This window comes from Clostridium sp. CM038 (assembly GCF_055081105.1).
The window spans coordinates 1,677,470-1,735,140 of sequence record NZ_CM143651.1; the positions used below are offsets into that span (position 1 = coordinate 1,677,470).

Here is a 57,671-nt window from a genome sequence, read left to right on the forward strand (position 1 = left end):
TTAAGGCTATACAGGTCTGCGCTCGTTTAAGCAGATATAATTTGAAGATAACAGTTAGTGAGTTGTTTGCAAATCCAACAATAAGAGAATTAAGTATAAATGCTAAGCAAGAGGATAAACAAATAAATCAAAAAGTTATACAAGGAGAAGTAGAACTAACTGCTATACAAAGGTGGTTTTTTAAACAGGAATTTACCAATATGCATCATTGGAACCAAGCATTTATGATGTACTCAAAAGAGTGTTTTGATGAAGAAATTATAGATAAGGTATTTTCGAAAATAGTTGAACATCATGATGCATTAAGGATAGTTATTAGAAAAGAAGAAAATAAGCTAATTCAGTACAACAGGAGAGTAGAAGATAAATTATTTGATTTATCAGTTATGGATTTGGGTAATAAAGAATCATATCAAGCAGAAATGGAAGAAGAGGCAACAAAGATACAGTCAAGTATAAATCTAATTGATGGACCTCTTGTAAAGTTAGGGTTGTTTAAAACTAAAGATGGAGATCATTTGTTAATAGTAATACATCATTTAGTAGTGGATGGTATTTCGTGGAGAGTTTTACTTGAAGATTTTTCGGCAGGATATAGATGTGCTGTAAATAAAGAAAAAATAGAACTACCTATAAAAACACATTCATTTAAGGAATGGTCAGAGAATATTCAAAAATACGCTAAGAGTAATAAACTATTAGAGGAAATAGAGTATTGGAAAAATGTCGAAGATACTGAAGTAATAAAACTTCCTAAAGATCATCAAACTACAAGTAATAATTGGTATAGTTCTAAGAAGGTACAAATGAAAATATCAAAAGAAGAGACAGATAAGCTATTAACAGATACAAATAGAGCTTATAATACAGAAATAAATGATATTTTATTAGCTGCACTAGGATTATCAATAAAAAATTGGACAGGTGAAAATAAAGTTTTAGTAAGTATTGAAGGGCATGGAAGAGAAGAAATAATACCTAATATGAATATAACAAGAACAATAGGATGGTTTACATCATCTTATCCTGTAATTTTAGATTGTGAAAAATCTGAGGATATAAATTACTATATAAAATCAACAAAGGATGGTATAAGGAGAATTCCCAATAAGGGAGTAGGATACAATATATTAAAATATGTAACACTTAATGAGTATATAAAAGATTTAGAATTTAAACAAAACCCTCAAATAAGCTTTAATTATTTAGGCCAATTTGATAATGATGTAAACCAAGAAATGTTTAATGCATCATTTATTCCTACAGGAGATGCTATAGGTAAGGAATGTCAACGTTTATATGATATAGACATAAATGGCATGGTAGTAAAGGGAGAATTGTGTTTAAACTTTGAATATAATAAAGATGAGTATGATGAGAGCACAATTATAGAACTTGTTAAAAATTATAAAGAAGCACTACTAGATATTATTAAATATTGTGTTGAAAAAGAAGAGACGGAAATGACACCAAGTGACTTGGACTATAAAGAAGTTTCTATTGAAGAACTTCAAGATATAAAGTTAACAATTGGAAGTTTATTTAATGAAATCTGATCTCTATTGAAGTGCAATTTGAAATTACTACTAATATATCTTGCTTCGTGTTTCAGTTAGACTGAAGCAAGGTATATATTAAAAATGGGAGATGATAAATAGTGAGTAATAATGAAATGATAAAAAATATATATCCCTTATCTCCAATGCAAGAAGGTATGCTATTTCATAAATTATTGGGTAATGATAAAAATGCATATTTTGAACAATCATCTTCTAAAATAATTGGAAGCTTAGAAGTGGAATTATTTGAAATAAGTATAAATAAACTCATTGAAAGATATGATGTTTTAAGAACCTTATTTATATATGAAGATAAAAAAAGACCTTTACAGATTGTACTAAAAAAAGCCAAAATAAAAATATGCTTTGAAGATATATCGTCCTTAAGAAGTAGTGAGAAAGTAATATTCATAAAGGAATTTAAAGAAAAGGATACAGTTAAAGGATTTAACTTGTCAAGGGAAATTTCAATAAGAGCTTCGATAATTAAAACAGATGAAGAAAAGTATATTTTTATATTAAGTTTTCATCACATAATTTTAGATGGATGGAGTATTCCAATTATATTTAATGAGCTTATGTATATATATAGTGCGCTTAAGGAAAATAGGCCTATAAAATTTAAAAAAGTAAACGAGTACAGTAATTATATAAAATGGTTAGAAAAGCAAGATAAAAAAGAAGCTCTTTTATATTGGGAGAAATACTTAGAAGACTACGAACAACAAGCGCAGATTTCACAATTAGCTAAGTCCGTTAAAGAGGTTAAGTACATAAACAGTGATATAAAATTTATTATAGATAAAGAAACAACAAACAAGTTAGAAAATATAGCAAGAAAGAATAAAGCAACTGTAAACACAGTGTTTCAAACTATATGGGGAATATTACTTCAAAGATATAATAATGTAAATGATGTTGTGTTTGGAGCCATAGTATCAGGTAGACCGGCTGAAATTGATGGAATTGAAAATATGGCAGGGTTGTTTATAAATACTGTTCCAGTACGAATAAAAAGTAGCACAGACAAGGGGTTTATAGGATTATTAAAAGAAGTACAAGATGCTAATGTTAAGTCTAAAAAGTATGAGTATGTGCCATTAGCAGAAGTACAATCAAATACAAGTATAAAACAAAAATTAATAGATAATATAATGGTATTTGAAAATTATCCAGTGATTGAACATAATAAAAAATTAGATTTTAAAATACAAATGGATGAAGTTGTTGAACAAACTAATTATAATTTTAATATTATAATTGGAATGACTGATGAAATATTTATAAAATTAAATTATAATGCATCTATTTATGATGATAAGTATGTAAATATGATAGCAGGTCATATAAAACATGTTATAAAAGAGGTATCAGAGAATCCAGAAATAAAGATATCAGAAATAGATATGCTTTCAGAAGAGGAAAAGACAAAAATATTAGTAGAGTTCAATGATACAAAAGCAGAGTATCCAAAGGATAAAACAATTCATGAATTGTTCGAAGAACAGGTAGAAAAATCACCAGATAATATAGCAGTAGTACTTGAAGATAAAAAGCTAACTTATAGAGAACTAAATGAGAAAGCAAATAGTTTAGCAAGAATATTGAGAGAAAAGGGCGTAGAGCCAGATTCTATAGTAGGAATAATGGTGGAAAGATCTCTGGAGATGATGATAGGGATAATGGGAATATTAAAAGCGGGGGGAGCATATCTACCTATAGATCTAAGCCATCCAAAGGAAAGAATTGAGTATATGCTAATGGATAGTGAAGTCAAAGTATTATTAAGCGCAGAAAGATTAGTAGATAACATAGAGTTTGATGGAGAAGTTATAGATTTAGTTGATAAAGATTTATTTAAAGGTAATTTAAGTAATCTAGAGAAAGTAAATCAATCAAGTAATTTAGCGTATATTATATATACTTCAGGTACAACTGGTGAACCTAAGGGGGCGATGATAGAGCATTTTAACCTTAATAACTTTATACATTCCTTAGCTAAACAATTTGATAAGGGATTTAATTCAAATGATAGGATTTTATCATTAACAAACTATGTGTTTGATGTAAGTGTATGCGAGTTCTTTGTGTCATTAATCAGTGGAGCAACTTTAGTTATTAATCATAAACAAAAGACCTTTGATCCTATTGAAATAGCAAAATTAATAGTTAATAATCAAATAACGTTTACGTATATTCCACCGTCTCTGTTATTAGAAGTCTATGAAAATTTAAAGATGAATAAGAGAAAGGTAAAGCTAAGGAAATTACTGGTTGGTGTTGAAGCAATAAGAGGAGAGACATTAAATAAATTTTATACTCTAAATAAAGACTTAGAGATAGTAAATGGTTATGGACCTACTGAAACAACTATATGTTCAACTTTTTATAAGGTAACTAAAAATGAGCCTCAAAATAGAAATGTACTAATAGGAAGAAGTGTAGGAAATACTAATATTTATATTTTAAATAAAAATTTAAAAATAGTTCAGGTAGGAGTAGTAGGAGAGTTATTCATAAGTGGAGATGGGGTATCAAGAGGATATATAAATAAACAAGAATTGACAGATGAAAAGTTCGTAGGAAATCCATTTAAATTAGGTACTAAAATGTATCACACAGAAGATTTTGCAAGATGGCTACCTGATGGAAATATAGAATTTATAGGAAGAACAGATAATCAAGTAAAAATAAGAGGCTTTAGAATAGAACTTGGTGAAATAGAGAATCAGTTATTAAAGCAGAAAAATATAAAAGAGGCAGTAGTAGTAGATAGACAAGATAATCAAGGAAATAAATACTTATGTGCGTATATAGCATGTGATGAAGAAATGACGGTAGCAGAATTAAGAGAAGGGTTGAAAAAAGAATTACCAGAGTACATGATTCCAGCATATTTTATGCAAATAGAGAGGATGCCACTAACACCAAATGGAAAGATAGATAGGAAAGCATTACCAGAGCCGGATGGAGAAATAAACACAGGAGTAGAGTATGCATCAGCAACAAATGAGACAGAAGAGAAGCTAGTAAAGGTATGGAGTGAAGTACTAGGAGTAGAAGGAATAGGTATTGATGATAATTTTTTTGTATTAGGAGGACATTCACTAAAGGCTATACAGGTAGTGTCAATGATACATAAAGAGCTAAATGTAGAAGTGCCTGTAGGTGAGGTATTTAGTAATACAACTATAAGACAGATAGGAGAATATATAAGCAAATCAAAGGAAAGTATATACTCATCAATAAAAGTGGTAGAAGAAAAATGGGAGAAGGAAGTACTATGAGTTTGATATTTAGAATAAAAGCATCTTCAGCACAAAAGAGGTTATTTACATTAAATCAGTTTGAAAAAGAAAAAACAAGCTACAATATGCCATCAGTAATGGTAGTAGAAGGAAATTTAGAAAAAGAAAAAGTAGAAGAAACATTTAGAAAGCTTGTTGAAAGGCATGAAGCATTTAGAACTTCTTTTGAATTAAGAGATAAAGAAATAGTACAAAAAATACACAAAGAGGTAGAATTTTATTTAGAATACATAGAATTAAAGAAAGAAGAAGAAGAAACAATAAAAATAATAGTAAAAAGCTTTATAAAACCATTTGATCTATCAAAAGCAACTTTATTAAGAGTGAAACTAATAAAAATAGAAGAAGAAAAACATATATTAATGATAGATATGCATCATATAATATCAGATGGTACATCTATAGGAATTATTATAGAAGAATTCTCAAAGCTTTACAAAGGAGAAGAATTAAAAAAATTAAAAATACAATATAAAGACTATTCAGCATGGCAAAATGAAGCTTTAAGCTCAGAAAATATGAAAAACCAAGAAGAGTATTGGAAAAATGTATTTAAGAAGAAAATACCTGTATTAGACATGCCAACAGATTATAAAAGACCTACAATGAAAAGCTTCGAAGGAGAAAGTATAGGATTTAAGATTGATAAATATATAACAGAAAAGGCAAAGAAAATAGGAATGGATAATGGAACAACATTGTATATGACATTATTGTCAACATACAATATACTGCTATCTAGATATAGTGGACAAGAAGATATAATAGTAGGCTCACCAATAGAGGGAAGACCACATGCCGATTTACAAAAAATAGTAGGCGTGTTTGTAAATACTCTTGCAATGAGGAACTATCCAAAAGCAGATAAAACCTTTAAAGATTTTTTGCAGGATGTAAAGAAAAATGCATTAAATGCATACGAAAATCAAGATTATCAATTTGATGAATTAGTAAAAAAGTTAGATATAAGAAAAGATTTAAGTAGAAATGCACTATTTGATGCTATGTTTGTATTACAGAATACTGATGTTTACGGTATAGATATTGATAGCTTAAAATTCAAACCATATAGCTTTGAATATAAAATGTCTAAGTTTGATATTACATTATCAGCAATAGAAGCAAAAGGAGAAATATCATTCAACATAGAATACTGCACAAAGTTGTTTAAGAGAGAAACAATAGAAAGAGTAATACAACACTTTATAAATATATTAAAAGAAGTATCAGAGAATCCAGAAATAAAGATATCAGAGATAGAGATGCTTTCAGAAGAAGAAAAGATAAAGATACTAGTAGATTTTAACAATACGAAGGCAGAATATCAAAAAGATAAAACAATATATGAATTGTTTGAGGAACAGGTTGAAAAAACGCCAGATAATATAGCAGTAGTATTTGAAGATGAGAAGCTAACTTATAGAGAACTAAATGAGAAAGCCAATTGTTTGGCAAGAATATTGAGGGAAAAAGGCGTTAAACCAGACAGTGTAGTAGGAATAATGATAGAGAGTTCCCCGGAGATGATAGTAGGAATACTTGCAATTTTAAAAGCTGGAGGAGCCTATTTACCAATAGAACCAAGTTATCCACAAGAGAGAATAAAATACATATTGGAAAACAGTAAGTCTTCTATACTTATTACAAAGTCAGCATATATGGATCTATTTAACATTGAGGTAGAAATAATAGACATAGATAATACTGAAATCTATAATACTGATAAAGAGAATTTGGGGAAAGTAAATATACCCCAAGATTTAGCTTATATAATCTATACCTCAGGAAGTACTGGAAAACCTAAAGGTGTTGTAATTACGCATGAGGCAGTGTTAAATACAATACAGGATATAAATAGTAAATTTGCAGTAAAAGAAAATGATAAAATCATAGGACTTTCTTCTGTGTGTTTTGATCTATCAGTATATGATATCTTTGGGGCTTTGAGTACAGGAGCAAAGCTTGTGCAAATTAAAGATCAACGAGATGTAAATAAAATTATTGAAGTATTAAAGGATAAAAGTATAACTATATGGAACTCAGTTCCTGCTATTATGGATATGTTAATAGAAAGTATAACAGAGCCATTTAAAAATGAAAATTTGAGACTAGTAATGTTAAGTGGAGATTGGATTCCTTTAAAATTGCCTGGAAAAATAAAAAAATATTTTCCAAATGCAGCAATAATAAGTTTAGGTGGTGCAACAGAAGTTTCTATTTGGTCTATCTATTATCCGGTTACGGAAGTTAAAATCGAATGGAATAGCATTCCATATGGAATGCCTTTATCTAATCAAAGTTTCTATGTGTTAAACAAAGAAATGAAGTTATGTCCATTTGGAATCCCTGGAAAGTTATATATTGGAGGAGTTGGATTAGCAAAAGGGTATATGAATGATATAGAAAAGACGAAAAATGCGTTTATTAATCATCCTGAGTTTGGTAAATTGTATAGTACTGGAGATTGGGGGAGATTTCGTAAAGAAGGATATATTGAATTTTTAGGTAGAAGAGATCATCAGGTGAAAATAAGAGGATTTAGAATAGAACTTGGTGAAATAGAAAATCAGTTATTAAGGCAAGAAAATATAAAAGAAGCAGTAGTAGTAGATAGAGAAGACAAAAAAGGGAATAAATACTTATGTGCATATATAGTATTTAAAAAAGAAATGACAGTAGCAGAATTAAGAGAAAGTTTGTCAAAAGAACTACCAGACTACATGATACCGGCGTATTTTATACAGATAGAGAAGATACCACTAACACCAAATGGAAAGATAGATAGAAAAGCACTGCCAGAGCCAGATGGAGAAATAAGTACAGGAGTAGAATATGCGGTACCAAGAAATGAAATAGAAGAGAAAATGGTAAAGGTATGGTCTGAAGTATTAGGAGTAAAAAAAGTAGGAATTGATGACAGTTTCTTTGAATTAGGGGGAGACTCAATTAAAGCCATTCGTATGATATCGAAACTGCGAGAATACGGTTATGAGATAGGTATAAGAAATATTATGAGAGATAGAACTATTCGAGCAATTCGTACAGGAATTAGTAAAGTAGAAAAAAGTAATGCAGAACAATCAGAAATAGTAGGTAAAGTTGGGTTAACACCAATACAAATAGACATCTTTACAAATAAGCTTGAAGTTCCAAATCATTTTAATCAATCCTTTATTCTTGAAAGTAAAGAAAGAATAAAGCAAGAAAGTCTTAAAAAGGCACTCACAGCAATTGTAGAGCATCATGATATACTTAGAGCAGTGTACAAAGATGATGAACTAACAATAAGGTCAAATTCTGAAGGTAGCTTGTATAACTTTAAGTATTATGATTTTTCTGATATTAAAGAAGAAGAAATATTATACAGAAAAATAGATGAAAGTGCAAATGAAATACAATCGAGTATTAATATTTCAACTGGACCATTAATGAAAGTAGGAGTATTCTGTACAGAATACAAAGACTATTTATTCATTTCCATTCATCATTTAGTGGTAGATGGAGTGTCGTGGCGAATCATTTTAGAAGACTTAAGCAGAGGATATTTAGCATCAAAAGAGAAAAAAGAAATTATACTTCCAGCAAAAACTGTTTCATTCAAGAAATGGAGTGAGACATTAAGAAGATATAGAGAGAGCAATGATTTGAAGAAAGAGATTGTTTATTGGAAAGATATTGAACAAAAGGTTAAAGAGAGTAAGATGGGATTTACAGTAAATGAAGTCGAACATGGAATAAATGATGTTATTGTTCATTTAACTAGTGAACAAACAAATGATTTACTGTATAAAGCGGGACGAGCTTATGGGACAGAAATTAACGATTTGCTTTTAACAGCATTATTTAGAGCAGTTAATAAAGTTACAGGAATTAAGAGTGTGTCTGTAAGCGTTGAAGGGCATGGAAGAGAGCCAATAGGGTTCTCCATGGCAATTGACAGAACTGTAGGATGGTTTACAAGCGTTTATCCTGTAGCAATAAATGAAATCGGAGAAACAATAGTAAAGGACATATGTAAAATAAAAGAGACTCTAAGAAAAATTCCTAATCATGGAATTGGATATGGAGTGCTAAAAGTATTAGGAGATGATGTGCTGGAGGGAATAGAGCCTGATATCACATTTAATTATTTAGGGGAATTTGGACAGGAAAATAATACTGAGGATTTTTTATTAAGCAATATCTCTTGTGGACAAGAGATATCAGAAAAAAATAGATTTGGAACACCTATTTCAGTTAATGGTGCTATTATTAACAAAGAACTTAATCTAATTATCAATTTTGATAAGGAGAGATTCAGTAAATGTTTCATAGAAGATTTCAAAAGACAGTATGAAAAACAATTACTTGATATCATAGGGCACTGTGTAAAGGTAAGAAAAAGAGAGAGTATAGAAGTAAATGGACTAGAAATGAATAATAGTTACAATAATTTCGATATGAATCAGTTTATTTGGTCAAGATTTAGTGTTGATAGTATTCTTAAGGTTATTAGTGTAGATAAGCAAGCATATTCTATATTATTTGTAGAAAACATGGATCAAAAAATCAGAAATGAAATTATTAACACAATAACTGAAAAATTGTCAATAAAACATATGCCACATTACTGTATTAATATGAGAAAACATCAACTCTCACAAAGCATAATGGCTGAAAAGATGTTTAGAGAGATGTGTAGCGATAATAACTCTTTAAGCAATAAAGATTTTTCACAGATTGAATTAAAGAACTTTAATAATAATTTGAATAACAAAATTATAGACCAATATATAGCTTCTTGTATGCAAAAATCTTTTCTTGAAGCAACGGGCACTATAATAGAAGAAGTGATAACAATTAATGGAATTTATACCCAAGATAAAATTATGGAAGCAGTTAAATTAGTTGTTCAAGAACAAAGTGTATTAAGAAGTTCATATGAGAAGTGTGATAGAGAATATATTATTTCCGAACATAAATATGATACTTCATGGTATGTTCCATATGTTGATTTAAGATACAGTTCCTATGAATATATCACTACCATTCATAAAGATATTTACGGAATGAAAAATGGAGAAGGTAACTGTGATGGTCGAAATAATTTGATTAGAATGGTGATTACTAGAGAGTCGGAAGTATGTCATAAACTCCATATTATAGCACATCATAGTGGATGGGATAAAGCCAGTACACAAATTTTAAATGATAGGTTAAATGATTTAATTAAATCTAATTCAACTGAAACATTAATTAAAACAACGTATAAAAATTATATTGAAGAGATTAAAAATTGTAATGGATTTACAAAAAATATTGGATATATGGCAGAATTAAAAATTGAAGATTTTATAGAAAATGTTAATGAATATGTTCGAGGTAATATAGATAATAATCTCGAAAAATCAATACTTTTAACAATAAAAATGGGACCAAAATCGTTGAAGGTTTTAAAAGAAAAGCCATGGAATTTATTAACTCATGTATTGAGAATTGTAGCAAGGGAAAATCAATTAATCTCACTAGATAAAACTATTATACCAATGTTTATTTTACAAGAAGATAGAAGAGGTAAGGAGAGAAATTATACCAATACAATGGGTGAATTTTTAGATATATTACCAATATTAATAGATTGCTCACAAGATGCAATTAAATGCGATATGCAAAAATACGTAGAAAAAGTTCAAAATATTAAAAAAGATGAAAATATTAATTATTTAGAACTTTTTAACAGGCAACAGCAAGATTTTTATTTATTAACTGCATCTGTTTTGTCAATCAATTATCATGGTATTTTTGAATTAACATATGATATAGTACAAAAAATGTTAAGTTTAGATAAGATAAGAAGGGCAACAGAAATTTTTGTTAATTGTTATTCAAACTATCTAGTTATATCATTTCCTATTTATAAGAAATGCATTAATAATTTAGAAAAAATCTTACAAGATGAATTCAACATATTAGAGACTAAATTTAGTGAGGGATAACATTTAAACTTCAAATGAAAAATGTGGATTCCACCATTCTCATTTAAAAGGTAAAACAGTTTATGGTCATCAATTAGTTACCGTTATGTTATTGTGCGATACTCTTGTGCTACCATATATCATCGTGGTGAAAATAAAGCATGAATCAATTAGTTAATTCACGAGGAAATACCACTAAAAAATAAAAGTGGTATTTTCTCATGATAAAAATAATATAAAGAGTAATGGATGAAAATTTATGATGTACCCTGGTTAACCAACTAAACTCCTTATTTATATATATTCAATTTGTTTATTAAAGGAATAAAGTGAATAATTTAAAATATTTATAATCATGTTTAAAGATTCGTAGTCTTTTGAAACATATTCTAACATATTTGTGTATTCCATAAGTTTAGACAATTCTTCGTTTCTGCATTCTTGTTCAAAATTTCTTTTTACATTTTCATTATTTAATTCTGTAAGTATAATTATTAAAACTAAAGAATTTAATACAATAAATAGATTTATCATGAATAATTTTATGAAGATATTTAAATGACTTATAAAAAAATTGGATATAAATAGAGTACCATTACAATAGTAGAAATTATAGTACTTATATTTAAAACTAAGCTAAGCATTTTTTTATCAGTCCCTTTAGATACATTGCAGAAACAAAACAAGTTTCATCATTTACAAAATATATAATACGATTTTGTTTATCAATTGAGTTTATGTTAGTTATGTTTACCAAATATGATTTATGAGCTTTATAAAAACATGAGTTTAATTCAACCTCAAAATCTTTCAATTTTCCATAAAACTCAAATTGTCCATTATTTGTATGGAGCCTCAATTTATGAGTTATAGTTGTTGTTTCAAAAAATAACATGTCGCATAAAGAGAAATTAGTTATTCTATTTCCTAAATTTATCGCTATAGTTACTTTTTCTTTAGTATTATTTTTGTTGTAATCATTACATGATTCTAAAATACACTCATTAATTTTATTCTTAATACTTTTAATATCACCTTTTAAAATATAATCTAAAGCTTGTACTTTATATTTGAAAGTTAAAAGAGACATCTCAGAATGTGCTGTAATAAAAACAATATATCCTTTTGAATCATACTTTCTTATAATCTTAGCAAGTTCTATTCCTGATATTTGATCTTTTAGGTCTACATCAAGAAAATAAATAAAGATTCTCTCTTTATTGCTTTTTACATAAGCAATGACTTCTTCATATTTTCTTGTTGATAATTCTATTTCTAAATCAATTTTCAAATTTATTAATTCATCTTTTATAATGTTTTCAATTTGTTTTTTTTGATGTTCATTATCTTCACAAATTATGATACCAAGCATTGTATACCCTCCTAAAGTTATTTCAACACTGATTATTACATATTGTAACATAATAATCCGAATTATGCAGTCCTATTGGTCAAGATATTATCATAAGCATATCTCTCCTTCGTTCGAGAAGATCATATTCCATTATCTTTTATATAAAATTAAAATAATTATTCAACAATAAGTAAATTATGTAATATTTTAAGTTGTACTAAAAATGTTCTTAACATCCGACTCGCCACGCACTCTCGTGACTTCAGTCATGAGTTAGTGGCGGACGCATATGTCGAAAAAAATATAGATAAATCGTTATACATGATTATTTTATTTATAAACATATGTTATTATAAATATATCAAATAAAAAAACGGAGTAATAACATGTGAGTAAAATATATCATGGTAGAGGGGATGTTTATTCCATTCAAATCACAGGCTCTAAGGAGTTTTCGTGAATGCTCTGGTAAACAAAGGAGAAAATACTTATGGTAAAACTCATCGCAACAGATATGGATGGTACCTTATTAAATGACAATGGAAATATAAATGAAAAAATATTTGATTTAATACATATGTTTAATGAAAAGGATATAAAATTTGCAGCAGCAAGTGGCAGATTTTACTCTCAACTAAGCAAAAATTTTGAAAAGGTCAATACAGATATGATATTTATTGCTCATAATGGAGCCCTTGTTAAGTATAATAATAAGGGTAAGACGTTGTATTCAAGCAGTATTGATAGAGAAGAAATAGACTCTGTGGTGAATTTAAATCCAAAGCTAGGAGAGGAATTATTTTTAGCTGGAGAAAATGAGGCATATATAGTAAATCCATCAGAAGATATGTTGAATAACTTTACATCTTTTGAGGTGCCTGTGGTAATATTAAAATCTTTTAGCGAAATAAAAAATCCAATATATAAGATTACTTATTATATGACTGATGGAGTTAAACCATCTATAGTGGATTATATAAAGGGGAATTTGAGTGATAAGCTTGAATTTGTTGTATCCGGCGACAAGTGGATAGATATAATGAACAAAGGTATAAGCAAAGGAAAGGCTATAAATATGATTCAAGAAAAATTTAAAATAAATCAAAAGAACACAATGGTTTTTGGGGATTATTATAATGATTTGACTATGTTTAAAGCAGCACATTATAGTTATGCAATGAAGAATGCTCCAGAAGATGTGAAAAAACATGCTAACTTTATTGCAGGAAGCAATAATGAAGATGGCGTTTATAATGTAATAGCTTCTTTGTAGAAATAAATGCTTTTTATACAATTAGTTAATGAGTTTAAAACAAAGCATAGCCTTTCCTAATAATGGGAGAGGCTATTTTTGGCTGACTCTGTAAGTTATTCGTGGAAGTTCTAGAAATCTCTTTGGATCGTCATTACGCAAAAATTATATGTTTCAATCTATTTACTTATAATCAAGACAATGGTAAAATTACATTAAACGATGTTTAATATAATTACAGTGATTAATAAAACATTAACTATTGGAGGGATTATGGGAATAACAGAAAGAAGACAATTAGAAAAAGAGATCATAAGAAAAAAAATAATAGATGCCACAAATGATATATTAGTGGAAGAAGGCTATGAAAATTTATCTATTCGTAAGATTGCTAGTAGGATTGAGTATTCTCCAGGTATTATTTATCACTATTTTAAGGATAAGGCTGAAATAGTGTCTTTTGTTGTAGCGGAAGGGTATGGAAACATATTAAAAATTATAAGTGAGATTCCTATAGATACTGAAAACCCAGATAAGACAATAGTAAATGGGATGAGGTCTTATATTGAACTTATGCTAGAAAATCCACAGCAATTTAGGGTTGTTTTAATGAATGATATTGAAACTATACAAGAAAAGGTAAATATGCTGCAGGAGGGTATTTCAAAGGAAAGAAAAAGTATACAAGGGCTTTGTAAGTTAGTAGAGTTGGCGATCAGAAAAAACATTTTCAGAAAAATGGATATTGAGCTTACTGCACAAATAATATGGACATCTACTCATGGGCTTGTTTCTAGATTAATATTAGAAAAAAATATTACTAAGCAACAAAAAGAGAGACTTATAAATCATCATTTTGAAATTCTTATTAATGGATTATTAAGAGTAGTCACGGAAACTAATATGTAAAACTTAATTATGTATAGAGTCATTATAGTGCTATAAATTTTATGTTCAGAGAGCAGTTAGGAATAAAAATAGGTATAGCAAACAAGCCTACACGATGCAGGAATTTTCAGAAAAAAGTACTTAATTGTCAAACAGCTACTCTAATAAATTTAAAATACTAAAACCTGAAACTTTAAGTCTTGCATCTAGATGAATATTAATTCCAGCAATCATAGTCATAAATGAATAACGTTTTTTACCATGTATTCGTAAAGTATGAATTTTATAATCATTTAGAATACGATTGTTTATACGTTCTGAGCAGGTTCTAGTTTTATAAATAGTTTTCCATTGTTTTGAGCCGCGAGGCACAGGAGTAAACAACCGCAAATCCCATGATGGTTTAGTGTAGATTACTCGCCCATAAGGTGAAGGTGAGCACTGTTCACAGCAAGAGCAACTAGCAACCTTTTTTAAAACTAAAGGGCAACGCCATTTAAGGCGTGAACGACTTTTTTCATAACCGTTATAGACCATTTCATGGCCACCAATACAGATAGGAAATCCTTTTTCATTAATATCTAGAGTAACTGGATATTTTGAATTTCCTTTGTTTTTGGAGTTCAGATCAATAAAGGGATTAATGTTCCATTTAGAACATAATTCATATGTAGGGTAGTTATCATTAGCTGAGTCAAGAACATAATTTGATATAGTGAACTGCGGTAACAGTTCTCTAAATTCAGCTAATGCTACTATTCCAGTGACACTGTCGTGTCTGCTTGCCTCTACAAATCGTAGATAAATAGGTAGATCTATCTTATATTTTTTATTATAGACAGATAAAGCATAGAGAGTGTAGCCATAAAACCAACGATTTTCATGGCTGTCCCAACCCCAATTAGCATTTATGTCAGAAAGTCTACGAGGGCATTTGCAATCGTAAATTCCATTTTCACGGCAGTCACAAACTTTAGAACCATAGTAAGAAGACTTACAGTGAACACAAGTACCATCGCCGCCAACTGTAAGGTTATCTTTTTCTATTAAGTTAAGATTAAAAGAGGGTTCTACAGCAACTAATGAGAATATTTTTTGAAGCAGCCTTTCGGCTCTTAGGGAAAATGAGCGACCAGCTTCAAAAAAATCTGAAATTCTCTTAACAACACCAGTTTTTTTATTAGGAAGCTTTTTATTTTTCCCGGGTGCCTTAATTTTAGAGGGTTTCTTCTTATACGAATATATTTTTTTTAGGTTTACCCTGTCGGTAGACAGATTTGAAAGCCATAATCTAGAGATAAAATCATAATGAGCACCAAGTGATGGGACATTATTTTTAGTGCAGCCTATACAGGTTGCAAGTAACTCACAGGCATGAATCTTTTTAACCCAGTTGGTAATGCTTGTTTCCTTTTGAAAAAGCATTAAAGAAAATGAACGAAATATCTCAGGTTGAAGAGTTGCAGGTCTACCAATATTAGAATAATAAGGTTTTAATATCTCTCTAAGAATATCTAAGTCTAAGCAATACAACTTAGAGATAGAAGGTTCAAGTTCTATAATTTTTTTAGGAAAAGCTTTGTAGAAACATGAGAGATTTAAAATAATAAATTGCTGATAATCAGCATGAGAGCTCCAATTTTTAAGCATAAAATAATCCTCCTATTAAAACATGTCTTTAAGAGGAGGACCGCAAAATTTTACAGGCTTGTCAAGTGTTTTATGCAAAAAAAGTGGGGGAATCAACAAAAATTAATGATACTAAAAATGAGTAATCACAGGAGCTAAGGAGTTTCCGTGAAAGCTCATTAAAATAAAGGGGGGGGCAAGTATGAAAACAGTTATTATTTATGCATCTAAGCATGGTTGCACAGAAAAATGTAGCAATATTTTAAAAGGTAAGCTACATGGTGAAGTGAAAATTGTAGATATAAAAAAGGAAAGTATGCCGGAAATGATTTTGTTTGATAACATTATTATCGGCGGATCAATCTACATGGGGAGAATTCAAAAGGAGGTAAATTCGTTTTGTTTAAAAAATATTAGTGCATTAAAAAAGAAGAAACTTGGATTTTTTATTTGTTGTATGAGTGAAAATGAGATGGCAGAAAAACAGATACACACATCTTTTCCCGAAGAATTGTTAACAGATGCAATTGCAACACAATACTTCGGAGGAGAGTTCATATTTAAAAAAATGAATGTCCTTGAAAGATTTATTATTAAGAAGATTAGTAAAACTAATAAGGATACATCAACGCTTTCAAAGGAAAATATTAATAAATTTGCACAGGTAATAAACAATGGTTAAGTTGAGGGAGGGTGGGATTAAATGAAGAAAATTTTAAAAGTTACAGTATCTATATCCATTCTCCTATTTTTAATTGCTATAGTCGGAGTGCTTTTTGTTACTCGTGGGCTCGAATCGGGTATCAATCTAGTCGTTAATGATGTGAATTTGTCATCATTAAGTGATGGAATGTACAATGGGAAATATAATGCTGGAAGATGGTCTAATGAGATGAATATAATAATTAAAGAACATAAAATTATTAAAATAGATGTGGTAAAGGATGTTTTTTTCTCAAAACCAGAGGTTACAAAAGCCCTGCTAAGTAAGGTTCTAGAAAAACAAAATACTAATGTAGATGTTATTTCAGGGGCAACAGTAACTTCCAAAGCATATTTAAAGGCTATTGAAAATTCATTAAAGTAAAAAAACAATGCAACATTTCATACCTTTTGGTAAGTTATATTACAAAAAAATGTGTACTTGTTCTATGTTTTTTAATGGCGTATACTTTCAAGTAGAAATGTATTTAATATAATGCTAAGGAGTGTGAAAATTTAATGATTACTATAGTCGCAAAAAATTCAATTAAACAAGCCAAAGTAGAAGAATTCAAGCGTTTAGCAGAAAAACTTATAAAAGAAAGCAGAAAAGAAAAAGGAAATATATCGTACAATTTATATCAAGACGCTAACAAATGTAATGTATTAACATTTATAGAAGAGTGGGAAAATGAAGATGTAATTAAGAGTCATAACATCTCAGAACATTTCACTAGCATTGTTCCCCAATTTGAAGATTTACAAGAAAGTCAGTCAGAGGTTAATTTATATAAATTGATATAACAAAATATTTTATTCGGAGAATAAAATTAGGAGGTAGAATAAATGAAAGTTGTAGCTATTAATGGTAGTCCCAATAAAGAAGGAAATACTTATCATGCAATAAAAATGGTTGCAAATGAACTTGAAAAAGAAGGAATAGAAACGGAAATCATTCATGTAGGTGGCAAGTCAATTAGGGGATGTACTGCTTGTAATCAATGTGCAAAAAATAAAAATGAAAAATGTGTGCTTCCAGGTGATGATGTTAACGAGTGGATTCAAAAAATGAATGGAGCAGATGGAATAATTTTAGGATCTCCTGTACACTACGCATCAATTGGAGGAACTATGAAATCATTTCTAGATAGAGCTTTCTATGTTGCGGGTAATAATGAAGGAATGCTAAGACATAAAGTTGGTGTTTCCGTTATTGCTGTAAGGCGTTCTGGTGGAATTCCAACTTTTAATCAGATAAACAATTATATTAATTATTCGGAAATGTTAATGCCAACTTCGAATTATTGGAATGTTATTCACGGTACAAGCCCCGGTGAGGCATTACAAGATGAAGAAGGGGTGCAAATTATGAGAGTGCTTGGGAAGAATATGGCATGGCTTATGAAATTAGTTGAAAATGGAAAAGAAAATATTAAAGCGCCAGAAAGAGAAGAAAAAATATTCATGAACTTTATTCGCTAATAGAGTGTTCTATAAGATGGAAAAGAACTGCTTAATTTAAATTGAGCAGTTCTTTTCCATTTTGTTTACAGAATTAGATCTATTACTCCATTTACTAATTTTGAAGTTGTTTTAATATATTGAAGTTTTAAAAATCAAAAGTATAGAATAAAAACTACCTTTCTAGGATAATATAATCTTAGAAAGGGGAGTTTTTAATGCCAAATAAAGCTACAAAAATGAATATACAGCATGATTTAAATAAAAAACATAATAAGCCTGGAATTGTGGATGCAGAAGGCGAACCAGTCAATAATAAACCAATAAAAGAAGCTAAAAAAACATTTCGTTAAAAAAAGGGCCTTAGGGCTCTTTTGCATTGTAAAATTACTTAGTAGGTTGATCTCCTCTAAAACCATAATTAGTTGAAATCGTTCTTCCAATACTATTAACCTTGCCGGTTATGCATCCACGACAATGAGCGGGAGTATCCCCAGTACATATTTTACCTGGGTACAGTGCATAATGCTTTCTGTATTCGCCTTCTGTAACATTAGGCATAACTACATTGGCGCCGCTTTGCAGAGCCATTAGTCTTCCATTTTTGTTTAAGGACTCCATAGCAGTTGTCGCAGGTATGTTAATGTCTGGTAGGAGCAAACGTGTTATTGCCATAACTTTAAGGGCCATAGTTAGCTCCTTACCCTTGGCAGTTGCAAGTGGGGTGTCTTCATTTGGAATAAAAGGACCTATGCCTAGCATGTCAGCATTTATTTCTTTGAAAAATAATATATCATTCGCATAGGACTCTATAGTTTGGTTTGGGAGACCAACCATAACACCAGTTCCAACTTCATAGCCTAATTCTTTTAATATCGTTAAGCAATTCAGTCTGTTTTCGTGGCTCATGCCTGGGTCTATATCTTCATATAGGTTTTTATCCGTTGTCTCAATTCTTAAAAGATACCTATCAGCACCAGCGTCTCTAAAAGCTTTATATTCATCATAAGTTTTTTCACCTATACTTAAAGTTAGAGCTAAATCTAAAGCCTTTATTCCCTTTATTATTCTGATAATTCTATCTCTTGTGTAATAATCATCTTCACCACCTTGAAGTACTATAGTTTTATAGCCAAATGACTTAGCTTTAGTGGCAAAGTCTAAAATTTGTTCCTGCGTTAATCTGTATCTAACTAAATTTTTATTATCTCGTCTTAGTCCGCAGTAATGACAATTTCTTTTGCATATATTCGTAAATTCAATAAGTCCTCTAAGATGAACTTCATCCCCTAAATATTTTTTTCGAACTTCATCAGCTGCATTAAATAGTTCTTGGTCTATATCATTGCAACTCAAAAGAGCAATGATTTCTTCTTTACACAATTTATGCTCTGTTTTTGCCATGTTTATTATTTCTAATAATTTCATCATTATCGGTTATCTCCTTATATTTATTATTGTAGTTATCTAGAATATAAAATAATTATAAATTATTGTGTCACTAACATATAGTGTTAAGACTATCATAATATTATAAATAATATATGTAAATATAAAATAAGAAAACATATTAATAAATTTAGACCATACTAGTTAAATAAGAATTATTATTAATACGATTTAGTAGTTATTGTAAAAAGACAGCATCTAATATTATTGACTTAAGAAAAGAAAGGTGCTACTATAAAAATAAGTTTAATTATATGCAATTTAAGTTAAAAAACAAGAATAAAGGAGAGGTTATTTATGAATAAAGTTGAGATTTATACAAGCAATGCTTGTGGATTTTGTCATATGGCTAAGGAGTTTTTCGAAGAAAATAATATTGTATATATAGAGCATAATATTTCTGAAAATTTAGAAGCAAAAAAAGCGCTTATAAAAAAAGGCTATAGGTCTGTACCGGTAATAGATATAAATGGAGAAGAAATGGTTGGGTTTGATAAGGAAAAAGTAGTTGCTAAACTAGGCCTATAAAAGTAATAAAATATATATGTTACAAAAAGAAGCTGATAGGCTTCTTTTTTTGTAGCAATTACTTCTAGGGGAGATGACAATTATCAATTGTTATTATTTCACTTATAAAAGTATGGGATTTACTTATAAAATGTTGCTAAACATCTAAAAACAAATAAAAGTGTTGACATGTACAATTTTAACTGATAGAATAGTAAATGTAGTCACTTGTTGACGAATGTATAACGTAAATTGGTCTTTGAAAATTAAACAGAGAAATAGGTAAAGATAGCGAAATAATATTTCGTTAAACCAGTTAATTACTTTAGTATAAAGTAAAATTTAGTCATAAGACTAAAAGTATGTAATGAGCTTGCGTAACAACTTAACAGTTGTCGCAGATTAATCATTTCAACTAAAAAAGTGTAAACTTTTAAATTGAGAGTTTGATCCTGGCTCAGGACGAACGCTGGCGGCGTGCCTAACACATGCAAGTCGAGCGATGAAACCTTTCGGGGTGGATTAGCGGCGGACGGGTGAGTAACACGTGGGTAACCTGCCTCAAAGAGGGGAATAGCCTCCCGAAAGGGAGATTAATACCGCATAATATGTTTTGGTCGCATGATCGAAACATCAAAGGATTTTTCTTCGGAAAATTCCACTTTGAGATGGACCCGCGGCGCATTAGCTAGTTGGTGAGGTAACGGCTCACCAAGGCGACGATGCGTAGCCGACCTGAGAGGGTGATCGGCCACATTGGAACTGAGACACGGTCCAGACTCCTACGGGAGGCAGCAGTGGGGAATATTGCGCAATGGGGGAAACCCTGACGCAGCAACGCCGCGTGAATGATGAAGGCCTTCGGGTTGTAAAGTTCTGTCTTCTGGGACGATAATGACGGTACCAGAGGAGGAAGCCACGGCTAACTACGTGCCAGCAGCCGCGGTAATACGTAGGTGGCAAGCGTTGTCCGGATTTACTGGGCGTAAAGGATGCGTAGGCGGACATTTAAGTCAGATGTGAAATACCCGAGCTTAACTTGGGTGCTGCATTTGAAACTGGGTGTCTAGAGTGCAGGAGAGGTAAGTGGAATTCCTAGTGTAGCGGTGAAATGCGTAGAGATTAGGAAGAACACCAGTGGCGAAGGCGACTTACTGGACTGTAACTGACGCTGAGGCATGAAAGCGTGGGGAGCAAACAGGATTAGATACCCTGGTAGTCCACGCCGTAAACGATGAATACTAGGTGTCGGGGGTCGAACCTCGGTGCCGCCGTTAACACATTAAGTATTCCGCCTGGGGAGTACGATCGCAAGATTAAAACTCAAAGGAATTGACGGGGGCCCGCACAAGCAGCGGAGCATGTGGTTTAATTCGAAGCAACGCGAAGAACCTTACCTAGACTTGACATCCCCTGCATAACCCAGAGATGGGCGAAGTCCTTCGGGACAGGGTGACAGGTGGTGCATGGTTGTCGTCAGCTCGTGTCGTGAGATGTTGGGTTAAGTCCCGCAACGAGCGCAACCCTTATCATTAGTTGCTACCATTAAGTTGAGCACTCTAGTGAGACTGCCCGGGTTAACCGGGAGGAAGGTGGGGATGACGTCAAATCATCATGCCCCTTATGTCTAGGGCTACACACGTGCTACAATGGTGAGTACAAAGAGATGCAAGACCGCAAGGTGGAGCCAAACTCAAAAACTCATCCCAGTTCGGATTGTAGGCTGCAACTCGCCTACATGAAGCCGGAGTTGCTAGTAATCGCGAATCAGCATGTCGCGGTGAATACGTTCCCGGGCCTTGTACACACCGCCCGTCACACCATGAGAGTTGGTAACACCCGAAGTCCGTGAGGTAACCGTAAGGAGCCAGCGGCCGAAGGTGGGATTGATGATTGGGGTGAAGTCGTAACAAGGTAGCCGTAGGAGAACCTGCGGCTGGATCACCTCCTTTCTAGGGAGTAGATGTATTGATTTCGGTCGATGCAATAGAAGAATGTTAATTTGTTCTTCAAAAATATCTATTGTAATTAATCGTACCTAATTCTCTGTTTAATTTTGAGAGACTAATAGTCTAAAAATGTAATGAACAATTATAAAAGCGCTATTTGGTGTTTATAGTTGCTCATTACATTTTTTTGATTAGGTTAATAATATGTAATGAGTACACGAAGTATAACTTTAACACTTATATGAAAAAAACATAAAAAAGCAAACTTTCACAAGATAGTGGAAGTTTGCTTTTTTATGTTTAATAAATACTCAAAATAGATTCATTAGTAATCAAGGGTTAAATTGCCTACGGAAGTAGCTACTGTCTTTGAAGTTAACCACTCATTTGTTGCAGTACTATCATAAAAATACAAGGCTCCTTTAGTTGGGTCTGTTCCTTTTGAAGCTTCAGATGCTGCTGTGAACTTTGAACCCTATTTACGGCTACAGCTCCAGGTGTACTCTTCGTAATGCTTTGTAGAGTGCCTTGTGGTGCTAACTTGTCCACTTGATGGGATGCTTGAAATTGTAAATGCGTCCCTAGGGTAAATAGTATCGTTCCATTTATCATTTGCACTAATACTAATTTAAAAAATTTTACTTAAAAACATATAATTAATGTATTTTTGTAAATACTATATGTAGAATAGTTAGAAAATACAATAAATGTTTAGATATCAAAATAAGCAAAAGGAGATGTTATTTTGGGTAACGATAAGAATAGAGAAGTGAGAAAAGAAAAGCAAAGTGAGGATAAAAAAACTTTTACGAGTGAAGTTCAAGAATTCCATAAACCAGAGGATTATGAAGATGCTTTTAAAGGATACTATCCAAAACAAAAATAAGTCATAATATTTTTAAGTTTCAATAAAATGGAAAATAAGTTTTTAAGGTAAAATAAAACAATATATATTTTAGATTAAAGAATCAAGATCTTAGAGCTTGATTCTTTAATTTTTAATAGTTTATAAATAAATTCTTAATTGCTGGGTTACTTATAATAAGTTTATGTAGGGAAAACCCGATAAAAGAATTAATCACTGAAGTAGGAAGCACTATGGATACGAAGAGGATTAAAAAAGGTGCAGGTAAAGCAAATAGAATAAGAGCTGAACCAAGAAAAATACTTCCACTTATTATAGTTCCAAGAAAATAAATGCACCCTAATTTAAGAGGAGAATTAGGATTGAGATACTTATATAACCCGTATATAAGTATTGAAGTTATAACCTTATCTATAATGTTAGGAAGTTGGCCGCCTGGAAAAGTCGTAGATAAGGCACCTAAAATACCTGCTACTATTCCTGTAATAATGGTTATCTTAAGATCTTTAGTTAATGTTAGGGACAAAATCATAAATACTAATAAAAAATCTGGTTTCATTCCTAAAAAGATACCTGGAACAATTTGATGCAATATAAGACCGATTGCAAGTAATAGAGACGTTATTATTAGTTTATTTGTTTTCATAAAAAAAGCTCCTTTTCAAAATAATTTAGAGTTAAATCATCACCTACGGTGTTGCACAGCTTCGAAGAAGATGAATTGAAGACTTCAGAACGAGATTTATACTCCCTATACAGTTTTATTTTTGTTATAGTATAGAACGCCCACTCATAGGAGTGGGATACTTTCCTTCTGAAATGTCGTTAAATGGTTTATTATTATTTTAAAAGCAAATATCTTTCAGAACATCAAATTAACCACCACCTTTACTTTATTATTTAAAATAAAAAAAACCTTCGCCCTGTATTAGGGCGAAGGATATTCGCTGTACCGCCTAAATTATGCTACAAAAAAACTAAACATATCTTATAATTCGAGCACTGAAATGCTCTAGCCCTTTTAACAGTGGGCGTCCGGTAACTACTACTCTCAAAATTTGATTTCGGGTTACTTCTAGCAGGTCCATTCATTAAAGTTATCAATACTGAGATTACACTATCCTCAGCTCTCTGAATTTGCATGACTTTAACTACTATTCCTGTTCAACGAATTTATTATTATAATAATAGCATTAAAATTATTAAATGTAAACAATTTTTTCATTAAGAATTATTTACATTTGATAAGAAACGACTAAGATATGTAAATGATTTTACATAAAGAGAAGACTTCAACAATATTTCTATTGTTGAAATCTTCTCTTTTATAAATCTGTTTTATTGAAATTCTAAAGTACTATTATCAAGCCAAGTCCACTCAGGTTTAAAAACTCTTACATCCTCTAAAAGTTGATTGAAAGCCAAATCTGCTTGTTTTGCCTCTAATAGTATATCTAAGTCTATTCCTAAAGGAATACATTTTTCAATAAACTCGATGAATGATGCTGCATCAATGTTATCAGCATGCTTTTTATCTTTTTCACTAGTTTTTGGGCTTGAAAAATGTACTTTTGGTGCTAAAGGCTCACCTTCCCAAGTAGAAAATATATCTTTCAACATAGGTTCTAGTTCATCACCACCGTTGTTGCAGTTATGATGATGTACATCTAGTACCATAGGCACATTTATTTCTTTGCATATGTTTAATACTTCTTTAGTAGTAAAGCTTTTATCATCATTTTCAAATACTAATAACTCAGTTATTTCCTTTGGTAAGTTATTGAAATTCTTAAAGAATCTTTCTGTAGCAGCGAGCTTTCCGCCTTCTTTACCACCAATGTGTAATACCATTTTTCCTAAGGGATAGTTAATATCCTTAAAAAGATTGGCGTGGAATTGTAGATTTTTTGCAGTAGCTTTTATTACTTCTTCCTTAGAACTATTTATGACATTAGATTCATCAGGATGAGTATCTACTCTTAAATTGTTGTTGTTAATAAAATTTCCAAGCCATTCAAAATCCATTTTTAAAATTCTTCTAAATTCCCAATCTGTAACTTCAGGATGAGTTGCTAAAGGGATTAAAGCAGAAGTTATTCTATAAAAATGGACATTGTTTTTTACAACGTATTCTAGAATTTTATGCAAATCATTAACGTTTGATACAGCTACCTTTTGTAGCTTTTCAAGCTTATCTCTAGCCGTCGATTGTTTGGTATATGTAGAAAAAGTTACTGTGCTAGCAGAAGTTATCTTTGCTGACTTTAAGGCAGTAGCCACGTAGCCTAATCTTATTTGCATAATATCACTCCTCATATAATATAGTTATAAATTTGAATATAAATTAAAACATCTCTACTAACCGATATTTTTTAATATATTTTAATAAGCATAATTTTATAGCAATAAAAGTACAATAGCGAAGATAATTTACTATTGTAAAAACGTATTAAGTAAAGGTTTAAAAATTTGCTAATGAGATAAATCCCATATTTCAAAAGTTATAAACAATATTTAAACGTTCCTTAAAAACATCTTATTAAATAAATATAATATCTGAATAGATTTAATAATAAACTCAAATTTAATCATATCACATAATCATAGTGTATGTAAAACAATATAAACTATGATTTAATAAATATTTGTATATTTTAGAGAATTTCATTATAAAAAAGATAAAAACACAAATGTAAGAGAATTTATTTTATGAAATTTTAAAATTATGGTTTTTTATAAAAAGCATATAAAACACTAAGCTAAATGAAAAAAGATAACACTTTGTTTAAAAGATAACATACTTTCATTTTGGCATAAATTAATAATGATGAAAAAAATTTGATGTTATTTAGAATAAAACCCATATATATAATCGTTTTCAGAGAATTTTAAAGTATTGTAGGAGACTAATTGATACTAAAGCATAATAGAATGGTAAAAAAATCATAAAAACTATTTACAACTATCATAAAATTGTGATATAATTAACATGCAAACAAGAACCCAAACATTTATAAGTAAGATCTGAAGATTTAGTGATGAATTGAAGAGTTAACTCATTAAAAAAAATTAATTAATCAGATAAACTTTAAAAGCCAATCTTGAGGAGTTTATTACAACTAATATACAAAAAAAGCAGCAGTACATGAAAGTGAACTACTGCTTTTTGAATTATACAATTAATTGTAGTAATTATCATCTCTTTTTTATGTTATAATTTATTCTTTATTGGAAGTCCAATCCTTATAGTTGTCCCCATTTTAGGTTTGCTTTCTACTATAATGGAGCCGTTATGTTCACCAATAATCCATTTCGCAATAGATAAGCCAAGGCCTGTTCCGCCACTTTCTTTTGCTCTTGATTTATCACATCTATAAAATCTATTAAAAATATAGGGGAGATCTTCTTTAAAAATACCTATTCCCGTATCTATAATTTCAATTACTAAATTATTTTTTCTAATATAGCTATTTAACTTAATACTTCCACCACTTTGAGTATACTTTATGCTATTATCAATGAAAATTCGTAATGCTTGTTTTAATAATTTTTTATCTGCATAAATAATTACAGTTTCATTAATATCAGTTGTAATTTCATGATGGCCATCAATTAGTTTTGTTTCTTTTACGATTTCAAATACTAATTGATCGAAATAAAATTCTTGTTTGGAAAGTCTTTGAGTATTTTTGTCACTTCTTGCAAGGAAGAGAAGTTTTTCTACTAATTGCTGCATATTTTCAGACTCGCTTTTAATAGCGATTATAGATTCGTCGAGTACCGCTTTGTCATCTTTTCCCCAACGGGACAACATATTTGCATAGCCTTTTATAACGGCTATGGGAGTTCTGAGTTCATGGGAGGCGTCTGATACAAATTGATTTTGCATTTCATAGGAAATTTGAATGCGATCCAACATTTCATTAAAGTTTTCGGCTAGCTGTTTTAACTCATCGTGAGAATTGCTAACGTTTAGCCTCTTTTCCAAGGCATTAATTGAAATAGATTTTGTGGTTTCTGTCATATTTTTTATAGGCAGAAGCATTTTTTTACTTGATTTAGAGCCAATACCTAATGTAATAATTAAAGAGAATATATTTATTATGAAAATAATAAATGCAAAAACATCCCAATATTTGTTTTCATTTTCTAGATTTTTAGAAAGTTGAAGGAAAAATATTTTATTGTTCTGGTCTAACTTAGTAGTAACAAAAACAAGTTGTTGATTTGTTTCATTTGTAGCTGGGTTAGGTGAGCTATCTTTATTAAAATATACATTTTTTTTATCCTTTTCAGTAGTTAAAAGAAGACTTTCTTTTTCATCAAAAATACTGAAGGTTACATATTTTATATTAGAAAAAATATCAACATTAATGTCCTGAGGGTCTTTGTTTAATTTAGCATATTTAATAGCTACTGCACTATATTTAGTAAGTTCACCCTTAGCTTCATTCAATAGATAGAATCTAAAGCCTATAATTAAACCAACACTTAAAAGTAACAGTGTAATAGAAAAAATGAGAGTATAGACTGCAGTCATCTTAAAACTAATTGAAAATCTTAGCAGTTTATGTATTATGCGAGATAATTTTTTCAATAATGTTGGCATAAACAAAAGGATTATTCTAATTAACTTAAAAATTAACCGTAATGATTGTAATAAGAGCTTAAGGATAGATTTTAAATTATTCATCTTTTAAAACATATCCCACCCCTCGCACCGTATGAATAAACTTCAAGTTAAACTTATCATCTATTTTACTTCTTAAATATCTAATATATACATCTACTACATTAGTATCACCCATATATTCATATCCCCATACAATATCTATGATTTTATTTCTTGTAAGAACAATATTTTTATTATCCATTAGGTACTTAAGTAAATCAAATTCTGTCTTAGTTAGTTCTATAGAGTTATCCTTAAATGTAACCACATGTTGATCTAAGTCTATGGTCAATTCTCCAATAGACAATATATTTCTGCTTTCATTGAATACAAGTGTTTTTTTTAATGCTGTTCTTATTCTTGCAAGTAATTCTTCAATAGCGAAAGGCTTAGTCATATAGTCATCGGCACCTATGTCAAGGCCCATAACTTTATCCATTATTTCATCTTTCGCAGTAAGCATTATAATAGGAACTGAGGACACTTGCCTAAGTCTTCTTAATACCTCAAGGCCATTTAAGGAAGGCAACATAACATCAAGGATTACGAGATCAAAAAAATCATTAATGGCCTTATCTAAACCCTCACGTCCGTCATGACATTGCTCAACAATATAACCCTCATACTTTAATTCTAACTCAAGAAACCGTGCTATTTTTATTTCATCCTCAATTATTAAAATCTTTTGCCCACTCATATATAGACTGTACCTCCAAAATATATTATATTAATAGCTTTATTATATATTATTTCATATATAATTACAGACAATTAACTACATATTTTAAATTTTTTAAAAAACCTACATTGATAAAGTGTAGGTTTTTAGTATTTTATTTTCGTGTGCCTTATTCAGTTTTCATTTCTTCGGTAATTTTTGTAGTCACCTTATTAACAGCAACAGACATCTTATCAAAAATCTTGTTTGCTTCTGAATCTTCATTGTTTTTCTTTTGAATTCTTATTTTATGATTAGTTGCTAAGGCTAATATTAATGCTCCAATTACTAGGGGGAAAGCTACTATAGTTATTATAATGGCTAGTGTTACACAGATATTTAATACTACAGCATCATCTTTTTTAACTATTAGCTTTGTTTCATTGGCTTTTTTAATAAGATTTTTTACCTCTTTAAAAAAAATGCTTTCACTGCAAGGATTCTCCTCCGCTTTAATTTTGTTTTGCTTTTCAAGATATACTAAAGCTTCAATAAGGTCTCCGGCACTTTGCTCTAAGGCGTTTTTAGCATCCTCATAACTTACATTAGCTCTTTTTCTTAATTCATCAATTTGTTCTAAATTTATTGACATTTTAATTCCTCCTCGTTTTTATTTGTTTTCTATGTTTTCATTATAAGATTGGAGGATTAAAGATTTATTAGTAGAACGTTAAAATTACATTAGAAATTTAAATTTTAGGTCTTGATTTTAGAATAACATTGAAAATTGGTGTAAAATATTAATATCAGTATATATTTTAAGAATGGAGTGATAAACATATGATTACGCTGACAGAGCAACAAGCACAAAGTATAGTGGATAGAATGATGAATGTAATACCATATAACGTAAATATAATGAATGATAAGGGAATGATTATTGGAAGTGGAGATAAAAATAGACTTTATAAGTTGCATGAGGGAGCTATGGAAGCTATATCTAATAAAAAGATGATTGCAATTTCAGAAGGTGGATTATGTACAAAACCAGGAGTAAATACGCCAATAATTTTTCAAGACAAAATCATTGGCGTTATAGGGATTACAGGTGTACCAAAGGAGGTTCGCCCTTTTGTTGAGTTGGTTAGAATAACTGCGGAACTTCTAGTAAATCAGGAGTACGTTTTATGTCAAAGAAAAATTAATGAACAGCTAAAAGAGGAGTTTTTATATGAATTAATTTATCTAAACAATGACTATAGTCAGGATTTTAAAGAAAGAGGAGATTCTTTGGGAATTGATGTATCTATTCCAAGGGTAGCTGTGGTTTTAACTTTTAGAGAGGACTACATGGGGAAAGTAAAGAGTAAATTAATGAATTTTTTAAGGAATGATGAATTTTATTTGAAATTAAATCCATCTACTATAGTAACTTTTATGTATTACGATAGTTTTGTTACTAAGAGATTAGAAAGGTTCTTATGCAAAGAAGAGGACTGTTGCTTTCAAATAGGAATAGGATATAGTGAAAATATTTTCGGTACATCATTTAAGCAAGCAACGAAGGCACTTGGAATTGGGAAAAAAATTGAAAGCAAAAGAAAAATTTATTTATACAAAGATATAGCCTTTATTTCATTGTTATCAAGTTTTAAAGGAAATAATGATATGAAAAAAATAATCGAGAATTTAGAAGCTGAGAATCAATTAAACTTACTATCGACATTAAGTACTTATATAAATATGAATGGACAAGTAAATAAAAGTTCTGAGGAACTTCATATTCATAGAAATACATTGAATTATAGGTTAGATAAAGTTGAAGAAGTTACTGGGAAAAACCCAAAAAACTTTATTGACTTGTTCCAATTATATACTGCGTATATCTTATCCAAACTATAATTGTTCATATGCACAAAAATTATAGTTTGATTATTAAACAAATGCCTAATGTTTATTTTTTTGAATTCGTTTACAATATAAAAAAGAGAACAACAGAGGAGGAGTTAATATGCAAGTAACCGCATTAGGCGCAATTATTGCACTTATATTAGCAATTTTTTTAATAATTAAAAAAGTTCATCCAGCATATGCCCTTATATTAGGTGCATTAATAGGTGGTTTAGTAGGTGGAGTAGGACTAACAAACACTGTAGTATTTATGATTGATGGTGCAAAAGGTATAATGCCGGCAATCCTTAGAATACTTACTGCCGGAGTTTTAGCAGGAGTCCTTATAGAATCTGGTGCTGCTGCAAAGATTGCAGAAACTATTGTAGATAAAATAGGAGAAAATAATTCTCTAGTAGCACTAGCACTCGCAACTTTAGTACTGACATCTGTAGGAGTTTTTGTAGACGTAGCAGTTATTACAGTAGCACCAATAGCGATGTCTATTGCCATTCGTGCTAATTTATCTAAATCATCGATTCTTATTGCTATGATAGGTGGGGGAAAAGCAGGAAATATTATGTCTCCTAATCCTAATGCTATAGCAGCAGCGGATGCATTTAAAGTGCCATTAACATCAGTTATGGCAGCAGGTATAGTGCCAGCAGTATTTGGCCTTATTGTTACATGCATAATAGCGAAAAAGCTAATTAAAAAAGGAAATTTTGTTGAAAAAGGCGAAGTTGATTGTGAAGTTGAGCAAAAACCAAGCTTTTTATCAGCAATTGTTGGACCAATAGTTGCTATAGTATTACTTTCTCTTAGACCTTTATTCAAAATTAGTATAGATCCACTAATAGCATTACCAATCGGAGGGACCGTTGGAGCTCTTGCTATGGGAAAAATAAAAAACTTAAATAAATACTCAATTGTTGGGTTAACAAAAATGAGTGGAGTAGCTATTTTACTTATTGGTACAGGAACGCTTGCAGGAATTATAGCTAATTCTGGGTTAAAAGATGTAATTGTGCAAGGACTTAGTGCTTCAGGCCTTCCTGCATATGCATTAGCGCCTATAGCAGGAATATTAATGTCTGCGGCTACAGCATCAACTACATCTGGTACTGCAGTAGCAAGTACAGTATTTGGTGGAACTATATTAGAACTAGGAATCTCACCTCTTTCAGCAGCGGCAATGATTCATAGTGGAGCAACAGTTTTAGATCATCTTCCACACGGGAGTTTTTTTCATGCAACAGGTGGAAGTATATTTATGGATATGAAGGGAAGATTAAAACTTATACCATATGAATCATTAGTAGGTTTAACTATGACTTTAGTGTCAACTATAATATTTGGAATAATGAAATAGAGCTCTAAGTAATTGATTATAACAATTAATAATAAAGAATATCTCACAGGTTTAAATTAGTAATTCACTTTGGAAAGGATAGATATATATGAAATTTGTGTTAGCACCAGATTCATTTAAGGAAAGTATGACAGCAAAAGAAGTAGCGGAGGCCATGGAGAGAGGAATCAAAAAAATCATTCCACATGCGGAATGTGTGAAGGTTCCAATGGCTGACGGTGGAGAAGGAACGGTGCAGTCTCTTGTAGATGCAACAGAAGGTGAACTATACAAAACGCTGGTTAAAGGACCCCTTGGTGATGAAGTTCTAGCTACATTTGGAGTGCTTGGAGATAAAAAAACAGCAGTAATTGAGATGGCTAGCGCCAGTGGGTTGCATCTTGTGCCTAGGGAAAAAAGAAACCCTCTTTTGACTACAACTTATGGTACGGGAGAATTGATTAAAGCGGCTCTTGATGCAGGTGTTAACCATCTGATTATAGGAATAGGCGGTAGTGCCACAAATGACGGCGGTGCGGGAATGATACAAGCACTTGGTGGAAAGCTCTTAACAAAGGATAATGAAGAGATTAATTTAGGCGGTGGATATTTAAATCTTCTTCATAAGATAGATTTAAATGGACTAGATAAGAGGATAAAAGATACTAAGATTGAAGTAGCCTGTGATGTTACTAATCCTTTAACAGGCAAAAATGGTGCTTCTTATATTTTTGGACCACAAAAGGGTGCAACAGGTGAAATAGTTAAAATTTTAGATGATAATTTAAGTCATTATGCAAAAATTATAAAAGAACAGTTAGGCTTAGATATTGAAAGTATTCCTGGAGCAGGAGCAGCGGGGGGACTAGGTGCAGGGCTTCTTGCTTTCTTCTGCGCAGAACTTAAAAGGGGAATAGATTTAGTTACGAAGCATACTAATCTCAAAGAAAAAATGCAAGATGCAGATTATGTATTTACTGGAGAAGGAAGCATAGATGGACAAACACTTTATGGAAAAGCACCTCTTGGAGTGGCTTTAATAGCTAAAGAATATAATATACCTGTTATTGCATTTGCAGGACGAATAGGTGATGGAGCAGAGGCTTTATATGCACATGGAATAAATTCAATAATAGGCATATTATCAGAAGCTGAAACAATTGATAAGGCACTTGAAAAAGGTCCGGAAAATATTGAAAGAGCTAGTGAAAATGTAGTTAGAATTATTTTACTTAATAAGTAAGCTAATCTTAACAAAATAGTAATTAATAACTCCTTACGGGTTTATTAATTACTATTTTGTTGTTTTTAAGAAAAATTTTCTTAAAAATTGTAATTTTTATTAACCAATATCTGCATCAGTGAATATAGTATAGTATAATAAAAAATATGAATTATATAGTATATTTAGCTCATTAATAAAACAAATTGTAAATTTATAATAAAGACAAATTCAACTATGAATCCGATTTATTAGTACATATATCAACGCATAAAAATTATGTCCACAATATATTTTAGTGATATATGTATCTATAAAAGTATGAATAACTTATAAATCGGTATCTGTGTGTATCGTCTTATTCTAAATTTATACAAAAAGGAGTTTTATAAAATGAGTAGAGATGAAAATAATTGTAAATCAGGTTGTTCAAATAATAATAATAACTGTGAATGTGAATTATGTCATTCTATTAATGCAGAACCAGTAAATATAGAAAAACATGGTGCAAAATTATTAACTGTAAGAATACAAGTAAATAACGTATGCTTTGGCAAAACAGTAGCTGTTGCATGTATTATATATGATAATGCTGGTAGAATAATCACTTTTAGAGGGTTTACTACAATATTATGTAAAGAGGATGAATGCAATCAATGTGGTACGATTAGACGTAAACTTGTGTTTGTACTTCCAGATGATATTGAAGAGCCAGAAGAAGTAGACGTACGTATTGCAGCTAATTATTTATTTCCATGTGAGTAAAATAACTATGTAACTACAAAAAGAGATAATGAAGATTTAATCTTCATTATCTCTTTTTTTATTAAAACTAGTCGCATGCAAATAAATAAATTTGTCGAATATTAAAACTTATAATAGAAATTATAAGCTTAAACATGGTATAATATAAACTTATGAGTTGAAAATATATTTAAGTTATACTTAAAAATTATATATGGAACAAAAGAAAGGAAGTTAAAATGAGTAACATAAAATTTGAGGAATTTAATATTAGTGAAGAAATATTAAAAGCAATTAATAATTTAGGATATAAAAATCCTTCAGAGGTTCAGGCTGCGGTAATACCTATAGCCCTAAAAGGTAATGATATCATAGTAAAATCACAAACAGGTAGTGGGAAAACAGCTGCTTTTGCTATTCCACTTTGTGAAAGTGCAGATATAGAGGAAACAGAGCCTCAAGCATTAGTATTAACACCTACTAGAGAACTAGCTCTTCAATTGAGCCAGGATATAACACAAATAGGTAGATATAAGAAAATTAGAGCCGTAGCTGTTTTTGGTAAACAACCTATAGAAATGCAAAAGAAACAGTTAAGGCAAAGAGTGCACGTAGTAGTAGGTACGCCAGGAAGAACCTTAGATCATATTGAAAGAGGAACTATTAATTTAGACAAGATAAAATATTTAATATTAGACGAAGCAGATGAAATGCTTAGCATGGGATTTATAGAACAAGTAGAAGAGGTTATCAAAGCTGTTCCTAAAAATAGAGTTACTATGTTATTTTCAGCTACAATACCAGAATCTATTGAAGCAATTTGCATGAAATACATGGTGAATCCTGTTAAAATAGAAATAAACCCTGAAAAATTAACCGTTGAAAAAATTGATCAAGTTTGCTATGAAGTAGAGGAAGATAAGAAGCTCAGTTTGCTTAAGAGAACGCTTTATGTTGAAAATCCAGATTCATGTATAGTATTTTGTAGAACAAAAGAAAATGTTGATGCAATAACAAATCAAATGAAAAATCGCCATTATTCATGTATTAAGATACATGGAGGGTTACTTCAAAATGATAGATTAGATGCTATGGAAAGATTTAAAAAAGGTGAATTTAGATTTCTAGTGGCTACGGATGTTGCTGCTAGAGGTATTGATGTAGAAGATATAACTCATATTATAAATTATGATTTACCCTTAGAAAAAGAAAATTACGTGCATAGAATAGGAAGAACAGGACGTGCAGGCAAAAAGGGAAAAGCTATAACTTTTACAACGCGTCATGAGAAAAGATTTTTACAAAACATAGAAAACTATATTGGTATGGAGATACCTAAAAAACCAATTCCATCAAAGGAAGAGTCTGAGCCATATAGGGAAGCATTTTATGAAAAAAATGATGCCAAGCCTATTATTAAAAAGACTAAAGCATCTAATTTTAGTAGCGATATAATGAAAATATATATCAGTGCAGGTAAAAGGAAAAAAATAAGAAATGTAGATATTGTAGGAACTATTTGCAATATTGAGGGTGTTAGTGTTGAGGATATAGGTATTATAGATATTCAAGATAGTTTCTCTCATGTAGATATCATGGCTGGAAAAGGCAAGTTAGTATTAGAAGCCCTTAAAAACGGGACAATAAAGGGAAAAACAATTAGGGTAGAAAAAGCAAACAAATAGTACTTAATACTATAGAATGCAAAATGAGGTAGATAATCTAATTATCCACCTCATTTTTATATTAAATCATCTCCTGCGGAGCTGAAGTATTAACGACTTCAGAAGGATATTTATACTCCCACTGAAGTTTTCTGTTTGATAGCGTATAAAATGGCTGAAGATAATGGATTTACTGTAGTTTTAATGAGTGGTGACTTAGACCATATTCATTTATTAATAGAATTCATTACTCAACAATATATTCCTGATATAATGAAAGCATTAAAAGGAGTATCGGCTAGATTATTAATTAAAGAATATGGAATAATACTAAAGAAGAAATTATGTGGAGGCCATTTATGAAGACCTTCATATTTCGCTGCAACAGTAAGTGAGATATAGAAGAAGTTTGCTAATATAATATAAACAAAGCGGGTAGGAAGTATCCGAAATTTAACACCCATGGAGTTAGTAGGTAACGAGGACAATGATGTGGGAAAATCTAAGCGCAATCTTAGAAGCATGTGACTTCAGTCATGTGAGCTTCACGCGATAATATATATCTTAATGTTATAGATTAAACATAGAGTTATAAAATTGTTTTTAAATACAATTTAAATACTCTTTAATATGTGTTAAAATATAAAAGTTGTGGGAAAGATTTCGTCAAGGTAACTTAAAAAAAACAAACAACTAGGTAATATTAAGTATTATATAAATTATCAATAATATTACTTGTTAAAAAGGAGAGCTATAATGAAAACATTTCAAGATTTAGTAAATGAGACTTTAGATGTTCAAGATTTAGAGGAATTAGAATCAGCAGCAGATTTATTTCAATTTGGTATTGAAAAAGGATATTATAATAAGCGCCAAGCAGATCAATTTAACATTACATATTGGAAAATGAAAAATAAGTGCTTAGCTTATGAAGTTGCCAAAGAAATAAAAGGTAATAAATTAGATATAATTACCATGGTTACTAGTGCCCCAACTGAAATAAAAGACAATATGCGTGAGCTTATAAATTATGTAAATGGGAGAGTTAAGGCATTAAAGGGTAAAATGAATGGGAATAGATAGCATTGCTATTTTATAAATAATAATGAACTAATTGAAGTTAAGTTAATAATCATCTGTGCAGCTCCATTTGGGAATAAAAGGTATATAATATTATAAGTGAATAAGCTTATAGGAATATATGCAAGAAGGGTATATATTTATATATAAATATATACCCTTTATTCGTATAAATCCCCTGCAAGTTTTTCTAATGCACTTGTATTTAGATTGGAAATGGTGTGTTTTTTTTAATTTCTATGGTAACCTTATAAAAGGGACATATGAACAAATTAAAGAGTGGAGGAAATTAAATGTATAAAGCATCTGCGGTATTTATAGGTATATTAATTGCTATAATGGTGACTTTTAATGGGATTTTAGCAAATTATACAGATCAGTATGTATCAATATTAATAATTCACATAGTTGGACTTATTGCTGTTATTACTGTTTTATTATTTAAAAAAGAAAAGTTTAAGATTCCCAAAAACATTCCATTATATTTGTTTAGCGGTGGATTCATAGGAGTTTTTATGGTGTTTTTAAATAGTTTATGCTTCAATTTACTTGGCGCTTCTCTAACTTTATCATTAGGTATATTTGGACAATTAGTATTGGCCTGCTTTATAGACCATTATGGCCTATTTGGTTTAAATATTTATAAGTTTAAAAAGAAAAAAGTTGTCGGTTTTTTTATAATATTTTTAGGGCTAGTCACAATGATAATATATTAAATGGGAGATGGGGAAGTATGTTGTATATAATTTTAGCAATTTTATGTGGCTGTATTACTATAATATCCATGATTGTAAATTCACATCTAGCTAAAGAAATAGGGATTTTTCAAGGAACCCTTATAAACTATATTGTAGGATTATTAAGTACCATATTACTTATAGTTATAGTGAAAACCACTGTAAACACATCACTTAGTAGTTACACTACAATACCAGCATGGGCTTTTTTAGGGGGGTTACTAGGAGTAATAGTTGTTGCAAGTTCGAACATTGTAATTCCTAAAATTCCTACTATTTATACTACTTTGCTGATATTTATGGGTCAGCTTTTTACTGGTATACTTATTGATTATTTCAGAATGGGTTTTATTTCAAAAGGGAAAATTATTGGTGGCTTATTAATTCTATTTGGGCTAATATATAATTCTAATGTTGACAGGAAAGAATTGATTGGAAAATGTTAACGATATATTAATTCAGATTATAAGAACATGAGCAACTCCGCAGGAAATGCTTTAATATTGTAGCTGCAAAAGTGATGATTTAATGAAAACTAAGTGATTATGGAAGATAAATTCATAATCACTTAGTTTTTTTATTGGTAGTAATGTATAATAATTTTTAAAAGGTTGTTTTAATATTTAAGAAATTAACGTATAACGAAAGATAATATAATTATAGAGAAAATAGTTAGTATATTTTATCATATGGCGTCCGTATATAGAAGTGATCACATTGAAAAATAATGAATCGCATTTTTTTTCACTACTGATGAATTTTTAAAAAAAAGTAGGTGTTACCTTAAGAATACTGCAGTACTATGATAAAATAGATTTAACGACATTTAGTAATTATAGTGATGTTTATAGCTGCAAATTTTTGTGAATAAATTATAGATTCAAGTAAAAATAAATTAGAATAGTTAAACATTAAAATAAAATTTAATTTGAAGGGTAGGATATGAATGAAAATAAGGAATATTCCTTTTTCACCTCCAGACATAACTGATACAGAAAAAAAACTTGTAATGGAGGTGCTAGATTCAGGGTGGATTACAAGTGGGCCTAAGGCTATGGAATTTGAAGATCAAATTGCTAAGTATTGTCATGCAAATAATGCAGTAGCACTTTCAAGTGCAAGTGCAGGCTTAGAACTTATATTAAAGGTTTATAACATTTGCGAGGGTGACGAAGTTATTACAACACCTTATACATATACAGCTACAGCAAGTGTAATAATCCATAGGGGAATTAAGCCAACTTTTGTAGATGTTAAAGAAGGCAGCTTTTTAATAGATGAGCAAAAATTAGGTATGACAATTACACCTAAAACGAAAGCTATAATCACTGTAGATTTTGCAGGGGTTCCTGTAGATTATGATGCTATAAAAGAAGTGCTTAAGGAAAAAAACAGAGAAGATATCATATTCATATCAGATTCAGCTCACTCATTTGGAGCAATATACAAAGGAAACAAAGTTGGAACACAGGCTGATTTTAATGTTTTTTCGTTCCATGCGGTGAAGAATTTAACAACATCAGAAGGGGGAGCAATTGTTTTTAATGATAATAAATTTAAGGGGAAGGAAGATTTATTGCGAGAGTTTAAAATAACGTCTTATCAAGGTCAGTCAAAGGATACATTTGCTAAGCTGAAAGCAGGAGCTTGGAAATATGATATCATAACAGATGGGATGAAATGTAATATGACAGATATTAGTGCAGCTATAGGGATTTCACAACTTCAAAGATATGAAGGAATGATTGAGCAAAGAAGAGATATTTTTAATGTGTATACCAAAGCTCTTGAAACTAAACAGTGGGCGATTATTCCTTTTATAAAGGATGAAAATAGAGAGACATCATATCATCTATATCCTTTAAGAGTAAAAGGAATTAATGAGATGCAAAGAGATGAGGTAATCCAAAAACTTGCAGATATAAGCATAGCTACAAATGTTCACTTTACGCCTTTGCCAATGTTTACACTTTATAAGAATCTTGGGTATTCTATAAAGGATTATCCAAATGCATATAATCAATATGCAAATGAAATAACACTTCCAGTATACTCAACGCTTAAGTTAGAAGATGCAGAGTATGTGGTGCAAAAAGTAATAAGATGCGTAGAAGAGATAATGGGATAAAGCTCAAATTTAACTGACATTGCCAACTATATAAAAGGAGGTCCTATTATGAAGGTTAAATTTTATACATCTACAAGAGAATATACTGATAAAAAGTCGGAATTTAACAATGCTGTTCTAGGAGTTATGGAAAGAGGAATATCGATGCTAGGCACAGAGGTAACTGACTTCGAAGAAGCAGTTAAAAAATTTACTGGAGCTAAATATGCAATTGGTGTTGCATCGGGTACAGATGCCTTAGTAATGGCTTCTGATATACTAGGTTTTAAAGATGGGAAAGAAGTAATAACTTCACCTTTTACTTTCTTAGCTTCTACATCTTGCATTGCAAAACATAGGGCAAAACCTGTATTTGTAGATATTGATGAAGAAACTTTTAGTATAGATGTAGGCAAAATAGAAGAAGAAATAACAAAGGATACCGTAGGGATTATCCCAATTCATTTATTTTCACAAATGGGTGATATGGATAAAATTATGGACATAGCCAGTAGAAATAATTTGAAGGTTTTAGAAGACGCTGCGGAATCGTTTGGTATGAGATGGAAAGGGAATGGATCAGAATTTAGACATGCAGGTACAATAGGAGACTTTGGTGTTTTCTCATTCTTTCCTACCAAGACTTTAGGAGCTTATGGCGACGCTGGTATGATAGTAACTAACGATGAAAACTTAGCACGTATTACTAAAATGTACAGGGTTCATGGGGCTTCTAAGAAGTATCATTATGATTACATTGGATATAATTCAAGATTGGATTCAATTCAAGCGGCTATATTACAAGTGAAAATGAAATATATAAACGAAGCAATTCAAAAGAGAAATCATATTGCAAAATTATATATAGATAGATTACAAGATTGTGAGTTTATTAAAATACCTAAAATTAAAGGAAATCAAAAGCCGGTGTATTATGTATTTAATATATTAGCCGAAAGAAGAGATGAACTTTGCGAATATCTAAAAGCTAATGAAATAGGAAATAGTATTTATTATCCAATACCGCTTCATCTTCAAAAATGTTTTGAATACTTAGGATATAAAAAAGGCGATTTCCCAGTATCTGAAAGAATAGCAAATGACATCATTGCACTTCCTATATACCCAGAGATAACTGAGGAAGAAGTAGAATTTGTTTGTGAAACTATTAAGAAATTCTATAAAAAGTAAAGGAATTCCATATTACATTAATATGCATAGAATAGATATAACAATCATTGCATAAACCAAAAATATAAATATACGTTAGTTGAAATATAGTAAAAAAGAACATTCCATAATTAGTTGGACTAATTATGGAATGTTCTTTTGTTTTAAATAATTATGGTGATATGGACGGTTCATGTAAGTGTGATTTTAAATTTTTAATGTAAGCTCTTACCTTATAAATTTCTACTGCTGTAAGTAATGTTGGTGGTCCTAGTTTAGATAAAAAATTAATGACTTCTGTACTTTCTTGTACAGTGTCTTTAGCATATACGTAATCTGGTTTTAGCAATATACAGCCTATTATACAACCTATTATGGCTGGGTATGTGTTAAATTTAATATCTTTTAGTTTTGCTTTAAATATAGCATTATTAATTCCATCTACTAAGGCTTTTCTGGGGTGACATGAATTTATTGTTTTAAATATAATAATAACCCCCTTAAAAACTATATATACTAATTATAGTATATGAAACTTAGGGGTAAGTGATATAGGTAGGAGATAATTTAATATGTACTAAGTATAAAACGGTAACAAACTTTAATCAGTATCTTGTAATGTACAATAGCATGTGCTAGTATATAATAAAGGTAAATAATCTAAGAGAAGGTGAATTAATGAATGTACAATTTAAAAAAGGCGTTCTTGAATTATGTGTATTATCTGTACTTGATGGCAGAGATTGCTACGGATATGAGCTTGTAAATGAAATTTCACAAGATATAGATATATCTGAAGGAACAATATATCCTTTGCTTAGGAGATTAAAAAGTGATGGATTTGTAACTACTTATCTTCAAGAATCACAAGAAGGGCCACCAAGGAAGTATTACAGCATTACGACACTGGGTAAGAATACAAAAGAAGAGCTAAAAGATGAGTGGTTGGATTTTGTAATCACAGTGAGCAAAGTTTTAAAGATAGAACAGAAAAAGGAGATGAGGATATGAATAAAAATGAATTTATGAAAGAACTTTCAAGAAATTTATCTAATCTTCGCGAAGAAGAAAAACAAGATATTTTAACTGATTATGATGAATATTTTACAATAGGAGCAGAAAAAGGAAGAAGTGAAGAAGACATAGCCATATCTCTTGGAGAGCCTAGAACTATTGCAAAACAGTTAAGAGCAAATTATATGATTGAGAAAGCACAAAATACAAAATCTTCAGGAAATATTGGTAGAGCTATAATTGCAGCAGTCGGTTTAGGTTTTTTTAATATAATATTGTTAGGACCTTTTATAGGTATTGTTGGGGTGCTCATAGGATTGTATGCAACGGCGTTTGGATTTACTATAAGTGGAATAGTGGTAGTTTTAGGCACGTTTCTTAAATTAATATTTCCAAGTTATATATCCATGGATGTAAATTGGATTATAAGTATTGCAATTGGCATGGGGCTTAGTGCTGTAGGAGCTTTAATGTTTATAGGATGTAAGCATCTAACAAAATGGCTATATAAAGTAACTATTAAATATTTAAAAACAAATATCAAAATAATTAATGGTAAAGAGGAGCAAGACTATGAGAAAATTTAATGAAAAAAAGGTTGTAAAATGGTTGATGATTGTAGTTATGTGTTCAATAATACTAGGAGGAGTAGGGTACGTACTTGAGTATAAATTAGGTATTATAAAATCTAACAATGATATAACACAAGGAAGCAGTACATCTAATGATAAGTTTAATATAGATGCTACAAAGGAATTTAGTAAAGGGAATATTAAAACCATAAATGTAGAAACAGTAAGCACAGACGTAAACATTATCACTACCAAGGAAGATAAAATAAGAGTTCATTTTTATGGTAATTCAAATTCGAAAAAGTCAGCACCACATTTAGAGGCATTTGCAAATGGGGATGATCTAGATGTTTTAATTAAATATCCAGGTAAAATTTTTGGTATAAATATAAACACAAAAATAAATTTAGATATATATGTTCCGGAAAACTATAAAAAGGATTTAAAAATAAATACAACATCAGGGGATGTTATTATAGGAGACCTACGATTAGATAAATTTAAATTTGATACAATATCAGGAGATGCTAAGATAAACTTATTAACAGCTAATGAAACAATATTTGAGGGTACTTCCGGCAAAGTAAATGTAAAATCCTTATTAAGTAAGAAGAATGAATTTAAGACAACTTCAGGGGACACAAAAATAGAAAATATTACAGGAGATATATTAGGTCAATCAGTTTCAGGTTGGTTCAAGTTTAATTATAAAAACTTTAACAATGATATTAATATAGACTCTACTTCAGGAGATGTGGAATTAAAACTTCCTAAAAAATCAGAATTTAAATTAGACTTTGACAGTACATCAGGTGATCTTAGAAATGATTTTCCTATAACAGTGACAGGAGAAGCTGACAAGCATGAAATAAAAGGGGATGTAGGTAATGGAAATAAAATAATAAAAATAAATACAACTTCAGGTAATGCTACTATTAATGCTTCGGATGAGTAAAATTTATAAAAAAGGTTTCTGATAAATAAAACTAGAAAGCCACAAACCAGTAGGATAAATTATCCTACTGGTTTTTTATATTCTCACTATATCTAAAAATGTTAATATTGAAGCTCCGCAGGAGATGATTTAATTAGTACTTGACAGTATAAGTATATAGTATTATATTTATAGTGTACTACAACGAATAGTACGCGTAGTACACATAGTGCAAATAGTGAAGAGTTAATTATTTGAGAGAAGGTGAAACCTTGATAAACATTGATAGCAGAAGCGGTAAACCTATTTATGAACAGATTATTGAGAGAATAAAGGAAAATATAATAAAAGGAATATTAGAACCGGGAGATAAATTGCCTTCTGTAAGGGAACTTGCATCGCTTATAACAATCAATCCTAATACTATAAGCAAAGCATATAATGAGCTAGAAAGAATGAAGGCAATTGAAGTTATAAGAGGAAAAGGAACATTTGTAGTAGAAAATTTCAAACCTATCATGAATGAAGAAAAGATGAGAGAAATAAAAGAACATATGAAGAAAATAATTATAGAGGCACATTATATAGGTGTTGATAAAGATACGTTAATAGATATACTAAATGAAATTTATAACCAGTTTTAACGACCTTTCAGAAAAAAATATATTAATAGATGGTGAAGATATTTTAATTTTAATTTAAGGGGTGGTTTAAGTTGAAAAAAGTACCATATATAATCTTACTGGGATGCATAATTGTTACCATCTTAATATCTGCTTGTGGTAAAAAAAACATGAAGAATAATCTCATTATAGGAAATAAAAGTTCCGAAATTATTAGTGATATAGTAATTCAAAGGGTTGATAAAGTTAATATTATAGCTAGTCATCTTAAGGCTAACCAGCATGGATATTTTGATATGGGGGTACAAGAAAATTGTACTTATAAAGTGGAATTTGAAGACAAAAACAACAAGAGTACTCGTAGCAAAGAATTTACGTCAAATTTTAGTAGAGATAAAATAGCAAATATAAATATTTTAAAAGATAATAATGGAGAGTGGTCTGTTATTATAGAAAATTAAAAAGATTAAACAGAGAGAACAGAAATGTTCTCTTTTATTTTTATTATTGCTTTTGTTTAATTCATAATAAATATGGTAAAATATAAAATAATGGATTATATGGAGGTGATACTATTAAATATTCAGAAGTCTACAACAAAATAAATGGAAATAATTTTATCCACCGATGCATATTAGTTAAAGGGAAATCTGCTAGTGGTAAAACAACTATGGCAGTTTCTAAATATAAGAATATGATAGAAAATGAAAATATAAAAAGTTCAAATATATTATGCTTATTTATGAATAAATATCAAAATATAACATGGACAAGAGAGATGGATTTTAACATGACTAGTGAGATTCGAAAAAACTCTTACTATGGATTTATCAGAAAAGAACTATCACTTTATTGGCCATATGTAGTAGAAAATTGCAAGGAATTAAAAATTAGTCTGTTGAAACCTGAATTCGCATCTTTTGATGCTACAAATTATGCTATGAAAGCACTAGTGGAGCATTTTAGAACGTCTAAAGGGTACTTTATAGATATTACATCAACTTCTTCTAAAATAGCTTCAGATTTGATTTCTAACATTAATAATGCTGCACTATCATTAGTGCCTTTTAATGAAATAGGAATTAGGCTATATAATTCATTAGAGGTAAAGGATTTTTGTGCAAAAGAAATATATAATCAATTGGATGAAGTAATTCAATATTATATCTCAAAATTATTGGGAAATGGTGTTGTAGATTATGGATTGTGTTTTTACTTGTATAATAAGTATTTACTTAAAGATGCAAGATACTTTAATATGAATAAAATAAAATATCTTATAGTAGACGATATAGATCAGGCTTCACCATCAGAGCTAGATCTGATATTTAAGCTTATTGATAATGTAGACAAGGCATACTTGTTTTACAACCCAAGCGGTGGATTTTGTAGTTATTATGGGGCTAATACTAATTATTTGAGACAAAAATTAAATATTGATTATGATGAAATTATTCTAGATGAGCATTTTTGCTGTAATGATGAATTTATTGATTTTTCGCGTGCGATAGAAAACCGAGCACATAATAATTACGAAGAGGAGAAAATAAGCGACAACCTACCAGCTTATATAGATTTGACTTCACAGCTTCGATGCGAAATGGTTGAAAAAATATCATTTAAAATTGAAGAATTAATAAATCATGGAGTTAAGCCTAAGGATATAGCTGTAATATGTCCATTTAATGATTTTGTCATTTCTCATGAACTACAGAAAAAAACAAAAGAATTAGGTATATCAGTCATGGAGACTTCTAAAAAATATAGATTTATTGACAATGAATATTTACAGCCATTAATTATATTAGCAGTATTGTGTAATTCTTTTACAAGCATAAAGTTAACAAGTGAAGATTATAAAAACTTTTTTTCTTTTATGTTACAGCTAGATATAATCAGGAGCTCGCTACTTTCTGATTTAGTAAATTCGAGTGGAGAGATGCGAGATATTAATAAAGCCATCCAAGATAGAGTAGGCATTGAGGTCGCAAGTAATTATAATGAATTAAAAAAATGGATAAGTGATTATAAAGAAAGTAACTTGGAATGCAATATACCACTAGGAGAATTTTTTAGAAAAGCATTCTTAGAAGTTCTTATAACAATACCTAAAGTTAAACAACATGTAGGTGACTATATAAGTATATATGAAAATTGTGAAAGCTTCGTAAATACTTTAGATAAATTACAATTTAAAGGGAAGTCATCTGAGGAGAGATTTATAGAATTTATAAGGCGTGATGGAAAAGATTTTTATTCGTTGAATGATATTCAAGAAATGCTATTACAAGAGAATAGTATAGTTTTCACATCGCCATATACATATTTAACTTCAAATTTAAGTAGCGTGGTTCAGATATGGGCAGATATTAACAGTAATATGTGGTGTTCAAGAAATATAAAGGAATTATCAAATTATTACGTGTTAAGAAGTAATTGGAATATTAATGATATCTATACGCAGGAAACAGAAAACAATAATATATATAGAATTTTAATGTCCGTTGTTGATGGCCTTTTAAGAAAATGTAGGGGCAAATTATACATATATGGCAGTGAGTATTCTCTAAATGGATATGAACAACAAAGTATATTTGCGGATATCCTTGTAGAAATCTTAAGCGGAAGAGGTGAAAATTATGATAGGGGATATGAGTAATGAAGAGGTAAAAATAAGTTATAGGGATGATCAATTGCATATAATGGAATATAGAGGAGGAACCATGGCGGTTCCAGCAGTTCCAGGAGCAGGGAAAACCTTCATAATATGTAATCTAGTATGTGAACTTATAGAAGATAAAATTCATAAACCTGGGAAAATACTTATAGTTACTTTTATGAATAGTGCAGTGAATAACTTTAAACATAGAATTTCAATAGTTTTACAAAATAAGGGAATAACAGCGAGTAATGATTATGAAGTTATGACTATTCATAGTTTAGCACTAAAGATTTTAAAAGATAGACCGGATGTAGTGGGAGTTAATGAAGAATTTAAAATATTAGATGATGTAAATAAAAGCTTATATTTAAATAAGTGCATTATGCATTGGAGAAGAAACGGTGGAGAAAATATATTTAAGGCTATGATATTAGATAAATCCCTAAATAAATACCCAGGAAAACAAAATGATTGGTGGAATGATTTTTTCACGACGGTGGATACAATTATTGGGGAATTAAAGATAAATGATATTTCTCCAGAAAAGTTAAAGGATGAAGTGAAAAATTTAAACCAAGACAGCATTTTAAATTATATATCTGAAATTTATGATTCATACACTAAAACCCTAAAAAGAGAGGGCTATATAGATTATAACGATTTGCTAATTCTTGCATATAAGCTTCTAAAAACTGATGATGTGCTTCGCGAAAAATTAAATGTAAAATATACTTTTGTATTTGAAGATGAGTGCCAAGACTCTAATTTAATTCAGGGAAGAATATTGGGTTTAATTTCTGAAAAAAACGGAAACTTAGTTAGGGTAGGGGATGTTAATCAAAGTATAACAGGTACATTTACATCTTCAGATCCAAAATTTTTCAGAGAATTTTGTGAAAATGCAAATAAAAAGTTTGAAATGTATATGGCAGGACGTAGCACAAAACATATTATTGATTTAGCAAACGAATTAGTTCGACATATCAATAATCATCATGGTGAAGAAAAATGTAGGTGTGCATTAGTAAATCAAGAAATTAAAACGGTACCAGAGTTTTTTAAAATAAAAAAGCAGGATGTGGACATTTACGGAATAAGCACTATGGTTTGTAGTTCAAATCAGGATGAAATTAATAAAGCTACTAAGCTAACAATGAAATTCAAAGAAAAATATCCTAATAAAACCTGTGCCATATTAGTTCCGTATAATAATCAAGTTAAAGAAATAGCGGATAAACTTAGAGAGTTAAATATTGAGTGTGATGAATTGTCAAATAAATCAGATAAAAGATGTAAGGCTGCATTTACATTAGGATATATATTGCAGTTTATTTCAGAGCCACATGATAGTTTTAAATTCAAAGATTTAGTAAAGAATGTGTTTATAGAAGAAAACAACGAAGAAAGTGAAAGGTTGTTTGATTTCATACAAGATTATAAAGTAGAAAAGCTAATGTATCCCAATGGAGGAGTCATAGATCAGAAAGATGTTCCTCGCGAAATATTAGGTTCAGAGGTCTATCAAAAATTTATAAAGTGCATGCAGCAGATTAAAATAATATTTCAATATCCTCAAACACATTTAGATAGACTGATTTTGCATATTAGTGATGTTTTAAATTTCAGTCTTGAGGATAGAGCGATGGCAGATGCAGTTGCATCGTATATTATATTTCTATCAAAAGATGAAAGTGACTTTTGTTTAAAGCATATAGTGGATCAGTTGCTAGATGAAAAAAATGGTATATTAAATCATATTTCAGGTATAATTTATGACCTAGAAGGATATGAACCTTCCTCAGATAGAATAACAGTTTCTACTTGTCATAAAGCAAAAGGACTGGAATGGGATTGTGTATTTATATTAAGCATCACATCTTACCAATACCCATATATGACAACGGATAAATTTAGGGAGTACTATTACTTGAAACAACAATTTAAAAACCCTACAGTTCTTTGTAAAGCTGAAATTGCAAAAATTCTTGGTAATAATATTTGCGAAGATCCAATTGGGGAAGCGAAAATACAGATAATAAATGAAAAAATAAGGCTCTTATACGTAGGAATAACAAGAGCTAAAGAATATTTAATTTTAATGGCATCTAAGTGTAATGAAGGTAAATGGAATGAAAGTAAACCTTCAAAGTACTTTTATGTGCTTCAAGACTACATAAACAGCCAAAGGGGCGATGGTAAATGTTAGATATTAGAAAATTAAAGCACGTTTACTATAGTCAAAATTTATTAAACACTTTTGATAAATGCCCTTTAAGATTCAAAATCAAGTATTTAGATAATGTTAAGTGGAATAAGGATTCAATAGATAATGAGGATTATTATGAAAATATGAATATGGGACTCGATTTTCATCTCATTTGTGAAAGATATTTTTCAAATATTCCTGCTGGTATTGATAATAGCAATATCGATTTAATGAATTCGTTCAATTCATTAAAGGGAAAATTTACTCTTTTAGATGAAAATATATATTTTACTGAATATGAAATAAAAATGAGAAAAGATAACATCAGGATTCAGGCAAAGTATGATTTGGTAATTATTAAGCCAAATAACAAAATAGAAATATGGGACTGGAAGACCGAAAATAGAAAACTTGACTATAAAGAAGTGTGTAAAAGAATGCAAACTATTGTTTATATGTATATATTAGGTGAGAGTTCTTTGAAAATATTTGATAAAGATATACCCCTAGAAAATATAAGTATGAATTTTTGGCAACCTCAGTTTAAAGATGATATCATTACTATTAATTATTCAGAGAGTAATCATAGAATTCACGAAGTGAAAATTATGGAGATAACGCGTTCATTAGACAATTATGATTTTAGTTTGGACTTTAATAGTGAACTATATGGCACGCAGTGCAAATATTGTGAATTCGGTGGATGTAACCAGGTTTGTGATGACTTTAGGAGAAAGCAATGAAGAATTTAAGGGATTTTAACAAAAAAAGAATAGATATTGATGAGTTGCAACAATATTTTAATATAGAAGATTATATAAAACTAGTAAATGTAGTAACAAACTTAATTAATGAAGCAGTAATACTACCTATAAAAAGCAGTAAACTAAATGGTAAGAAACCAGCTCTATATAATAGATATACCATTATAGAAGAGAAACAAGATAATTCGAGGTATACACAGGAATTATCATATGGCATTAATATTAAGCTCGATAAAACTTATTATATGAAAAACATTGATAAATATAAAGAAGATAGGAACTTCATTCTTTCTTTGAGTAGATTTCTTGATGAGCGAATATATTTATTAAGTACAGAAGTAGCAGCTAATGAAAGAAGCTTTCAAATTTGGGGAAGAGAAAAATTCCTTAATAGAGAAGGTGGAAAAAGGATACTGAAAAATCTTAACTTAGCGGAGGAGTTTTTAAACATTTACGACACTACGCAGCCTCTTCCCTATTATTCTTATAGCAAAAATTCACCACAAAAGATTTTAATAATTGAAAACAAAGATACATTTTATAGCATGAGAAAACACCTTATAAAAGGGAATAACACAATATTTAGTGAGGAAATCTTTACATTAATATATGGTGGAGGAAAAAATATATATAAAACATTTAAAGACTTTGAATTATGTGTAGAGCCCTATCTTTTGCATAAGGATAATAAAATTTTATATCTTGGAGATTTGGATTATGAGGGAATAATAATCTATGAGGAATTATATGAAATTTTCAAAGACGATTTTAATATAAAACCTTTTGTTAAAGGATATGAATTTATACTAGATAAATTTATTAAAGAAAATATAAATTTACCAAATACAAAAGAAGGTCAAAATAGAAATATAGGAGAAGTATTTTTAAGTGAATTTACGCAGCAGTATAGAGATGTTATAATGAATATACTTAGCTCAAATAAATATATTCCTCAGGAAATATTGAATATTGGGGATTTTTAGAAGTGTGAATAGGAGGAATTTTAAAAATGCGGGTAGATTTTCTTAAAGATTTTGATATAAGAATGAAGAAAGTTGGAGCTTATGCTCTGCTTTGTAAAAATAGTATGTTTAAAAACACATGGAAGAATTATGGGTTTGAGGAAACTCATGAGTACATAAATTTAATTTTTGCAGTTATGCTTTATATAATGGAGGAGTCCTTAAAGGATGAATACTGTACTATGGATAGTGTAGGTAGCTTTATTGATGATGTTAATATGAAGTACTTTAAGAAATCTCTAAGTTATGAAGAATGCACGGAACTGGGGGAATTCATAGTAAACGTAGTGCTGTGTGATGAAGGGAAGGCAATGTATTTTAAAGGATTTGACTTTGAGGGAGGAGAATACAAGGATATATACATTAGTTTTGTTTCGAATAAGATAGTTTATGTTGATGATGTGGTAAAGAGAACTTCATATTACTTAACGGATGATGGGTATTCACTGCTTTTATCTACTTTAGAAATTGAAAGCAATATGAAGCTCACCATACATGAAATGATATTTAAGCTTCATCTTGAAAAAGCTAGTTATGATAAGGCTGTAGATGATGTTAAGAATATATTTAATCTTCTTAGAATACAGCTTCAGAAGATGCATGATGCTATACGTAGAATCAGGCAAAATGCTCTTAACTATTCTGTGGAAGAATATAGACAATTATTAGAAGGCAATATGGATTCTTTGAATACAACAAGAAAGAAATTTAGTGAATATAGAAATATGGTTAATCTTAAAATACAAGAGATTAAAGAGCAGGATATAAACGTTAAAAAACTTAGTGGCAAGGAACTTGAAAATCTAAAATTCTTAGGGATAATTGAACAGTATCTTGGGCGCGCAATTGAAGAGCAGCAAAAAATATTAAACACTCATTTTGATTTTAAAAGTGTATATTCAAAAGAATTAGAGGAAATGGCTTCTATGTCGCTTATAAAGAGATTTAATATAGGGACGGACATATATGACAAGATTATGGAAGACAGCTCAAAGCTGGATACTATAGATTATATTTTAAGGTCTTTATATAGAGCACCTATTACTAAAATATATAACCTTAATAAGTGCCTTCAGTATCAGAAAACCATAAAGGCAAAAGAACTTGAAGAAGATGAGGTGGTATCCTTTGAAGAAGGTCACTTTATAGAGGAAAAAAGAGAAAAAGCAAGAGAGAAGCTAGATAAATACAGAGGATCCTTAAAAGCGATTTTAGAATTTGCCTCTGAAAAAGGAGAAGTATCTCTTAAAGAAATATCAGAAAAAATCAAAAATGATAGTAATAATAAACAAGTATTAATACCCACCGTTGAGATATTCAGGGAAATAATAATAGAACTTTTAAAATATAAGCATATTGATATAGCAGAGCTTAAAAAAGAAAAAGAAGAAACCATATCAGAAAAAGAAAAATTCGAATTTGAGTTAAATGAAACTATACTAGACTTAGTTTGCAGGCAAATTGAGCTTAGTGATATTAAAAATATTTATATTTCTAAAATAATGGATAGCGTGGAAAAGATTAAGTTTTACGGACTTCCAAGTGATAAAGGTATAGTTAAAACTGTTATATGCTCAGATGTGTGTTTTAAAGTAGAAAGGTAGTGAGGACAAGTTTATGTACAATACATATGATATAAATACTAGTAACAAAATATTTTATTACTTGATTCAAAGTGGAGAACTTTCAGAGGAAAAGGAAAAAGATCTTTTTAGAATGTATTCTGAAAGTGAGCAGGTAATGAATTTAGTGAAAATACAAGGAGAAAACTGCAGCTGCAAGGTGGAAAAGTACAGTGGAGTTATATATCTTATACCCAGCGAGGAAAACGATTTTTTAGGATACTCTAAAGGTGCACTTAAAAAAGAACTTTGTAAGTCTAATTGCAATGATAAGGACTACTATTTATCACAGTTTGTAATACTTACTATGCTGGTTGAGTTTTATGGTTCTCAAGGTAGATCAAGTAAATCTAGAGACTTTTTAAAGGGTGGAGAGCTTTTAAACATAATAAGTAATAGGTTAAAAGAGAGCGTGGAAAAAGAAAACTTAGAAGAGGAGCAAATAAAAACAGGTATTGCCTATACTAATATTTTAGAACGTTTTGAAGCACTTAAAAGTTCAGATAAGCAAACTACTTCTAGAACCACTAAGGAAGGATTTATATATACTATACTTAACTTTTTAGAAAATCAAGGACTTATAAATTATGTGCAGGCGGATGATATGATAATTACCACCTCAAAGCTAGATAATTTTATGGATTGGAACATATTAAATAAAAATAACTATCAGAGGGTAATTAAAGCTTTTGGGGGTGAAATTAATGAGTAAAATAAATGCTCTTAGGATTGTAAACTTTAGTTATAATAACAATTCTATGAAGATAGATGATGAGATATTTGAGCTAGGTGGCGAGAGTACCCTTTTGAGCCTTAGAAATGGTGGGGGAAAGTCTGTAATGGTTCAGCTAATGATGGCTCCTTTTGTGAATAAGAGGTATAGGGATTTAAAAGATAGAACATTTAAAAGTTATTTTACGTCTACATCACCAAGCTACATTTTAACAGAATGGGTGCTAGATGGAGGTGCTGGGCATGTGCTTGTTGGTATGATGGTTAAAAAAAGGCTCATTTCCTCAGATGATGATTCTGGGGAGGATTTAGATATAGTAACTTTTATACATGAGTATAGAGGGAATAGTAAATATGATATTTATAATTTTCCAGCAGTTGAAGTTGAAAAGAATATTAAGAAAATCAAAAGTTTTACTAACACTAAAGGGTTGCTTGAGAAGCTGAAAAAAGATAAGAACATAGACTTTAATTATTTTGATATGACCATGCCGTCGCAGACTAAGAATTACTTTGATAATTTAAGGCAGTATAAGATAAATAATAAAGAATGGGAAAGCATAATAAAAAAGATTAATATGAAAGAATCAGGGTTGTCAGAGCTTTTCCAAGAGGCTAAAAACGTATCAGGACTTGTGGAGAAGTGGTTTATTAAAGCAGTAGAAGACAAAATCAATAAAGATGAAGACAAAATAAAGAATTTTAGTGAAATAGTTAAAAAGTACATATATCAGTATAGATATAATCAGTCTAAAATAGAAAAAAAACAGGCTATAGAAGAGTTTAGAATCTGTGCAAGGGGAATATTGGCTGTGGCGGAAATTTTTATGGAGCATAAAATTTACAGTGGAAGTTTAAAAAATAAAATAGCTAATCTTATAAAATATTTAGAAGATAGTTTAAGCCTGGCGCAGCATAAAAAAGAGGAACTAGAGTTTAAAATATCAGAAATAGAAGCATATATTAGGGATATTAAATATGAAAAGATATCATCAGAGGTATACGCATTTTGTGATAAGGCTAAAGAGATAAATGCAGATAAAGAAATAGCTATAGAAGAAGCCTCAAATATTGGTGAAAAAATAAGTGAACTTGAAAAAACGCAGCGGATACTAGAGTGCTCAAAGATTTATCAGGAGTATGTTAAAGCCTCGAGAGATGTTCAAAAATATGAAAATCGAATAGATATTGCAAGGGAAAAGAATAAGGATCTGCGACCAGAAAGAGAGAATACAGGCTTTACTTTAAAGAAACATTATGAAGGCATGGAAAAGGAAACTTTAAAAGTTTTAAAGGAAAACGAGGAAAATATAAAGACTACAAAAACAAATATAGATGAAGCTAAAAAGGAAATAGATGAAATTAATAAGGAGCTTCAACAAAAAAGCACAGTAAAGGGTGGACTTCAAAGCAACATAAATTCATTTTCAAAAGAGGAAGAAAAATTTAATAATAGATATAAAAAAGCTTTTATAAGAAACTTAATGGGATATTGTAATGAAAATTTCATAAATAAGGAAACCTTATTATATAGTGAAAGTTCAACTAAAAAAGAAGAAATAATTGTTAAGAGTAAAAAATCATATGAAGAGAAATCTATTGAGATTAAGACTCGAGAAAGAGAAAAAGATGATGTTTCTAAAGAAATAAGCGATATAACTAATGAAATATCTAATATGAAAAACGAGAAAAATAAGCTGCTTAAAGAAATAGAAAACAGAAAAAATATTATAAGATATATAGATGTAGATGAGGGTAAGCTTTTTGATAAAGAGTATATAATAAACGAGTTTAATAGTAAAATTAGAATTTTAAAAGAAGAAGAAAATAAATTCATTATTAAACTAAATAAGTTGCAAGGAGAGGAGAAAAAACTTCAAACAGGAAGAACTCTAGAGATTCCAAGAGAAATGGAGGAAAAGCTTCGCCTGCGAGACATAAATATAATTTATGGTATGGATTGGCTTAAGAAAAATAATTACAGTGAAGTGGAAAACATAAAATTCATAGAGGATAATCCATTTCTGCCCTACTCCCTAATTATGGATCCAGAGGATTTAATAAAGCTTCAAAAGGAGGAGCTAGGAGTGTTTACCTCCTATCCTATTCCTATAGTGAAAAGGGAGAGCTTAACTAATAAATCTAGTGGGAAAGTTAATAGTTTATGCAACTTAGAGGATATCACATTTTATGTATCCTTTAACAATGGGCTTATAAATGAAGAAGAATTAAAGAAATTATTGTGTGAAAAACAAGGCGAAATAACTTCATTAAAGGAAGCTTTAGCTCTGAAAGCAAGTGATACTCAGTTTTATGAAAGAAATAGAAGTGAAGTTGAATTTTCTAAATTGGATAAAGAAACTTACGAAAACTTAGAAAAACACTTAGATTTAAAGGAAGAAGAATTAATATCAAAGGAAAACACATTTAGTATAATTCGCGATACCATAGCAGATATAACTAAAATTTTAGAAAAAACAAACAAGACAATAAGAATAGAAGAAAGTGAATTACAAAAACTAAAAAGGGAAATAGAAGATTTTAATTTGCTTTTAAAAAGTTATGAAAGATATACTTTTGATAAAAAAAAGCTAGATGACCTTTCTGAAAATATAACTCAGATTGCGAGTGGTAAAAATATTAAAGAAAAGAATAAAATAGGTTTAGAAACTTCATTATCAAATATCCAAGATGGACTTAGAGATTTAAATGGAAAACTCAAAAAAATTCAGGATAATTTCAATAAGTACAATCAATATACTAAGGGTGAAGTTTTGCAAAAGGATATAGAAGATTTAGAAGCTAGATATGACAGCTTAACTAAGGAAATCTCCACAGATATCCAGCTTTTAGAAGATAGCCTGCGAGATGCAAATGAAAGATTTAGAATAAAGGAAGAAGATTTAATAGCTAAAGGTAACGAATATTCTTTAAATGAAACTTACTATAGAGAAGTAACCTATGATAGATTTAAAGAAGAAGAAATAAAAGGTCAGTTAAAGAATCTTAAAGGTGCTATAGATAAAATCAATAATAACATAAATGAACTACAAATAGCTTTTGCAAAAGTTGATACCAATATAGAAAATCTGTATAAAAGAATAAGAGATGATTTTAATAAAGAAACTCCAAAAGCAAGAGAAGAAATATTGGATAGAGATTTTAATAAAAGAACCTTTGAGAAAAGTCACGAGTTAGAAGAAGTTAAAAAGGAAAAAAAATTATCAGTAAATACAATAGAAATAATTGAAAACAATTTATCTAATTTAGAAGAGTTTAAGGATTTTGTTATAAGTTCGGAGATTACAATAGGTGTTGAAATTAAAGGACTTAACAAATATAGTGGAGAACTTAGGCGTGATTATAGACATTCATTAGAGGAAGAATCAAAGAAAAGTCTTGCGCTCAGTAATGAAATAAATAGGGTATCAAGAAAACCATTATTTTTAAATGATGATTTCTTTAAAAAGTCCTTAGAAACTATTGAAAAAAGTATAGAAAAACCAGATATTGTAATAGAAAACTTAAAGATAACATTAGATGCTCACAAGGCGCTAATGGAAAAACTTCAAGCAGATATTGATTTAATAACTAGAGAAAAAGATAATGTAGCTCAAAGCATTTACGAATATGTACTAGAGGTACATGAAAATATTGGTAAAATAGATAACAACTCTTCAATAAAAATAAGGGATAAATATGTAAAGATGCTTAGTATAAAGCTACCAGAGTGGGAACCTAATATTGAGCTTTATAGATTAAGAGTTAATGATTTTTTAGAAGCTCTTACTATAAAAGCCCTTGAAAGGCTTCAAAGCAATGAAAATATAGAAGACTTAATATCTAAGAGCATTAATACTCGTGATCTTTACAATGAAGTTGTATCTATAAGCAATATAGAGGTTAAACTGTATAAAATAGAAGAGGATAGACAAATTCAATTGGGTTGGAACGAAATTGCACTAAACTCAGGGGGAGAAGGCTTCCTTTCAGCTTTTGTAATATTATCAAGTCTTTTATCTTACATGAGACGTGATGAAGCAGATATATTTGCAAGCAATGAAGACGGAAAAGTTATAATAATGGATAATCCTTTTGCACAAACTAATGCAGAGCACTTATTAAAACCTCTTATGGACATAGCTAAAAAGAGTAACACACAGCTTATTTGTTTGTCTGGACTCGGAGGAGAATCTGTATTAAATAGATTTGATAATATATATGTGCTGGATTTAGTACCCTCAAAGCTTAAGAGGGGGTTAAAGTATTTAAAATCAGAGCATATAAAAGGGGAAGAATATATAGAAACTATAGTTGCTTCAAGATTTAAATTAGAAGAAGTAGCGATTGACCAAATGGAACTTTTTTAAGGTTCATATATGAAATATAATAAGGCATATTCAACTAGTATAGTGACTTCTTATTTATTTGAATGTGCCAAAGTAATATATAGCGCAATAATGAAATTGTCTTAATACGATACTTAGGTTAAACAATATCCTTTGATGTTCAACACTAGGAGAAGACATATATGAAAAATAACAATTATTGGTGAATGGTAAAAATGATATTTAAATACCTTAGATAAATAGAAGATTAGGGGGAATTTAGAATGAGTGATATAGTTAAAGGATATTATGATGAAAATGCACAATGTGAATGGGAGAGATTAGACCATCCATATAGAAAAGTGGAGTTTCTAAGTACTCTTTATCTTATAGATAAGTACTTTCCTAAAAATGGGAAGCTTTGTGATATAGGATGTGGACCAGGGCGGTATTCTATTGAAATGCTTAAAAAAGGGTATGATGTAACTTTATTTGAACTATCAAGTGAAGAACTTAAAATTGCGGAGGAAAAGATTAAATTAAAAGGATTAAAGGCAGAGGAGTTTATTTGTGATACAGCATTAAATATTCATAGATTGGAAGATAAAAAGTTTAATGGAATGCTTATAATGGGACCAATGTATCATCTTTATAAAAAGGAGGATAGAGTAAAGGTTTTAAAGGAAGCTAAAAAGAAATTAACAGATGATGGAGTAGCACTGATTTCTTACATCAACTCAATAGGAGCTTTGAAAGCAGGACTTACTGAATTCTATGAGACCTTTGAGAAAATTGACAATGTATATAACTATTTAGGAGAACAAGTATTTGATGAAACCGAAAGCTTTACAGAGGTATATTTTACAACTCCAGATGCTGCGTTAAGAGAAATAGAGGAAGCTGGTTTTCAAATTGTAAGCTATGGTGGGGCAGAAAGCTTCTTAAGTGGGTTACATCTTCCACTTAAAAAGGTTTATGAAGAAAACAGAGCAGTATATGATAACTTTGTTAAGGTTGCTG

44 protein-coding genes, 1 rRNA gene, 1 pseudogene and 1 other annotated feature (2 of these 47 running past the window's edge) are annotated in these 57,671 nt (G+C 30.0%); of the genes and pseudogenes, 37 read left to right on the forward strand and 9 right to left on the reverse strand.

The features are described from left to right. The 3 genes from ACWJKS_RS07595 to ACWJKS_RS07605 form a co-directional block, all read left to right on the forward strand. On the forward strand, positions 1–1,556 hold the end of the coding sequence (locus tag ACWJKS_RS07595) for an amino acid adenylation domain-containing protein (protein WP_462960868.1). 3,001 nt of this gene lie to the left of the window's left edge; only the last 1,556 of its 4,557 coding nucleotides appear in the window; the start codon falls outside the window, past its left edge; its stop codon occupies positions 1,554–1,556. Between the two features lie 101 nt (positions 1,557–1,657). Continuing rightward, positions 1,658–4,846, forward strand: coding sequence for a non-ribosomal peptide synthetase (locus ACWJKS_RS07600; RefSeq protein WP_462960869.1), 3,189 nt, complete (start codon positions 1,658–1,660; stop codon positions 4,844–4,846). Then, the gene (locus ACWJKS_RS07605; RefSeq protein WP_462960870.1) at positions 4,843–10,842 is read left to right on the forward strand and encodes an amino acid adenylation domain-containing protein; all 6,000 of its coding nucleotides are present in this window, start codon (positions 4,843–4,845) and stop codon (positions 10,840–10,842) included. The genes ACWJKS_RS07600 and ACWJKS_RS07605 overlap by 4 nt, the downstream gene beginning before the upstream one ends. A 610-nt stretch (positions 10,843–11,452) precedes the next feature. Here the strand turns inward: ACWJKS_RS07605 and ACWJKS_RS07610 are convergent. Next, positions 11,453–12,193: a LytR/AlgR family response regulator transcription factor gene (locus ACWJKS_RS07610; protein WP_216304038.1), complete on the reverse strand. Its 741-nt coding sequence runs from the start codon at positions 12,191–12,193 to the stop codon at positions 11,453–11,455. Positions 12,194–12,665: 472 nt separating this feature from the next. Here ACWJKS_RS07610 and ACWJKS_RS07615 point away from each other — a divergent pair, with 472 nt between their 5' ends. Then, on the forward strand, positions 12,666–13,448 hold the full coding sequence (locus ACWJKS_RS07615; protein ID WP_216304037.1) for an HAD family hydrolase: 783 nt from the start codon (positions 12,666–12,668) through the stop codon (positions 13,446–13,448). Positions 13,449–13,700: 252 nt separating this feature from the next. Further along, on the forward strand, positions 13,701–14,336 hold the full coding sequence (locus ACWJKS_RS07620; RefSeq protein ID WP_462960871.1) for a TetR/AcrR family transcriptional regulator: 636 nt from the start codon (positions 13,701–13,703) through the stop codon (positions 14,334–14,336). Between the two features lie 135 nt (positions 14,337–14,471). Here the strand turns inward: ACWJKS_RS07620 and ACWJKS_RS07625 are convergent, their stop codons facing one another. Continuing rightward, positions 14,472–15,965, reverse strand: coding sequence for a hypothetical protein (locus ACWJKS_RS07625; RefSeq protein WP_462959674.1), 1,494 nt, complete (start codon positions 15,963–15,965; stop codon positions 14,472–14,474). 181 nt (positions 15,966–16,146) lie between these two features. On the opposite strand from ACWJKS_RS07625, the gene ACWJKS_RS07630 reads away from it, so the two are divergent. The 5 genes from ACWJKS_RS07630 to ACWJKS_RS07650 all read left to right on the forward strand — a co-directional run bounded on the left by ACWJKS_RS07630 (position 16,147) and on the right by ACWJKS_RS07650 (position 18,460). Continuing rightward, the gene (locus tag ACWJKS_RS07630; RefSeq protein ID WP_216304035.1) at positions 16,147–16,626 is read left to right on the forward strand and encodes a flavodoxin domain-containing protein; all 480 of its coding nucleotides are present in this window, start codon (positions 16,147–16,149) and stop codon (positions 16,624–16,626) included. Between the two features lie 21 nt (positions 16,627–16,647). Continuing rightward, positions 16,648–17,031 carry an FMN-binding protein gene (locus ACWJKS_RS07635; RefSeq protein WP_216304034.1) on the forward strand — a complete coding sequence of 128 codons (384 nt, stop codon included), beginning with the start codon at positions 16,648–16,650 and terminating at the stop codon, positions 17,029–17,031. Between the two features lie 134 nt (positions 17,032–17,165). Further along, complete coding sequence (locus tag ACWJKS_RS07640) at positions 17,166–17,450, forward strand: putative quinol monooxygenase (RefSeq protein WP_216304033.1); 285 nt, start codon at positions 17,166–17,168, stop codon at positions 17,448–17,450. 42 nt (positions 17,451–17,492) lie between these two features. Next, positions 17,493–18,128, forward strand: a complete 636-nt coding sequence (locus ACWJKS_RS07645; RefSeq protein ID WP_216304032.1) for a flavodoxin family protein — start codon at positions 17,493–17,495, stop codon at positions 18,126–18,128. Between the two features lie 197 nt (positions 18,129–18,325). Next, entirely contained in the window at positions 18,326–18,460 is a 135-nt protein-coding gene (locus tag ACWJKS_RS07650) for a hypothetical protein (protein WP_258280693.1), read from the forward strand. A 34-nt stretch (positions 18,461–18,494) separates the two neighbouring features. Here ACWJKS_RS07650 and hydE read toward each other — a convergent pair whose 3' ends face one another. Next, positions 18,495–19,538, reverse strand: a complete 1,044-nt coding sequence (gene hydE, locus ACWJKS_RS07655) for a [FeFe] hydrogenase H-cluster radical SAM maturase HydE (RefSeq protein ID WP_216304031.1) — start codon at positions 19,536–19,538, stop codon at positions 18,495–18,497. Positions 19,539–19,853: 315 nt separating this feature from the next. On the opposite strand from hydE, the gene ACWJKS_RS07660 reads away from it, so the two are divergent. Together ACWJKS_RS07660 and ACWJKS_RS07665 are read left to right on the forward strand one after the other, a co-directional pair. After that, a complete protein-coding gene (locus ACWJKS_RS07660) occupies positions 19,854–20,084 on the forward strand; it encodes a glutaredoxin family protein (RefSeq protein ID WP_165414326.1) in 231 nt (76 codons plus the stop codon). A gap of 413 nt (positions 20,085–20,497) precedes the next feature. Then, a 16S ribosomal RNA gene (locus ACWJKS_RS07665) occupies positions 20,498–22,015 on the forward strand. Positions 22,016–22,337: 322 nt separating this feature from the next. Here ACWJKS_RS07665 and ACWJKS_RS07670 read toward each other — a convergent pair. Continuing rightward, a pseudogene (locus ACWJKS_RS07670) lies at positions 22,338–22,466 on the reverse strand (peptidoglycan-binding protein); the annotation flags it as partial. Positions 22,467–22,757: 291 nt separating this feature from the next. Between ACWJKS_RS07670 and ACWJKS_RS07675 the strand changes: the two are divergent. Next, complete coding sequence (locus ACWJKS_RS07675) at positions 22,758–22,898, forward strand: hypothetical protein (protein WP_216304289.1); 141 nt, start codon at positions 22,758–22,760, stop codon at positions 22,896–22,898. A 112-nt stretch (positions 22,899–23,010) separates the two neighbouring features. Here ACWJKS_RS07675 and ACWJKS_RS07680 read toward each other — a convergent pair whose 3' ends face one another. The 5 genes from ACWJKS_RS07680 to ACWJKS_RS07700 form a co-directional block, all read right to left on the reverse strand. Beyond that, positions 23,011–23,523, reverse strand: a complete 513-nt coding sequence (locus ACWJKS_RS07680; protein ID WP_216304290.1) for a tryptophan transporter — start codon at positions 23,521–23,523, stop codon at positions 23,011–23,013. 280 nt (positions 23,524–23,803) lie between these two features. Beyond that, positions 23,804–24,054 (reverse strand) — a binding site (T-box leader). Positions 24,055–24,215: 161 nt separating this feature from the next. Next, on the reverse strand, positions 24,216–25,178 hold the full coding sequence (gene uvsE, locus ACWJKS_RS07685) for a UV DNA damage repair endonuclease UvsE (protein WP_216304291.1): 963 nt from the start codon (positions 25,176–25,178) through the stop codon (positions 24,216–24,218). A gap of 910 nt (positions 25,179–26,088) precedes the next feature. Further along, a complete protein-coding gene (locus ACWJKS_RS07690) occupies positions 26,089–27,570 on the reverse strand; it encodes a HAMP domain-containing sensor histidine kinase (protein WP_462960872.1) in 1,482 nt (493 codons plus the stop codon). Continuing rightward, positions 27,563–28,246 (reverse strand): response regulator transcription factor, encoded by a 684-nt coding sequence (locus tag ACWJKS_RS07695; protein ID WP_216304293.1) that lies wholly within the window; start codon positions 28,244–28,246, stop codon positions 27,563–27,565. The genes ACWJKS_RS07690 and ACWJKS_RS07695 overlap by 8 nt, the downstream gene beginning before the upstream one ends. Positions 28,247–28,397: 151 nt before the next feature. Beyond that, positions 28,398–28,859 carry a DUF4342 domain-containing protein gene (locus ACWJKS_RS07700; RefSeq protein ID WP_216304294.1) on the reverse strand — a complete coding sequence of 154 codons (462 nt, stop codon included), beginning with the start codon at positions 28,857–28,859 and terminating at the stop codon, positions 28,398–28,400. Between the two features lie 188 nt (positions 28,860–29,047). Between ACWJKS_RS07700 and ACWJKS_RS07705 the strand changes: the two genes are divergently transcribed. The 24 genes from ACWJKS_RS07705 to ACWJKS_RS07820 all read left to right on the forward strand — a co-directional run. Further along, positions 29,048–30,109, forward strand: coding sequence for a CdaR family transcriptional regulator (locus ACWJKS_RS07705; protein ID WP_216304295.1), 1,062 nt, complete (start codon positions 29,048–29,050; stop codon positions 30,107–30,109). 109 nt (positions 30,110–30,218) lie between these two features. Next, positions 30,219–31,469, forward strand: coding sequence for a GntP family permease (locus ACWJKS_RS07710; protein ID WP_216304296.1), 1,251 nt, complete (start codon positions 30,219–30,221; stop codon positions 31,467–31,469). Positions 31,470–31,557: 88 nt separating this feature from the next. Next, positions 31,558–32,691: a glycerate kinase gene (locus ACWJKS_RS07715; RefSeq protein WP_220287656.1), complete on the forward strand. Its 1,134-nt coding sequence runs from the start codon at positions 31,558–31,560 to the stop codon at positions 32,689–32,691. A 372-nt stretch (positions 32,692–33,063) separates the two neighbouring features. Further along, complete coding sequence (locus ACWJKS_RS07720; RefSeq protein ID WP_462953931.1) at positions 33,064–33,435, forward strand: hypothetical protein; 372 nt, start codon at positions 33,064–33,066, stop codon at positions 33,433–33,435. Between the two features lie 218 nt (positions 33,436–33,653). Continuing rightward, a complete protein-coding gene (locus ACWJKS_RS07725) occupies positions 33,654–35,099 on the forward strand; it encodes a DEAD/DEAH box helicase (protein WP_462960873.1) in 1,446 nt (481 codons plus the stop codon). Between the two features lie 135 nt (positions 35,100–35,234). Continuing rightward, positions 35,235–35,441, forward strand: a complete 207-nt coding sequence (locus ACWJKS_RS07730; RefSeq protein ID WP_165413494.1) for a transposase — start codon at positions 35,235–35,237, stop codon at positions 35,439–35,441. A 393-nt stretch (positions 35,442–35,834) separates the two neighbouring features. Further along, positions 35,835–36,161 carry a hypothetical protein gene (locus ACWJKS_RS07735; RefSeq protein WP_165413495.1) on the forward strand — a complete coding sequence of 109 codons (327 nt, stop codon included), beginning with the start codon at positions 35,835–35,837 and terminating at the stop codon, positions 36,159–36,161. Positions 36,162–36,451: 290 nt separating this feature from the next. Next, a complete protein-coding gene (locus tag ACWJKS_RS07740) occupies positions 36,452–36,874 on the forward strand; it encodes a DMT family transporter (protein WP_165413496.1) in 423 nt (140 codons plus the stop codon). A gap of 17 nt (positions 36,875–36,891) precedes the next feature. Next, entirely contained in the window at positions 36,892–37,341 is a 450-nt protein-coding gene (locus ACWJKS_RS07745; RefSeq protein ID WP_165413497.1) for a DMT family transporter, read from the forward strand. 506 nt (positions 37,342–37,847) lie between these two features. Beyond that, a complete protein-coding gene (locus ACWJKS_RS07750; RefSeq protein WP_462961058.1) occupies positions 37,848–39,023 on the forward strand; it encodes a DegT/DnrJ/EryC1/StrS family aminotransferase in 1,176 nt (391 codons plus the stop codon). A 48-nt stretch (positions 39,024–39,071) separates the two neighbouring features. Beyond that, positions 39,072–40,193, forward strand: a complete 1,122-nt coding sequence (locus ACWJKS_RS07755; protein WP_462960874.1) for a DegT/DnrJ/EryC1/StrS family aminotransferase — start codon at positions 39,072–39,074, stop codon at positions 40,191–40,193. Positions 40,194–40,850: 657 nt separating this feature from the next. After that, positions 40,851–41,183, forward strand: coding sequence for a PadR family transcriptional regulator (locus tag ACWJKS_RS07760; protein ID WP_216304302.1), 333 nt, complete (start codon positions 40,851–40,853; stop codon positions 41,181–41,183). Then, positions 41,180–41,773, forward strand: coding sequence for an HAAS signaling domain-containing protein (locus ACWJKS_RS07765; RefSeq protein ID WP_220319757.1), 594 nt, complete (start codon positions 41,180–41,182; stop codon positions 41,771–41,773). The genes ACWJKS_RS07760 and ACWJKS_RS07765 overlap by 4 nt, the downstream gene beginning before the upstream one ends. After that, positions 41,760–42,713 (forward strand): DUF4097 family beta strand repeat-containing protein, encoded by a 954-nt coding sequence (locus ACWJKS_RS07770; protein ID WP_462960875.1) that lies wholly within the window; start codon positions 41,760–41,762, stop codon positions 42,711–42,713. The genes ACWJKS_RS07765 and ACWJKS_RS07770 overlap by 14 nt, the downstream gene beginning before the upstream one ends. Before the next feature lie 251 nt (positions 42,714–42,964). After that, positions 42,965–43,336, forward strand: coding sequence for a GntR family transcriptional regulator (locus ACWJKS_RS07775; protein WP_462961059.1), 372 nt, complete (start codon positions 42,965–42,967; stop codon positions 43,334–43,336). A gap of 71 nt (positions 43,337–43,407) precedes the next feature. Further along, on the forward strand, positions 43,408–43,776 hold the full coding sequence (locus ACWJKS_RS07780; RefSeq protein WP_220286785.1) for a hypothetical protein: 369 nt from the start codon (positions 43,408–43,410) through the stop codon (positions 43,774–43,776). Between the two features lie 209 nt (positions 43,777–43,985). Beyond that, positions 43,986–45,974: a hypothetical protein gene (locus tag ACWJKS_RS07785; RefSeq protein ID WP_462960876.1), complete on the forward strand. Its 1,989-nt coding sequence runs from the start codon at positions 43,986–43,988 to the stop codon at positions 45,972–45,974. Then, positions 45,955–48,183 (forward strand): ATP-dependent helicase, encoded by a 2,229-nt coding sequence (locus tag ACWJKS_RS07790; protein WP_462960877.1) that lies wholly within the window; start codon positions 45,955–45,957, stop codon positions 48,181–48,183. Before ACWJKS_RS07785 ends, ACWJKS_RS07790 begins: the two co-directional genes overlap by 20 nt. Beyond that, positions 48,177–48,926, forward strand: coding sequence for a PD-(D/E)XK nuclease family protein (locus ACWJKS_RS07795; protein WP_462960878.1), 750 nt, complete (start codon positions 48,177–48,179; stop codon positions 48,924–48,926). Before ACWJKS_RS07790 ends, ACWJKS_RS07795 begins: the two co-directional genes overlap by 7 nt. Beyond that, the gene (locus ACWJKS_RS07800) at positions 48,923–49,930 is read left to right on the forward strand and encodes a Wadjet anti-phage system protein JetD domain-containing protein (RefSeq protein ID WP_462960879.1); all 1,008 of its coding nucleotides are present in this window, start codon (positions 48,923–48,925) and stop codon (positions 49,928–49,930) included. The genes ACWJKS_RS07795 and ACWJKS_RS07800 overlap by 4 nt, the downstream gene beginning before the upstream one ends. Before the next feature lie 26 nt (positions 49,931–49,956). Further along, entirely contained in the window at positions 49,957–51,573 is a 1,617-nt protein-coding gene (locus tag ACWJKS_RS07805; RefSeq protein ID WP_462960880.1) for a hypothetical protein, read from the forward strand. 13 nt (positions 51,574–51,586) lie between these two features. Further along, positions 51,587–52,303, forward strand: a complete 717-nt coding sequence (locus ACWJKS_RS07810) for a DUF6063 family protein (RefSeq protein WP_462960881.1) — start codon at positions 51,587–51,589, stop codon at positions 52,301–52,303. Beyond that, entirely contained in the window at positions 52,296–56,693 is a 4,398-nt protein-coding gene (locus ACWJKS_RS07815) for a hypothetical protein (protein WP_462960882.1), read from the forward strand. Before ACWJKS_RS07810 ends, ACWJKS_RS07815 begins: the two co-directional genes overlap by 8 nt. Before the next feature lie 242 nt (positions 56,694–56,935). Beyond that, on the forward strand, positions 56,936–57,671 hold the 5' portion of the coding sequence (locus ACWJKS_RS07820) for a class I SAM-dependent methyltransferase (RefSeq protein WP_462960883.1). The gene runs 68 nt beyond the window's last position; only the first 736 of its 804 coding nucleotides appear in the window; its start codon is at positions 56,936–56,938; its stop codon lies off the right edge, out of view.

Bases quoted from the DNA above. Each gene is read 5' to 3' on its own strand.
- ACWJKS_RS07605 (WP_462960870.1), top strand. From the start codon at position 4,843: ATGAGTTTGATATTTAGAATAAAAGCATCTTCAGCACAAAAGAGGTTA.
- ACWJKS_RS07610 (WP_216304038.1), bottom strand. From the start codon at position 12,193: ATGCTTGGTATCATAATTTGTGAAGATAATGAACATCAAAAAAAACAA.
- ACWJKS_RS07615 (WP_216304037.1), top strand. From the start codon at position 12,666: ATGGTAAAACTCATCGCAACAGATATGGATGGTACCTTATTAAATGAC.
- ACWJKS_RS07620 (WP_462960871.1), top strand. From the start codon at position 13,701: ATGGGAATAACAGAAAGAAGACAATTAGAAAAAGAGATCATAAGAAAA.
- ACWJKS_RS07625 (WP_462959674.1), bottom strand. From the start codon at position 15,965: ATGCTTAAAAATTGGAGCTCTCATGCTGATTATCAGCAATTTATTATT.
- ACWJKS_RS07630 (WP_216304035.1), top strand. From the start codon at position 16,147: ATGAAAACAGTTATTATTTATGCATCTAAGCATGGTTGCACAGAAAAA.
- ACWJKS_RS07635 (WP_216304034.1), top strand. From the start codon at position 16,648: ATGAAGAAAATTTTAAAAGTTACAGTATCTATATCCATTCTCCTATTT.
- ACWJKS_RS07640 (WP_216304033.1), top strand. From the start codon at position 17,166: ATGATTACTATAGTCGCAAAAAATTCAATTAAACAAGCCAAAGTAGAA.
- ACWJKS_RS07645 (WP_216304032.1), top strand. From the start codon at position 17,493: ATGAAAGTTGTAGCTATTAATGGTAGTCCCAATAAAGAAGGAAATACT.
- ACWJKS_RS07650 (WP_258280693.1), top strand. From the start codon at position 18,326: ATGCCAAATAAAGCTACAAAAATGAATATACAGCATGATTTAAATAAA.
- hydE (WP_216304031.1), bottom strand. From the start codon at position 19,538: ATGATGAAATTATTAGAAATAATAAACATGGCAAAAACAGAGCATAAA.
- ACWJKS_RS07660 (WP_165414326.1), top strand. From the start codon at position 19,854: ATGAATAAAGTTGAGATTTATACAAGCAATGCTTGTGGATTTTGTCAT.
- ACWJKS_RS07680 (WP_216304290.1), bottom strand. From the start codon at position 23,523: ATGAAAACAAATAAACTAATAATAACGTCTCTATTACTTGCAATCGGT.
- uvsE (WP_216304291.1), bottom strand. From the start codon at position 25,178: ATGCAAATAAGATTAGGCTACGTGGCTACTGCCTTAAAGTCAGCAAAG.
- ACWJKS_RS07690 (WP_462960872.1), bottom strand. From the start codon at position 27,570: ATGAATAATTTAAAATCTATCCTTAAGCTCTTATTACAATCATTACGG.
- ACWJKS_RS07695 (WP_216304293.1), bottom strand. From the start codon at position 28,246: ATGAGTGGGCAAAAGATTTTAATAATTGAGGATGAAATAAAAATAGCA.
- ACWJKS_RS07700 (WP_216304294.1), bottom strand. From the start codon at position 28,859: ATGTCAATAAATTTAGAACAAATTGATGAATTAAGAAAAAGAGCTAAT.
- ACWJKS_RS07705 (WP_216304295.1), top strand. From the start codon at position 29,048: ATGATTACGCTGACAGAGCAACAAGCACAAAGTATAGTGGATAGAATG.
- ACWJKS_RS07710 (WP_216304296.1), top strand. From the start codon at position 30,219: ATGCAAGTAACCGCATTAGGCGCAATTATTGCACTTATATTAGCAATT.
- ACWJKS_RS07715 (WP_220287656.1), top strand. From the start codon at position 31,558: ATGAAATTTGTGTTAGCACCAGATTCATTTAAGGAAAGTATGACAGCA.
- ACWJKS_RS07720 (WP_462953931.1), top strand. From the start codon at position 33,064: ATGAGTAGAGATGAAAATAATTGTAAATCAGGTTGTTCAAATAATAAT.
- ACWJKS_RS07725 (WP_462960873.1), top strand. From the start codon at position 33,654: ATGAGTAACATAAAATTTGAGGAATTTAATATTAGTGAAGAAATATTA.
- ACWJKS_RS07735 (WP_165413495.1), top strand. From the start codon at position 35,835: ATGAAAACATTTCAAGATTTAGTAAATGAGACTTTAGATGTTCAAGAT.
- ACWJKS_RS07740 (WP_165413496.1), top strand. From the start codon at position 36,452: ATGTATAAAGCATCTGCGGTATTTATAGGTATATTAATTGCTATAATG.
- ACWJKS_RS07745 (WP_165413497.1), top strand. From the start codon at position 36,892: ATGTTGTATATAATTTTAGCAATTTTATGTGGCTGTATTACTATAATA.
- ACWJKS_RS07755 (WP_462960874.1), top strand. From the start codon at position 39,072: ATGAAGGTTAAATTTTATACATCTACAAGAGAATATACTGATAAAAAG.
- ACWJKS_RS07760 (WP_216304302.1), top strand. From the start codon at position 40,851: ATGAATGTACAATTTAAAAAAGGCGTTCTTGAATTATGTGTATTATCT.
- ACWJKS_RS07765 (WP_220319757.1), top strand. From the start codon at position 41,180: ATGAATAAAAATGAATTTATGAAAGAACTTTCAAGAAATTTATCTAAT.
- ACWJKS_RS07770 (WP_462960875.1), top strand. From the start codon at position 41,760: ATGAGAAAATTTAATGAAAAAAAGGTTGTAAAATGGTTGATGATTGTA.
- ACWJKS_RS07785 (WP_462960876.1), top strand. From the start codon at position 43,986: ATGGCAGTTTCTAAATATAAGAATATGATAGAAAATGAAAATATAAAA.
- ACWJKS_RS07790 (WP_462960877.1), top strand. From the start codon at position 45,955: ATGATAGGGGATATGAGTAATGAAGAGGTAAAAATAAGTTATAGGGAT.
- ACWJKS_RS07795 (WP_462960878.1), top strand. From the start codon at position 48,177: ATGTTAGATATTAGAAAATTAAAGCACGTTTACTATAGTCAAAATTTA.
- ACWJKS_RS07800 (WP_462960879.1), top strand. From the start codon at position 48,923: ATGAAGAATTTAAGGGATTTTAACAAAAAAAGAATAGATATTGATGAG.
- ACWJKS_RS07805 (WP_462960880.1), top strand. From the start codon at position 49,957: ATGCGGGTAGATTTTCTTAAAGATTTTGATATAAGAATGAAGAAAGTT.
- ACWJKS_RS07810 (WP_462960881.1), top strand. From the start codon at position 51,587: ATGTACAATACATATGATATAAATACTAGTAACAAAATATTTTATTAC.
- ACWJKS_RS07815 (WP_462960882.1), top strand. From the start codon at position 52,296: ATGAGTAAAATAAATGCTCTTAGGATTGTAAACTTTAGTTATAATAAC.